This is a genomic window from Streptomyces reniochalinae (assembly GCF_003323735.1).
Lineage (GTDB): Bacteria > Actinomycetota > Actinomycetes > Streptomycetales > Streptomycetaceae > Streptomyces > Streptomyces reniochalinae.
In genome coordinates, this window is the sequence record NZ_QOIM01000023.1 from 172552 (window position 1) to 221825 (window position 49274).

42 protein-coding genes, 2 tRNA genes and 1 pseudogene (1 of these 45 running past the window's edge) are annotated in these 49274 nt (G+C 71.5%); 20 read left to right on the forward strand and 25 right to left on the reverse strand.

From position 1 onward, the window contains the following. From DQ392_RS05175 to DQ392_RS05190, 4 genes are all read right to left on the reverse strand, one after another. Nucleotides 1-108, reverse strand: the start of a protein-coding gene (locus tag DQ392_RS05175; protein ID WP_245981198.1) for a serine hydrolase domain-containing protein. 1137 nt of this gene lie to the left of the window's left edge; 108 of the gene's 1245 nt are visible here — the first part of the coding sequence; it begins with the start codon at nt 106-108; its stop codon lies beyond the left edge, outside the window. Between the two features lie 159 nt (nt 109-267). Beyond that, nucleotides 268-1080 (reverse strand): energy-coupling factor ABC transporter ATP-binding protein, encoded by an 813-nt coding sequence (locus DQ392_RS05180; protein ID WP_114014272.1) that lies wholly within the window; start codon nt 1078-1080, stop codon nt 268-270. After that, the gene (gene cbiQ, locus DQ392_RS05185) at nt 1068-1832 is read right to left on the reverse strand and encodes a cobalt ECF transporter T component CbiQ (protein ID WP_114014273.1); all 765 of its coding nucleotides are present in this window, start codon (nt 1830-1832) and stop codon (nt 1068-1070) included. Before cbiQ ends, DQ392_RS05180 begins: the two co-directional genes overlap by 13 nt. Before the next feature lie 19 nt (nt 1833-1851). Then, the gene (locus DQ392_RS05190) at nt 1852-3039 is read right to left on the reverse strand and encodes an energy-coupling factor ABC transporter permease (RefSeq protein ID WP_114014274.1); all 1188 of its coding nucleotides are present in this window, start codon (nt 3037-3039) and stop codon (nt 1852-1854) included. A 247-nt stretch (nt 3040-3286) separates the two neighbouring features. On the opposite strand from DQ392_RS05190, the gene DQ392_RS05195 reads away from it, so the two are divergent. The 3 genes from DQ392_RS05195 to DQ392_RS05205 all read left to right on the forward strand — a co-directional run bounded on the left by DQ392_RS05195 (nt 3287) and on the right by DQ392_RS05205 (nt 7847). Further along, nucleotides 3287-3700 carry an SsgA family sporulation/cell division regulator gene (locus DQ392_RS05195; RefSeq protein ID WP_114014275.1) on the forward strand — a complete coding sequence of 138 codons (414 nt, stop codon included), beginning with the start codon at nt 3287-3289 and terminating at the stop codon, nt 3698-3700. A 509-nt stretch (nt 3701-4209) separates the two neighbouring features. Further along, nucleotides 4210-7554, forward strand: coding sequence for a S41 family peptidase (locus tag DQ392_RS05200; RefSeq protein ID WP_114014332.1), 3345 nt, complete (start codon nt 4210-4212; stop codon nt 7552-7554). Between the two features lie 104 nt (nt 7555-7658). After that, the gene (locus DQ392_RS05205; RefSeq protein ID WP_114014276.1) at nt 7659-7847 is read left to right on the forward strand and encodes a hypothetical protein; all 189 of its coding nucleotides are present in this window, start codon (nt 7659-7661) and stop codon (nt 7845-7847) included. Nucleotides 7848-7940: 93 nt separating this feature from the next. Here DQ392_RS05205 and DQ392_RS05210 read toward each other — a convergent pair whose 3' ends face one another. Genes DQ392_RS05210 through DQ392_RS05220 form a run of 3 tightly spaced genes read right to left on the reverse strand, consistent with a single transcriptional unit; the run spans nt 7941 to nt 11454 of the window. After that, nucleotides 7941-8831, reverse strand: coding sequence for an SDR family oxidoreductase (locus tag DQ392_RS05210; RefSeq protein ID WP_114014277.1), 891 nt, complete (start codon nt 8829-8831; stop codon nt 7941-7943). Next, nucleotides 8828-9844: an alpha/beta fold hydrolase gene (locus DQ392_RS05215; protein WP_114014278.1), complete on the reverse strand. Its 1017-nt coding sequence runs from the start codon at nt 9842-9844 to the stop codon at nt 8828-8830. Before DQ392_RS05215 ends, DQ392_RS05210 begins: the two co-directional genes overlap by 4 nt. Next, nucleotides 9841-11454, reverse strand: coding sequence for a flavin-containing monooxygenase (locus DQ392_RS05220; protein WP_114014279.1), 1614 nt, complete (start codon nt 11452-11454; stop codon nt 9841-9843). Before DQ392_RS05220 ends, DQ392_RS05215 begins: the two co-directional genes overlap by 4 nt. A gap of 218 nt (nt 11455-11672) precedes the next feature. Here DQ392_RS05220 and DQ392_RS05225 point away from each other — a divergent pair, with 218 nt between their 5' ends. Then, nucleotides 11673-12515, forward strand: coding sequence for a MerR family transcriptional regulator (locus tag DQ392_RS05225; protein ID WP_245981191.1), 843 nt, complete (start codon nt 11673-11675; stop codon nt 12513-12515). Between the two features lie 115 nt (nt 12516-12630). Here DQ392_RS05225 and DQ392_RS05230 read toward each other — a convergent pair whose 3' ends face one another. Beyond that, the gene (locus tag DQ392_RS05230; protein ID WP_114014281.1) at nt 12631-13434 is read right to left on the reverse strand and encodes an exodeoxyribonuclease III; all 804 of its coding nucleotides are present in this window, start codon (nt 13432-13434) and stop codon (nt 12631-12633) included. Between the two features lie 122 nt (nt 13435-13556). Between DQ392_RS05230 and DQ392_RS05235 the strand changes: the two genes are divergently transcribed. Further along, a complete protein-coding gene (locus tag DQ392_RS05235) occupies nt 13557-14099 on the forward strand; it encodes a GNAT family N-acetyltransferase (protein ID WP_114014282.1) in 543 nt (180 codons plus the stop codon). Nucleotides 14100-14203: 104 nt separating this feature from the next. Here DQ392_RS05235 and DQ392_RS05240 read toward each other — a convergent pair whose 3' ends face one another. After that, on the reverse strand, nt 14204-14944 hold the full coding sequence (locus DQ392_RS05240; protein WP_114014283.1) for an ACP S-malonyltransferase: 741 nt from the start codon (nt 14942-14944) through the stop codon (nt 14204-14206). Nucleotides 14945-15200: 256 nt separating this feature from the next. Here DQ392_RS05240 and DQ392_RS05245 point away from each other — a divergent pair, with 256 nt between their 5' ends. The 3 genes from DQ392_RS05245 to DQ392_RS05255 all read left to right on the forward strand — a co-directional run bounded on the left by DQ392_RS05245 (nt 15201) and on the right by DQ392_RS05255 (nt 16976). Then, on the forward strand, nt 15201-15812 hold the full coding sequence (locus DQ392_RS05245) for a DUF1269 domain-containing protein (protein ID WP_114014284.1): 612 nt from the start codon (nt 15201-15203) through the stop codon (nt 15810-15812). Between the two features lie 17 nt (nt 15813-15829). Beyond that, nucleotides 15830-16150, forward strand: a complete 321-nt coding sequence (locus tag DQ392_RS05250) for a DMT family transporter (protein WP_281272953.1) — start codon at nt 15830-15832, stop codon at nt 16148-16150. A 271-nt stretch (nt 16151-16421) separates the two neighbouring features. Further along, on the forward strand, nt 16422-16976 hold the full coding sequence (locus tag DQ392_RS05255; RefSeq protein WP_114014285.1) for a hypothetical protein: 555 nt from the start codon (nt 16422-16424) through the stop codon (nt 16974-16976). Between the two features lie 229 nt (nt 16977-17205). Here the strand turns inward: DQ392_RS05255 and DQ392_RS05260 are convergent, their stop codons facing one another. Then, entirely contained in the window at nt 17206-18114 is a 909-nt protein-coding gene (locus DQ392_RS05260) for a putative RNA methyltransferase (RefSeq protein ID WP_114014286.1), read from the reverse strand. Nucleotides 18115-18240: 126 nt separating this feature from the next. Next, nucleotides 18241-18912 carry a maleylpyruvate isomerase family mycothiol-dependent enzyme gene (locus DQ392_RS05265; protein WP_114014287.1) on the reverse strand — a complete coding sequence of 224 codons (672 nt, stop codon included), beginning with the start codon at nt 18910-18912 and terminating at the stop codon, nt 18241-18243. A gap of 133 nt (nt 18913-19045) precedes the next feature. Between DQ392_RS05265 and DQ392_RS05270 the strand changes: the two genes are divergently transcribed. Then, nucleotides 19046-20041 carry a LysR family transcriptional regulator gene (locus DQ392_RS05270; RefSeq protein WP_114014288.1) on the forward strand — a complete coding sequence of 332 codons (996 nt, stop codon included), beginning with the start codon at nt 19046-19048 and terminating at the stop codon, nt 20039-20041. Nucleotides 20042-20174: 133 nt separating this feature from the next. Here the strand turns inward: DQ392_RS05270 and DQ392_RS05275 are convergent, their stop codons facing one another. After that, nucleotides 20175-21332 carry a macrolide family glycosyltransferase gene (locus DQ392_RS05275; protein WP_114014334.1) on the reverse strand — a complete coding sequence of 386 codons (1158 nt, stop codon included), beginning with the start codon at nt 21330-21332 and terminating at the stop codon, nt 20175-20177. Between the two features lie 649 nt (nt 21333-21981). Between DQ392_RS05275 and DQ392_RS05280 the strand changes: the two genes are divergently transcribed. Next, a complete protein-coding gene (locus DQ392_RS05280; protein ID WP_114014289.1) occupies nt 21982-22827 on the forward strand; it encodes a DUF2637 domain-containing protein in 846 nt (281 codons plus the stop codon). Between the two features lie 320 nt (nt 22828-23147). On the opposite strand, the gene DQ392_RS05285 is transcribed toward DQ392_RS05280, so the two are convergent. From DQ392_RS05285 to galU, 7 genes are all read right to left on the reverse strand, one after another. Next, nucleotides 23148-23221 (reverse strand) — tRNA-Ala (locus DQ392_RS05285). A gap of 108 nt (nt 23222-23329) precedes the next feature. Next, nucleotides 23330-25027: a gephyrin-like molybdotransferase receptor GlpR gene (locus tag DQ392_RS05290; protein ID WP_114014335.1), complete on the reverse strand. Its 1698-nt coding sequence runs from the start codon at nt 25025-25027 to the stop codon at nt 23330-23332. 163 nt (nt 25028-25190) lie between these two features. After that, the gene (locus DQ392_RS05295) at nt 25191-25820 is read right to left on the reverse strand and encodes a GNAT family N-acetyltransferase (protein WP_114014290.1); all 630 of its coding nucleotides are present in this window, start codon (nt 25818-25820) and stop codon (nt 25191-25193) included. Further along, on the reverse strand, nt 25817-26473 hold the full coding sequence (locus DQ392_RS05300) for a MogA/MoaB family molybdenum cofactor biosynthesis protein (protein WP_114014291.1): 657 nt from the start codon (nt 26471-26473) through the stop codon (nt 25817-25819). Before DQ392_RS05300 ends, DQ392_RS05295 begins: the two co-directional genes overlap by 4 nt. Then, nucleotides 26470-26979: a cyclic pyranopterin monophosphate synthase MoaC gene (gene moaC, locus DQ392_RS05305; RefSeq protein WP_114014292.1), complete on the reverse strand. Its 510-nt coding sequence runs from the start codon at nt 26977-26979 to the stop codon at nt 26470-26472. The genes DQ392_RS05300 and moaC overlap by 4 nt, the downstream gene beginning before the upstream one ends. A gap of 66 nt (nt 26980-27045) precedes the next feature. Further along, a complete protein-coding gene (glp, locus tag DQ392_RS05310) occupies nt 27046-28386 on the reverse strand; it encodes a molybdotransferase-like divisome protein Glp (RefSeq protein ID WP_114014293.1) in 1341 nt (446 codons plus the stop codon). A gap of 3 nt (nt 28387-28389) precedes the next feature. After that, on the reverse strand, nt 28390-29292 hold the full coding sequence (galU, locus tag DQ392_RS05315; RefSeq protein WP_114014336.1) for a UTP--glucose-1-phosphate uridylyltransferase GalU: 903 nt from the start codon (nt 29290-29292) through the stop codon (nt 28390-28392). Nucleotides 29293-29393: 101 nt separating this feature from the next. Between galU and DQ392_RS05320 the strand changes: the two genes are divergently transcribed. Then, the gene (locus DQ392_RS05320) at nt 29394-30002 is read left to right on the forward strand and encodes a 5-formyltetrahydrofolate cyclo-ligase (RefSeq protein WP_114014294.1); all 609 of its coding nucleotides are present in this window, start codon (nt 29394-29396) and stop codon (nt 30000-30002) included. A 97-nt stretch (nt 30003-30099) separates the two neighbouring features. Here DQ392_RS05320 and DQ392_RS05325 read toward each other — a convergent pair whose 3' ends face one another. Then, nucleotides 30100-32946 (reverse strand): penicillin acylase family protein, encoded by a 2847-nt coding sequence (locus DQ392_RS05325; protein ID WP_114014295.1) that lies wholly within the window; start codon nt 32944-32946, stop codon nt 30100-30102. A 326-nt stretch (nt 32947-33272) separates the two neighbouring features. Between DQ392_RS05325 and DQ392_RS05330 the strand changes: the two genes are divergently transcribed. The 6 genes from DQ392_RS05330 to mscL all read left to right on the forward strand — a co-directional run bounded on the left by DQ392_RS05330 (nt 33273) and on the right by mscL (nt 39921). Next, a complete protein-coding gene (locus DQ392_RS05330; protein WP_114014296.1) occupies nt 33273-34784 on the forward strand; it encodes a potassium/proton antiporter in 1512 nt (503 codons plus the stop codon). A 700-nt stretch (nt 34785-35484) separates the two neighbouring features. Then, nucleotides 35485-36747 carry an MFS transporter gene (locus DQ392_RS05335; RefSeq protein ID WP_245981200.1) on the forward strand — a complete coding sequence of 421 codons (1263 nt, stop codon included), beginning with the start codon at nt 35485-35487 and terminating at the stop codon, nt 36745-36747. 67 nt (nt 36748-36814) lie between these two features. Further along, nucleotides 36815-37210 carry an FmdB family zinc ribbon protein gene (locus tag DQ392_RS05340; protein ID WP_114014298.1) on the forward strand — a complete coding sequence of 132 codons (396 nt, stop codon included), beginning with the start codon at nt 36815-36817 and terminating at the stop codon, nt 37208-37210. A gap of 127 nt (nt 37211-37337) precedes the next feature. Beyond that, nucleotides 37338-38174, forward strand: coding sequence for an S-methyl-5'-thioadenosine phosphorylase (locus DQ392_RS05345; RefSeq protein WP_114014299.1), 837 nt, complete (start codon nt 37338-37340; stop codon nt 38172-38174). A gap of 451 nt (nt 38175-38625) precedes the next feature. Beyond that, nucleotides 38626-39144, forward strand: a complete 519-nt coding sequence (locus DQ392_RS05350; RefSeq protein WP_114014300.1) for a hypothetical protein — start codon at nt 38626-38628, stop codon at nt 39142-39144. 174 nt (nt 39145-39318) lie between these two features. Continuing rightward, the gene (mscL, locus tag DQ392_RS05355; protein WP_114014301.1) at nt 39319-39921 is read left to right on the forward strand and encodes a large conductance mechanosensitive channel protein MscL; all 603 of its coding nucleotides are present in this window, start codon (nt 39319-39321) and stop codon (nt 39919-39921) included. Nucleotides 39922-40126: 205 nt separating this feature from the next. Here mscL and DQ392_RS05360 read toward each other — a convergent pair whose 3' ends face one another. Continuing rightward, complete coding sequence (locus tag DQ392_RS05360; protein WP_114014302.1) at nt 40127-40324, reverse strand: hypothetical protein; 198 nt, start codon at nt 40322-40324, stop codon at nt 40127-40129. A gap of 47 nt (nt 40325-40371) precedes the next feature. Between DQ392_RS05360 and DQ392_RS05365 the strand changes: the two genes are divergently transcribed. Continuing rightward, on the forward strand, nt 40372-41496 hold the full coding sequence (locus DQ392_RS05365) for a P1 family peptidase (protein ID WP_114014303.1): 1125 nt from the start codon (nt 40372-40374) through the stop codon (nt 41494-41496). Between the two features lie 345 nt (nt 41497-41841). Here the strand turns inward: DQ392_RS05365 and DQ392_RS05370 are convergent, their stop codons facing one another. From DQ392_RS05370 to DQ392_RS05380, 3 genes are all read right to left on the reverse strand, one after another. Further along, nucleotides 41842-42858, reverse strand: coding sequence for a sigma-70 family RNA polymerase sigma factor (locus DQ392_RS05370; protein WP_114014304.1), 1017 nt, complete (start codon nt 42856-42858; stop codon nt 41842-41844). Between the two features lie 580 nt (nt 42859-43438). Beyond that, nucleotides 43439-45007: an MFS transporter gene (locus DQ392_RS05375; RefSeq protein ID WP_114014305.1), complete on the reverse strand. Its 1569-nt coding sequence runs from the start codon at nt 45005-45007 to the stop codon at nt 43439-43441. Between the two features lie 290 nt (nt 45008-45297). After that, entirely contained in the window at nt 45298-45975 is a 678-nt protein-coding gene (locus DQ392_RS05380; RefSeq protein WP_114014306.1) for a TetR/AcrR family transcriptional regulator, read from the reverse strand. 418 nt (nt 45976-46393) lie between these two features. Between DQ392_RS05380 and DQ392_RS05385 the strand changes: the two genes are divergently transcribed. Then, the gene (locus tag DQ392_RS05385) at nt 46394-48265 is read left to right on the forward strand and encodes a glycoside hydrolase family 3 protein (protein ID WP_114014307.1); all 1872 of its coding nucleotides are present in this window, start codon (nt 46394-46396) and stop codon (nt 48263-48265) included. An 82-nt stretch (nt 48266-48347) separates the two neighbouring features. Then, a tRNA-Arg gene (locus DQ392_RS05390) sits at nt 48348-48423 on the forward strand. A gap of 90 nt (nt 48424-48513) precedes the next feature. Here the strand turns inward: DQ392_RS05390 and DQ392_RS35045 are convergent. Next, nucleotides 48514-48782, reverse strand: a pseudogene (locus DQ392_RS35045) (tyrosine-type recombinase/integrase); the annotation flags it as partial. Nucleotides 48783-49274: the final 492 nt, after the last annotated feature.

A 49274-nucleotide genomic window follows, 5' to 3' on the forward strand; every position in this document is an offset into this window, starting at 1 on the left:
GTGGTGCACGGCCACGGCCGCGCCCCTCTCGCCGCGCTCGGCGAAGTTGCGTACGAAGGCGTCCCTGACGGGCTCGTACCCCTTCGCCACCGTGCCGTGCACCGTCACCGGCGTGCCCGCCGCCGCTGCCGGCGGACCGGGCGCCGCCGTCGCTGAGTGAACGACCTTAGCCACGTTCGATTCGCTCCTGTCGCCTTGGGGGCGCCTGTCGCCTTGGGGCGTTGCCTGTCGCCTTGGGACGGTTTCGTGCGCCGCGCCCCCATGGTCCTACGTCGCCCGCGGACGCTGTGCGACGGGGGCTGTCACCGAACGGGGGTCGAAGCCGAAGGGCAGCTCCAGACGGTGCGCGCGCATCAGCTCCGGGTCCGACAGCAGTTCCTGCGTGATGCCGTCGGCCACCAGGACGCCGTCGGCCAGGACGACGGAACGCGGACACAGCTCCAGCGCGTACGGCAGGTCGTGGGTGACCATCAGGACCGTCAGATCCAGCGCCCTGAGGAGATCGGCCAGCTCACGGCGGGCCGCCGGATCCAGGTTGGAGGACGGTTCGTCCAGGACGAGGATCTCGGGACGGGAGGCCAGCACGGTGGCGACCGCGACGCGCCGCCGCTGCCCGAACGAGAGGTGGTGCGGCGCCCGGTGGGCGTGCTGAGCCATGCCCACCCGCTCCAGCGCCTCCTCGACACGCTCTCGAAGCTCCGCCCCCCGCAGTCCCGCGGCCGCGGGGCCGAAAGCGACGTCCTCCTGGACGGTGGGCATGAACAACTGGTCGTCGGGGTCCTGGAAGACGATGCCCACGCGGCGCCGGATCTCCGCCAGGTTCGGGCGGGCGACCGGCAGCCCGGCGACCGTGACAGAACCGGCACCCGGCGTCAGGATGCCGTTGAGATGCAGCACCAGCGTGGTCTTGCCCGCACCGTTGGGTCCGAGCAGGGCGACACGCCGGCCGCGCTCCACCGTCAGGTCGACACCGAACAACGCCTGATGGCCGTCCGGATAGGCGTAGGCCAGCCCCCGCACCTCAAGGGAGGGCACGTCGGCGCCGTCGGCGGGGAAAGCAGCCAAGTTCACGAAGCCCATCCCGTCACACAGATCGCGAGAGCGGCGAGAGGCAGCGCCGCCGAACGGGCCCACTGCGCGCGGGCCGCGGGGCCGTCGCCGAGAGCGGGCGGCATCGTGCCGGTGTAGCCGCGGCTGAGCATCGCCAGGTGCACCCGCTCGCCCCGCTCGTAGGAGCGGATGAACAGCGACCCGGCCGACTTGGCGAGCACCGCCCAGTGCCGCGGGCCGCGCGCCTCGAAACCGCGCGAGACGCGGGCGGTGCGCATCCGCCGCATCTCGTCGCTGATGACGTCCGCGTAGCGCACCATGAACGTGGCGATCTGGCACAGCAGCGGCGGCATCCGCAGCCGCGCCAACCCCAGCAGCAGTGCGTTCAGCCCGGTCGTCGAGGCGAGCAGCACCGACGCCGCCACCCCCAAGGTGCCCTTGGCGAGCACGTTCCACGCCCCCCACAGCCCCGGCTCGGACAGCGACATCCCCAGCACGGTGATCCGCTCCCCCTCGGCGACGAACGGCAGCAGCACCGCGAACGCCACGAACGGCACCTCGATCGCCATCCGCGTCAGCCAATGCCGCGGCGGCACCCGCGACGCCGCGGCCACGGCCGCCAGCAGCAGCGCGTACGCGCCGAACGCCCACACCGCCTCGCGCGGCGTGACCACCACGAGGACGACGAAGCAGAAGACCGCCGCCAGCTTGCAGTGCGCGGGCAGCGCGTGCACAGGCGAGCGCACGTCCTTGTAGAGCTTGTGCGCGTGTCCCGCACCCATGTCGCCGCGGCCCCGCTGCTCAGCGCTCGGCGGGTGCGTCGGCCGGCTGCGGAGCCGCCGCCGACGCGCCCCCGTCGGCGCCTCGGCGGCGGCGCACCACCACGAACACGCCCGAGCCCACCGCGAGGGTGGCCCCCGCGCCGATGACTCCCGCCAGGCCGCCGGAGAGACGGGTGTTGGCGATGTCCTTGACGCCGTAGTCGGCCAACGGCGAGTCCTCGGCGGCGTGATCCTCCGCCTTCTCGTCGATGCCGTTGTCGGCCGCGACCTTCTCCAGCCCGTCGGGGCTGGCCGACGCGTAGAAGCTCAGGCCGCCCGCGCACACGACGGTCGCCGCCAGGCCGGCGAGCCAGAGGGGGCGGGCGGAACGGCGGGGAGCGGGGACCTTCGCGGGTTCCTGCGCGGGGGCGCTCTCAAGTTCCCGCGCGGGAGAGCCCTCAAGAGCGTCCGTGGGTGCGGTTGCGGGTTCCTGCGCGGGGGCGGTCGTGCCTGCGTCCGTGGACGCGAGCGGAGAAGGCCGTAGCTCCAGGCGGACGGACAGGCGATCCCGCGCCGCGTACACCAGGTCCGGACGGACGGCCACCACCGCCCCCACCGTCGCCGCCGTGATCACGGCCTCGCCGACCCCGATGAGCACGTGCACGCCCACCATGGCGGCGACCACCTTGCCCAACGACACGTCACTCGTCCCGCCCAGCGCGTACAGAGCCGTGAACGCCACGGCGGCGGCCGGCACGGAGACCAAAGCGGCGACGAACGACGCGACCGTCACCGCGGAACGCCTGCGCGGCAGCACCCGCAGCAGCGCGCGGAAGAGGCCGTAGGCGACCAGGACGGTCACCACACCCATGTCCGTGATGTTCGTCCCCAGGGCCGTCAGCCCACCGTCAGCGAACAGCACCCCCTGGAGCAGCAGCACGACGGACACGCACAACACGCCCGTACAGGGTCCCACGAGGATCGCGGCGAGTGCCCCACCGAGCAGATGCCCACTCGTCCCGGCAGCCACCGGGAAGTTGAGCATCTGCACCGCGAAGATGAACGCGGCGACCAGACCCGCCAGCGGCGCCGTCCGCTCCCCCGCCTCGCCGAGGCCGCCACCGAGCTCGCGCCGGGCGCCACGCAGGGAGGCAGCGACAGCCACGGCGGCGAGCACGCCCGTACCGGCCGAGACGGGGGCATCGATGAATCCATCAGGTACGTGCATGGGGAAGCACCCCTTCTCACGACGGCACAGCCGGTGACGGTTCAGCTTCAGCCTCCTGAGAATAGCGGTCAAATGCAAAGAACTTGCAAGAGGGAGAACAAGCAAAGAGAAGAAGTGCGCGCGCTGTGGCAGAGCTCACCAGGCCCCCCGGGTGACTGACCGGCCGTCCCACGCGTCTGACAGGACGAAGGGGCAACCCGGCCCGAGCGATGAGCGGACCGGGAGTCCCCGACCCAGAGGAGCAGACGTGTCACAGGTCATCACCCGCACCGTGCCGGCCCAACTGATCACCCGGCCGCCCGCCACCCGCCCCCTGACACCCGCTCTTCGCTACGACTCGGCCGACCCGCTCGCCGTGCACCTCGTCTTCCCCGCCGACATATCCCTCGACGGCGAGGAAGTCACCTGGACCTTCTCCCGCGACCTCCTCGCCCAGGGGGCGTGCGGGCCCGCCGGGGAAGGAGACGTCCACGTGTGCCCCTTCGGCCAGGAGCGGACTGTGATCGAGTTGCACGCGGGGGAAGGGGTGGCCGTTCTGGAGTTCTTCAGTGCGGATCTGTCTGCGTTCTTGCAGAGGTCGTACGAGGTTGTTCCCGCTGGGGGCGAGGGGGCGTTCCTCGATCTGGAAGAGGGTTTTCGCTCCCTGCTCCGCGGAGTGTGACCTTCGCGGAGTGTGACCTTCGCTCCTCCTGGGGCGGGCCCCCGATGCCCCCCCTTTCCAGTGGGGCCGCCCACCCCCGAGGGTGTTGCTCTCTATCCGGGGGGCTCCTCCCCCAGACTCCGTCCGGGGGGACCCCCACCCCAAAGGCCCCCCGCTACGGGGGCTCCGCCCCCCTAGGAACCCCCGCCACGGGGCTCCGCCCCCTGGACCCCCCACAGGAGACAGAACCGCAGTACATAGATGCTGGGTCGTCTCTCACGCAAGAGGGCCCTCCCAGATACTCCAGGGGGCTCCTAGGGGGGCGGAGCCCCCCGTAGCGGGGGGCAGTTGGGGGGCGGAGCCGCCCCAACGCCCGGCCGGCGAGGCCGCGGGGGTTTGGGGGCGGAGCGCCCCAACCACGGCCGAGGGCACCCTCGTGAAAGAAGGGGAAGACCATGGGGGGCCAGGGGCGAAGCCCCGAGGAGAGGGGGCGCTCTTACAACTTGCTGATGGTGCTCGCGGCCCGAACCATGGGAGGGATGATCGACGACGGCGCGTACCTCCGTTTCCCGCACCTGCACAGCAACCTGCTCTGCTTCGTGGCCGAGGACGACCTGTGGCTCGCCCCGCTGCCCGGTGCGCAGGAGCCGTCCGGACGGGCGTGGCGGCTGACCGTCGACCGCACCCGCGTCGGACATCCCCGTTTCTCCCCCGACGGGGAGCGCATCGCCTTCACCACCTGGCGCAGCCTCGACCCCGAGGTCCATCTGGTGCCGGTGGGCGGCGGCCCCGCGCGGCAGCTGACGTACTGGGGCGCCACCGACACGCGGGTCTGCGGCTGGACCCCCGAGGGCGACGTGCTGGCCGTGGCCTCGCACGGCGAACCGTTCGCGCACCGCGCCTGGTCCTACCGCATTCCCGTCGAGGGCCCCGACGGGCCGCCCGCCGACCGTCCGGACGCCCCCTGCCCCGGCAGCAGACTGCCGTGGGGGCCGGTCTCGGACATCGCCGTCGCCGAGCAGGAGGGCGAGCGGCGCACGCTGCTGCTGACGGGCACGCCCCCGCACGAGCCCGCGAGCTGGAAGCGGTACCGGGGCGGCGCCACGGGGCGGATGTGGCTGCAAGGCGAGCGGCTGCTGCCCGCTCTCGAGGGACACCTGGACGCGGTGATGCTGGTCGGCGGGCGGGTCGCCTTCCTCTCCGACCACGAGGGCGTCGGCAACCTGTACTCCTGCCTCCCCGACGGTTCGGATCTGCGCCGCCACACCGACCACGACACCTTCTACGCCCGGCACGCCGCCACCGACGGGCGGCGGGTCGTCTACCAGTGCGCGGGCGAGCTGTGGCTGGTCGACGACTTCGCGCGTACGGCGCGCCCGCACCGGCTCGATGTGCGGCTGGGCGGCCAGCGCGCCGGGCGGCGCCCCTACCAGGTGCCGGCGGGCGCGCACCTGGACGGGCTGGCCGTCGACCCCACGGGCCGGGCGAGCGCGGTGGCGGTGCGCGGCAGCATGTACTGGCTCACCCACCGCGACGGTCCTGCGCGGGCCATCTGCGACACCCCGGGGGTGCGGTCGCGGTTGCCCGAGATGCTGGGCGGCACCGGGCGGATCGCCTACGTCACGGACGCGGACGGCGAGGACGCCATCGAGATCGCCGACCTCCCCCGCGCCACCCGGCAGCGGCCCGCCTACCGGGTGGCCGGCGGGCAGCTCGGGCGGGTACTCGAACTGGTGGCCGCCCCCTCGGGGGAGCGGCTCGCCGTCGTCGCGCACGACGGGCGACTGCTGATCGTCGACGTCCCCGATCTCGACGAGGACAGGTCCGCGCCCGAGGCCACGATCACCGAGGTCGTTCGATCGCACAACGGTCCCGTGCACGACCCCGCCTTCTCCCCCGACTCGCGGTGGCTGGCCTGGGCGCACCCCGGGGTGGGCCGGTCCCTGTCCTGCATCAGACTGGCGAAGGTCGCCGACCCGCAGGGGCCGGAGGGGGAGCGCACGATCCTCGACGTCACGGACGGCCGGTTCGAGGACGAGCAGCCCGTCTTCACCCGGGACGGGCGCTACCTCGCCTTCCTGTCCTGGCGCGGCTTCGATCCGGTCTACGACGTGCACACGGGCGATCTCTCCTTCCCGCTGGGCTGCCGCCCCTACCTGGTGCCGCTCGCCTCGGCGACGCTCTCACCCTTCGCGCTCAGCCCGGAGGGCCGCCCCGCCGCCGGCGGACTCGACCCGCAGGACGCGGTGGGCGCCGGCGGGGAAGAGGAGGGGCCCGAGGTGACGGTTCTCGTGGAGGCGGAAGGTTTGGCGAACCGCGTGACGCCCTTCCCGGTGACCGCGTCCAAGTACACGGCGCTGTGCCCGGTGGCGGGCGGCGGGCTGATCTGGCTGCGGTTCCCCATCTCGGGCGCCCTGGGCGAGACGTTCGTCAACCCGGCCGACACCTCGGGCCGGCCCACGCTGGAGCACTTCGACCTGACCACCGCCAAGCGCACCGAGTTGACCAGCGACATCGACTGGTTCGCGCTGAGCGGGGACGGCACCCGGCTGGTCGTGGCAGACGAGGGGATACTCCGCGTCGTCCCGGCCGGGCAGCAGGCCGACTCCGACAGCACCACCTACATCGACATGCGCCGCGTCCTCCACGACGTCGACCCGGCCGCCGAGTGGCGGCAGGCCTACGCAGAGGCCGGGCGGCTGATCCAGGCGTACTTCTGGGATCCCGGCATGAGCGGGGTCGACTGGGACGCCGTCCTCGACCAGTACCGCCCGCTGGTCGAACGCGTCGCCTCCCCTGACGAGTTCGCCGACCTGCTGCGCGAAGTTCTCGGCGAACTCGGCACCTCGCACGCCTACGTCACCCCCGCGCGGCGCGACGAGGGCCCGCCGCACTACCAGCGGCCCATCGGTTTCCTCGGCGCCGATCTGATCCGCACCCCCGAGGGCGACTGGCAGATCGGCCGCATCCTGCCGGGCGACTCCTCCGACTCGCGCGCCCGCTCCCCGCTGGCCGCCTCACCCGTGCGCGAGGGCGCGCTGCTCACCCACGTCGACGCCCGCCCCGTCGACATCCACAGCGGTCCCGCGCCCCTGCTGGCCGCGGCGGGCGGCACCACCGTCGAGCTGACCCTGGAGCAGGCGGGCCCGCGCCGGGTCGCCGTCGTCCCGCTGATCGACGAACGCCCGTTGCGCTACCAAGACTGGGTGGCCCGCCGCCGTGAGGTGGTCCGCGAGCTGAGCGGCGGGGAGTGCGGCTACCTGCACATCCCCGACATGGGCGGCTCAGGGTGGGCACAGTTCAACCGCGACCTGCGCCTGGAGGTCTCCCGTCCCGCGCTGATCGTGGACGTGCGGGGCAACGCGGGCGGCCACATCAGCGAGCTCGTCCTGGAGAAGCTGACCCGCACCATCCTCGGCTGGGACCTCACCCGCAACGCCGAGCCCGTCTCGTACGCCAGCAACGCGCCGCGCGGGCCCGTGGTCGCGGTCGCCGACGAGGCCACCGCCTCCGACGGCGACATGATCATCGCCGCGTTCCGGCAGCTCGGCCTCGGCCCCGTCGTCGGCGCCCGCACCTGGGGCGGCGTCGTCGGCATGACAGGGCGGCACCGGCTCGGCGACGGCACGGTGATCACCGTGCCCATGAACGCGGCCTGGTTCGAGGGCTTCGGGTGGTCGGTCGAGAACCGCGGCGTCGACCCCGACATCGAGGTCCTGCGGACGCCCCTGGACTGGGCCGAGGGGCGCAGTTCCGTCCTGGGGACCGCCGTGACCACCGCGCTCGACCTGCTGGAGCGGCACCCCGCACGCACGCCGCCCGGCTACGGGGACGTCCCCGACCGGTCGCGGCCGCCGTTGCCGCCCCGCCCCTGAGGGCCCCCGCGTCGACCCGCTACCCCTTTTGGCACGGAATGCACTATTCGCACCGGCGTGCGAAGGTGGAAGGAGCCCTTCAGGACAACACCGAAGGAGTACCGATGGGCCTCGCAGACCAGTTCAAGGACAAGATGGAGCAGCTCCAGCACAAGGGCAAGGAGAAGAGCTCCGGCGAGAAGTCGTCCGGCGACCGCGGACAGCAGGTCCGCGAGAAGGGCGAGGAGATGAAGGACAAGGCGCAGGACCGGGCACAGGAGTGGCAGGACAAGCAGGACAAGGGCGACCGGTAAGCGCCAGTACCCCTTCCAGTGACGGGTGCGGCCGGGCCCCGGCCCCCGAAGAAGGCAGGCCCGGGGCCCGGCCGCCCGTCGAAAAGGGCGGTTCTAGCGGGAGGCCCTGGACTTCTCGTCCGCCTCTCCCCCCGCCCCTACCAGGCCGGTGGCCACTCCGCCCGCCGCCTCGATCCGGCCCGCCACGGCCTTCATCTCGCGCTGCCCCAGCGGGCCCCCGATGACCGATGCGAGATACCCGCGTATGCCCTGCATGCCGCGCAGCCACCACTGGCCGTACACGTGGGGCGAACGGCGCTCGATGCCGTCGACGAGGCGGTCGACGGCGGGCCCCAGCGGGTAGGTCTTGTTGGTGGGCCACGGCAGCCGCTGCCGCACGTCGCGCATCACGTCGTCGGCGTCGGCCCCGCGCACCATGTCGGTGTCGGTCCAGCTCAGATAGCCGACGCCGACGCCGACGCCCTTGTAGCCGACCTCGGCGCGCAGACTGTGCGCGAAGGCCTCGACGCCGGACTTCGAGGCGCAGTAGGCCGTCATCATCGGCGCGGGCGTGATGGCCGCGAGTGAGGCGATCTGGAGGAAGTAGCCGCGGGACTCCGCCAGTACGGGCAGGAAGGCGCGTCCCGTGACGGCGCCCCCGATGAGGTTCACCTCGATGACGCGGCGCCAGGAGACGGGGTCGGAGTCCATGAAGGGACCGCCGGTGGCGACCCCCGCGTTGGCGACGGCGATGTCCACCTTGCCGAAGCGGTCCTTGACCTCGCGGGCGACCTCGGCCATGGCCTCGTGGTCGGTGACGTCGGCGTGCCAGTGGGCGGATTCGGTGTGGAGGGACTCGCTGACCCGCTTCAGCTCGTCGGGCTCAAGACCGACGAGGGCGATCTTCGCGCCGCGTGCGGCCATCTTGCGGGCGAGCAACGCGCCCACGCCGCGTGCCGCACCCGTGATGACGGCGACCTGTCCTTCGAGCCTGACCCGGGTCATGCGCTCTTCTCCTTCGTCGTGGCGGCACCGGCGCGCGTGGCGGCGTCCGCGGGGACGTCCGTGGCGTCGTCCGCGAGGGTGCCCGCAGGGGCGGTGAGGTGGTGGCTGACGAGCCCGGCGAGCACCTCGCTGACGGTCTCCGGCTCCTCCAGCGGCGTCATGTGCCCGCGCCGCTCCAGCCGGTGGACGCCCGTGCAGTCGGGCAGCAGCGCGGCCATCCGGTGGGCGTGCGGGAGGGGCGTGAGCCGGTCGTGGGTGCCGATGACGACGGCGGTGGGCGCGTCCAGGTGCGGCACCTTGGCCGACAGGTCGAGCCCGGCGAGCACGCCGCCCCACGCGGCCCGTACGCCCGTAGGGCAGGCGTGCACGATGCGCGCGGTCGCCTCGACGGTGGCGGGATCCGGCTGCGGGCCCAGCGTGCCGTACGCCAGGGCCTTGCGCGTCAGAGCGGTGACCGGGCCGAGGGGTGCGCTGGAGCCGAGCAGCGCGCGGTGGGCGTGGTGGCGCAACCGCTCGGAGCGGAACGGGATGACGCGGGCCTGTCCCGTCAGGTGCTGGGCACCGGTGCTGCACAGCATGAGCGCGGCGGCGTGCGTGCGCAGCTGTTCGCGGCCCGCCGCCGCCATGAGCGTCATGCCGCCCATGGAGTGGCCGCCGATGACGGCCTTCTCACCCGGTGCGAGCGCAGCGTCGAGGACGGCGCACAGGTCGTCGGCGAGCATCGCGGTGCTGTAGACCGCGGGGGTCGCCGCGGCGGGGCTGCGGCCGTGCCCGCGCTGGTCGTAGACGACGACGCGGTGCCCCGTGGCGGTCAGTTCGCGGATGACCGGCGCCCAGAAAAGGGTCGAGCAGGTCCAGCCGTGGGAGAGGACGACCGCGGGGTCGCCGTCGCGGCCGTGCACCTCGACGGGGAAGACCACACCGTCCCCGGAGCGCGCGGTCACCTCGCGCGCGGGCGTGGGCGGCGCGTAGCGTCCCGTGAGTCCGTCTGCCGTGGTGGTGGGGCGGCTCATCGTGCGTCCTCCCGTGCGTGGGCCGGCATGTCCTCCGCCGTGTGGAAGGCGTGAGTGGCCGCCCCCCTGCCGACGCTTCCGGCGAGCAGCGGCGCCTTGCGGCGCGCGCCCGTCCTCCCCGCGCCGGACCGGCGCAGCACCTCGTACTCCTCCAGCCACACCTCCCGCGTGATCTTGCGGAACTCCGCCGTGGTGCCGGGCCATACGGCCACCGGGCGGCCCTGTGCGTCCAGGTACCAGCTGGTGCAGCCGGTCTCCCACACGCTGGAGCTGATGCGTTCGCGCAGCTTGGCGTTGTAGGTGTGCTGGGCGATGGGCCGCACGTCCAGTGCCGCCTTGTCGCCGCCGCCGAGGGTGTCGAGCTTGCGCAGGTAGTCGACCAGGTAGTTGAGCTGGGCCTCGATGATCAGGATCATCGAACTGGTGCCGAGACCCGTGTTCGGCCCGATGACGAACAGGAAGTTGGGGAAGCCCGTCGTGGTCGTCCCGCGCAGCGCGTTCATGCCGTCCTCGGCCCAGGACTCGGCCAGCGTCTCCCCGTCCGCGCCCTTGACGAGATCGGCGACCGGCATGTCGGAGACGTAGAAGCCGCTACAGAAGACGATCGCGTCGACCTCCGCCTCACGCCCGTCGGCGGAGACGAGCGTGTTGCCGCGGATCTCCTTGAGCCCGGAGTCGATGACCTGCGTGTTGGACTGCGCGAGCGCCGGGTAGTAGTCGTCGGACACGAGCGTGCGCTTGCAGCCGACGCGGTAGTCGGGCGTCAGCTTGCGGCGCAGCTCGGGGTCCTTGACCGCGCGCTTCATGTGCAGCGTGGAGACCTTCTCCACGGCCGGCAGCAGTTTCGGGTACTTGGCGAAGACCTGGGTCTCCAGCTCGTGCACCCCCCACAGCGCGAGGCGGCGCAGCTTCTGGGTGGCCGGGAAGCGGGCGTGCAGCTTCTGCTCGGCCTTGGTGATGCGGCGGTCGTTGCGCGGCACCACCCAGGCGGGAGTGCGCTGGAAGACGGTCAGCTCGCCGACCACCGGCTGGATGGCGGGGATGATCTGGATGGCCGAGGCCCCGGTGCCGATGACCGCGACGCGCTTGCCCCGCAGGTCGTAGCCGTGGTCCCAGGTGGCCGAGTGGAAGACCTTCCCCTCGAAGGAGTCCAGGCCCGGGATGTCGGGCAGCTTGGGCTCGGAGAGCGGCCCCGTCGCCGAGACGACGACATCGGCGGTCAGCGCCCCCCGGGAGGTCTCCACCCGCCAGTGGAGCTCCTCCGCGTCCCAGGTCATCTGCTGGACCTCGGTGTCGAAACGGATGTGCTGGCGCAGCCCGAAGGTGTCGGCGACGCGCTCCAGGTAGGCGCGGATGTCCGGCTGGGGCGAGAAGCTGCGCGGCCACTCCGGGTTGGGCGCGAAGGAGAACGAGTACAGGTGCGAGGGGATGTCGCACGCGCACCCGGGATACGTGTTGTCGTGCCAGGTACCGCCGACGGCCCCCCTGCGTTCCAGGAGGACGAAGTCCGTCACCCCTGCGCGGCGCAGCCGCACGGCGGCTCCCAGGCCGCCGAATCCGGTGCCGATCACCGCCACCCGTACGTGCTCCTGCTCGTCCTCGGCCGCCATGCCGCCGCCTCCCGAGGTCTGTCGCATCCGTGCGCTGAGCGCTGTGTGCCTGGTGCTGTGTGGTGCCGTTTGGCGCCTGCCGTATGACCGTGCCAGTAATCACTGGCACGGTCTGAGAGTAGAGCAGCCGCATACTCATGGGTAGGGGTCGAGGGCGAGAAAGTTACCGGCGGTCGCACCGGGTCGCCGGACGGCAGGCGCCGCCTAGGCTGTGGCACGTGGCGAGCGCGAACGAGCAACACACGACGGACGAGCCGGGCAGCCGGAGCACGGACCCAGCGGACGGCGGATCCACCCCGCCCCAGCGGGAGTTCCGCGCCCACGAACTGGCAGCAGCGGCCGGCATCACCACCCGCACGCTTCGCTTCTACCGCGAACGCAAACTCCTCCCGCCGCCGCGCCGCGAGGGCCGCATCGCCTGGTACGACGCACACCACCTCGCCCGGCTGCGCAGCATCACCGCGCTGCTCTCACGCGGCCACACCCTCGGCGGGATCGCCGACCTGCTCGACGCCTTCGAGAAGGGCCGCGACGCCCGTTCCGCCGCCGAGGTCATGGGCCTCGACTCCGCCCTGGTCACCCCCTTCTCCGAGGAGACCCCCGTCCGCCTCACTCCGGAGGAACTCGCCGACTACTTCCAGGGCCAGGTGACCGTCGACAACCTGGCCGCCTCCCTGGACATCGGCTACGTCGCCATCGACGGCGACGAGTTCGTGCACACCAGTCGGCGCCTGCTCGACGGGTCGGCGGAACTCGTCGCCAAAGGCATCCCCCTGGCCGACGTGCTGGAGGCGGGACGCGCACTGCGCGAGCACACCGACGAGATCGCCGCCCTCTTCGCCCGCCTCTTCCGCACCCACCTGCTCCCCCGCCAGGAGAGCAGCGACCCGGCCGCCCTCAACGACCTCCTCACCCGTGTCGCCCCCACCGCCAGACAGATCGTCGAAGCCGAACTGGGCCTCGCCCTGGACCGCCGGGTGCGGGCAGAGCTGGAGGGGTGGCTGCGTGACAACCGCACGGAGCGGGAAGAGCACGACCGCGCGGACGGAGCCGAGGGCTAGGTTCTTCCGTCCGGGAAGGGCTGGGCCCGTGGGCGGTAGGGGCGTCAGGGGCGTCTGGGACGTCAGGGTTTCCGGGGCAACACGCGCATCCAGGGCGCCACGGGCATCGGAGACGTCAAGGGCCGAAGTCGACCGTCACCGGGGCGTGGTCGCTCCACCGCTCCGTGTGGGTGGCCGCACGCTCGACGTATGCCTTCAGCGCCCGCCCGGCCAGACCCGGCGTGGAGACGTGGTAGTCGATGCGCCAGCCCGTGTCGTTGTCGAAGGCCCGCCCCCGGTACGACCACCACGAGTAGGGCCCCGCCACCTCGGGGTGCAGCGAGCGGACCACGTCCGTGTAGCCACCGTCCTCGGGGTCGAACACCCGCGAGAGCCAGGACCGCTCCTCGGGCAGGAACCCCGAGTTCTTCTTGTTGCCGCGCCAGTTCTTCAAGTCGGCCTCCTGGTGCGCGATGTTCCAGTCACCGCAGACCAGCACCTCCCGCCCGGACGCCGCCGCCCGCTCCCTGAGAGCGCACAGGTAGGGCAGGAAAGCCGCCATGAAGCGTTCCTTCTCGTCCTGCCGCTCCGTACCGACCTCTCCGGAGGGCAGGTAGAGGCTGGCGACGGTCACGCCCGGCAGATCGACCTCCACATACCGGCCGGCGGCATCGAACTCGGAGACACCGAACCCCACCCTGACGGCGTCCGGCTCGCGCCGCGTGAGCAACGCCACACCCGACCGCCCCTTGGCCGACGAGGGCGCCCAGAACGCGTGCCATCCCTCGGGGGCCCTGACCGCCTCCGGCAGCTGCTCGGGCTCCGCCCTGACCTCCTGGAGGCAGACGACGTCCGCTTCCGTGGCCGCCAGCCACTCCGCGTAGCCCTTCTTGGCCGCGGCCCGCAGCCCATTGACGTTGACCGTGCTCACCTTGCGCAAAACGTGCTCCCCGTGGACTCCCGGACTACCCGCACCCTACGTGGCACGCCCCCGCTCCCCACGGGCCAGGAGCTCCGCCCGTGGCCGTCGACGCCCGCCGGTGTCCGCTTACGCTTTCCCGTATGCAGATCGTTCCGGTCCCCTTCGACCACCCGGACGCGCGGAAACTCAACGACCTCGTGCTCCAGGAATACACACAGCGCTACGGCGACCCGGAAGGCGACGCGACCCCGCTGGCCCCGGCGATGTTCCGGCCCCCGCGCGGCCTGTATCTCCTGGCCTACGACGACGCGCAGCAGCCCGTCGCCACGGGTGGCTGGCGCGCCATGGACGCCGGCCGTACGGCGGCCGGCGACGGCAACGAGGGCGGCTCCGACGAGGACGGGGAGAACTACGCGGACGGCGACGCCGAGCTCAAGCGCATGTACGTCGTGCCCGACGCACGTGGACACGGCCTGGCGCGGCGCATCCTCGCCCTGCTCGAAGACGATGCCCGCGAGGCGGGGCGGACGCGCATGGTGCTGGAAACCGGCGTCCACCAGCCGGAGGCGATCGCGCTGTACACCTCTTCCGGCTACGGGCCGGCGCGGGAGAAATTCGGGCACTACCGGTTCCACGAGGAGAGCCGGTGCTTCGAGAAGTCACTGGACGACACCCCTTTGTGAGTCCGCTCCCCTGCGGGAACCCGGTCCCCCTCTGTGAATCCGGCCCTCTACGGGAATCCTGTTCGCTGACCTGATGCGCCGGCCTGGGGCGACGTCCTGGTCCGTCAGCCTTCCTCGGGAACGTCGTCCACGGGGGGAGTCTCCGGCTCGCCCCGGGCGAACTCCGCCGCGACCGCGATGCCCAGATCCTCCATCGAGGCCACTCGCACAGAGCCGTTTTCGACACCCTCCAGCGCAGCGGTCAGGGCGCGCCCCGGCGGCATCTCGATCCAGCGCTCGGCGCCGCTCTCCCGCAGTGCCGTGACGGTCTCCGTCCAGCGCACCGGCAGCGCGACCGACCTGGCCAGATCGTCGAAGACCCCGTTCGCGTCGCCTGTCAGGCACGCCCCGCCGGTGCACGTCACGTACGGCAGCTCGTGCGGGCGGCGCCGCACGGTGGCCAGGTGCTGTGCCATGCGGATGCCGAGATCGTGCGGGGGCTCCTGCGCCCGCTCCAGCAGTTCGGCGCGGATCCTGACCGCCCGCAGCGCCTCCGAAAGAGTGAGCAGCCCAGCGGATACGGCGGCGGCGAAGGCGCCGGCCCCGTGTCCCGTCACCACAGCGGGCCGCACCTCCTCGTCCTCCGTGAGCGCGCGGGCCCCGGCCACACCGGCGATCAGCAGGCAGACGTGCCGTGCCACCTCGGACGACGCGAGCGCGTCCGCGGTGTCGAGCTCCGCGACCCCTCCGGGGTGCTCGCACTCGGCCTCGGCCAGTACGGTCGCCGACGCGGCGGTGTCGGGCAACCGGTGCAGCGTGCCCGGCCGCAGCGAGCCGGTACCGGGAAAGAGGAACGCGACGTTCATGCGGCCACCCTTTCCTGCCCGGCCCCGCTATGCCAGCCACCCCTCCCACACGCCCTGCCCCGACCACCCTCCGGTTGCCTCGGATGTCCCGTGGTCCCGTCGTCGCGTCGTCACCCCCTTTGGACGTCCCACCGTCCCCTTCGGACGTCCCGCCGTCCCCCTCCGGACATCCCCTCGTCGTCCCTCCGGGCGCCCCGTCGTCCGGTCGCCGCCCGCTGCGGATGCCGAGCGTCCACGGAGCGCCGATGGTGGGCGTATGACGGAATACATCGTGTTCGCCGATTTCACCGAACGCGGCACCCAGGCGGCACTGCGTGCGCTCGACAGGCTGGAGGCCGCGCACCGCGCCGGAACGGTCGCGCTGCGCGAGGCGCGCGTGATCGGACGGAACGCGGAAGGGGAGGCGGAGATCGTCGGCGAGGTGGACGACACCGGCAGCGCCACCGGCTTCGCCGTCGGCGGTCTGATCGGTGCCCTCGTGGGGCTGATGGGAGGCCCTGCGGGGGCGCTGCTGGGGTTCGGCGCCGGCGGCCTCATCGGCGGCGGGCACGACGCGCGACGGGTGATCGAGACGAACGAGGGCCTGGAGGAGTTGACGGCGGAGATCCCGCCGGGCAGCACCGTGGTGGTGGCGGACCTCGACGAGGAGTCCACCGACCCGGCCGACGCGGCTCTGGGGCCCGGAGTGAGCCGCTACCTGGCTTCCCGGGTCCGCAGGGACCTGGAGGACACGCTCTCGAGTCCGCAGGTGCCGCCGAACGCGTCGGACGCCCCCACGGGGCCGATCACCGGGCACGAGGCCGGTCCCTCGGGGGAGGGCGAGAGCGCGCGGGAGAGCGGCGGGGAGGAGCACTGGTGGCGGCGGTAGCACGGAAGGATCAGGGCATGGGCCTGGCGTGGGGCGTACTGATCGTTTCCGGATGCCTGGAGACCCTGTGGGCGACGGCTCTGGAGGCGTCGAAGAACTTCAGCCGTCTGTGGCCCTCTCTCCTCTTCCTCGTCGCCCTCGCCGCCAGCATGGCGGGACTGTCCTACGCCGTGTCGCAGATCCCCCTCGGCACGGCGTACGCGGTGTGGGTGGGGATCGGCGCGGTCGGAACCGCGCTCTACGGGATGGCGGTGCTGGGCGACTCGGCGACGGTGACGCGGCTTATGTGTCTGCTGCTCATCGTCGGCGGAGTGGTGGGATTGAAGCTGCTCCACTGAGACCGCCACAGGCGCGACGGCGACGACTGCGACGGGCGACACCTCGCCCCTGTCGGCGCGCCCTGCCCAGAGCGTCCGCTCGGCGGCGCGGCCGGCCTTCTCCGCCAGAGGTCACACCACTTTTGCGGGTTCTTTACATGTCCCTGCCAGCTCATTAGGTTGACGCCCGCGCACCACCGTCCCGCTCTTCTCCAGCCAGGGGACCGGCGGACGGCAGCCGGCTGCTTCTCCCGCCTCGCCCGCCCGCCGCCCCGCTCCGAAAGGCAGGCCCATGACCCCCACACGCCGTGCCCTCACCGCCCTCCTCGGAACCGCCGCAGCCGCCGCTTTGACGCTCACCGGCGCGGGGAGCGCGCAGGCCGCCGCGGGAGCGTCCCCCGCGGACGTGTCCCGCAGCTCCGCGCCGCCCGCCGCAGCGGCCCCCCAGCTCCTCGCCAAGCTCACGCACGCGCAGGCGACCGCCAAGTTCCGCGGCGCGGGTATCACCTGGACCTCCAGCGGCGGCTGTTCGGACCGCAACACCCCGACCTGCACCTCGTTCGACGGGCTGCGTTCCCAGACGGCGGACGGCGCGGTCACCCTGAAGAGCGCGTCCGGCTGTGCCGTCCGTCTCACCGGCGGCACGGAGACGGGCCACGCCTCGGGCACGTACAGCCACTGGAACGGCTACAAGCTCGACATGTCGCTCTCCAGCTGCCTGGACAACTACATCACCGGCACCTTCACCTCCATCGGCGGTTCGAAGTGGAAGTCGGGCTCCGGGAACGTCTACTACCGCGAGGGCAACCACTGGGACGTCACCTACTACAACTGCGGCGGCTGCTAGCCCGGCAGGAAGACCGTCGGCAGGCGCTCCGGCAAGGGGCGCACAGCGCGTCCAGTGCGCCCAGTGCGCCCAGTGCGCCCAGTGCGCCCAGTGCGCCCAGTGTCATGGTGCGCACTGGGCGCACCTGTGGGGCCGTCGCGTGGCCTGCGCCGCGCCCGTCCCGGCAGCGGCGCCGGTGCGCGCCCGGGCGCCGGAGCGCTGTCCGGCTCATGGCGCGCTCGGCGCACTCTTACGGCTGCGCCCTGTAGAGGGCTGTCGCGAAAGAGGCGGTGACCCGGACCGGTTCGGACAGCGCGCTCACGCGCGCCCGCAGCTCGTCCGGCTCGACGTGGCGCGCGGTGGGCCCCATGAAGACGAGGTTTTCCACGTCCTGCCGCGACATCTCCACGGTGTACTCCAGGGCCTTCGCGCACTCCCTCGCGAAACGTGCGCTCAGGGTGCGCTCCAGACGCTCTTCCTTCTCCGGGTCGATCTCCAGCAGGCCCAGCCGCTCCCGTAGTTCAGCCAGGTGCCGCCGGGTCGGTGTCACGACCAGCAGGGCTCCCCCAGGACGCAGCACCCGGTGGAACTCCGCACCGTTGCGCGGGGCGAACACGTTGAGGACGACGTCCACGCACCCGTCCTCGACGGGGAACGGCCGCCAGACGTCCCAGCTCGCCGCGCCCGCCCGGGGATGTGTCCGCGCGGCGCGGCGCAGCGCGTACTGCGACGTGTCCAACGCCAGCCCGACCGCGCCCGGCGCCGCGTCCAGCACGGCCGCGAGGTAGTGCCCCGTACCGGCCCCGGCATCGAGAACCGTGCTCCCCGCGGGCAGGTCCAGCGAGGCAGCGGTCCGCGCGAGAGCGTCCGTGAGCGGCCCGTAGTGCCCCGCGGCCAGAAATTCCGTCCGCGCCCCCACCATGGCCGCGCTGTCGGCGTTGACCGTGCGCTTCGCGCCGGACAGCAGGCTGACGTATCCCTGGCGTGCCACGTCGAAGGTGTGCCGTCCCGCGCAGCGCAGTGACCGGTCCGTCACATCGAGCGGCCCCTGGCAGACGGGGCACCGGACGACGCTGCCCGCCAGCAGCTCCCACGGACCACGCCAGGCGCTGACGTCACGGCGGGCGGTTTCCTGGCCGGCGATCGGCGGTTCGGACATCGGGGCTCTCTCGGGCAGCGGGCGGCCTCCCAGGCTACCGCCGTGTTTCCCACCGCCACGCGCCCTCGGGCACCGCGGGGGAAGCCGGACGTACCGCCAGGGTGCATACGGGAGCGTTGCCGGGGACTACGGGCGCTGAGGGGATTCTCCGGACTCCCCCTGCGGACGCTCGCGGAACGCCCCGGAGAACCGGTCCGCCGCCTCGCCCCGCAGCCTGCCCGGCGGCAGGGCGCGCCCGAAGGCGACGAGCAGCAGGTCCTGTGCCGCGCCGCGGACCGGCATGCCGGAGGCGCCACCGTACGACCACTCGAGATCGTCCGCGCGCAACGCGACGCCCGTGAGGTCGGCGCCGAAGAACTTCAGGCTCCGCGGTGTGACGCCCTCCAGCAGCAGGCGGACGCGTTCCAGGGGAACGCGCCGCTCGTGCCCCAGTGCGACGGTGATGTCCAGCCCGTGCACCACGTCGTGTCCCAGCGCCGCCGTCGGACCGCCCACGGGCGGTGTCCAGGGGTGGTGGGCGTTGTCCCGCAGAGCCGCCGCCAGCTCCGCCTCGCTCATGGCGGCGGCGTCCCGACGGGCGCACGTGTCGGTCATCCTGTGCAGCCGGCCGCGTGCCCGGAGGAGTTCGCGCACCATCTGGGCGCGCCCTGTGCGGAATCCGAACGACATGTGGGCGGCCACTTCGCGCACGCGCCACCCTGTGCACAGTGAGGGTGCCTCCCATTGCTCCTCCGTCAGCCCGTCCAACAGCGCGGCGAGTTCCACGCGTTCGTCTGCGATCGCACCCCTGATGTCCACGCCGCTCCCGCCTCCCCTGTCGACCCGTTGTGCTGTTCCCTCCCCAGCCTGGGTGGCCTCCGAGGTATAAGTCCAAGACAGGCTTCTTCTCCTGTGCAGAAGCGCCGGTTATGAGCTGTCTAGCCTGTTTCCCATGGACCTACGTCAGCTCCAGCTCTTCGCCGCTGTCGCCGAAGAGGGCAGCTTCACCCGTGCCGCGGCCCGTCTGCACCTGGCCCAGCCGGGCGTCAGCGCCCGCATACGGCAGCTCGAACGCGAGTTGGGCCACGTGCTGCTGGACCGTTCCGGCGCCGGACGCTCCGGCACCGGCCGCTCCGGCGGCTCCCCTCGTGCGGGCCGGCCCGTGACGCCCACCCGGGTCGGCGAGGCCGTGCTGCCGTACGCCCGGGCCGCGCTGGAGGCCGTCGAGAACGTCCGGCACGCCGCTGACGCCTTCACCGGGCTGCTGCGCGGACATGTCTCCGTCGGACTCGTCTCCGGCGCGACGGACGCCCGGGGCAGGTTCGACATCGCCTCCGTACTGGCCGACTTCCACGACGAGCACCCGCACGTGGAGATCGCACTCACCGAGGACACCTCGGACCGCATGCTGCGCGCACTGCGCCACGGCGCACTCGACATCGCGGTCGCCGGACTGCCCGACGGGCACCCGCCGCCGGGCACCGACGCGGACATCGTGGTCGACGAGCCGGTGGTCGTCGCCGTCGCGCCCGACGACCCGCTGCTGTCGGAAACCAGGCCCCTGCGCTGGACGGCCCTGCGGGACCGCGCCCTGATCAGCCTGCCCCGCGGAACGGGGCTGCGCGGCGTGCTGGAACAGGTGTGCGCGCAGGCGGGTTTCCAGCCGCGGGTCGCCTTCGAGGCCGCGGCGCCGCCACTGCTCGCGCAGCTGGCGGCGCGTGGGCTGGGCGTCGCCGTCGTACCGGGCATGCCGCCTGAGGCGGCGTTTCCCCTCGGCCTGCGCACCCTGCGCCCGGCCCCGGAGGCCCGCGCCCGGATCGGCCTCACGTGGCGCACCGGAGGCCCCGCGAGCCCCGCGGCCCGCGCACTGCTGGCGCCCCTGCGAGCAGCGCTCACCACACCGCGCTCGGACGGCGGGCCCGACGCCTTGGAGGAGTGGAGACGGTGAGCTGCTTTCCGCAGACCGTGGGGGCACAGGCACCGACGGCCTTGCCTGCACCAATGGCAACGGTGCTTCCCGGCCCGGTGGCTCGGAACCCTCCGGAGGGTTCCGAGCCGACCGCCTCAGGGTCCGCGAGACCTCAGTCGCCGATCCCGGCGTACTCCTCGATGAGTTCCACGGCGCGCCGCGTACCGCCCTCAGCGCGTGCCTGGGCGCTCAGTCCGGCCGATCGGCGTGCTACCTCCGGATCGTCGGCGAGGGCGGTCAGGGCCGCGCGCAGCCGTTCGGGAGTGGCCTCCTCGGTGTCGATCCGCCGCGCGACCCCCAGGGACACCAGTCGGTCCGCGTTGTCGAACTGCTCCGCTCCCTGCGGTACGGCGATCATCGGCGTCGCGGTCAGCAGCCCCTCCGCGCTGCCGCCCATCCCGGCGTGCGTGACGAAGGCGTCGGCCTGCTCGAGGATCGCCAACTGCGGCACCCACGAGTGCACTTCCACGTTGCCGGGAACGGGCCCCAGCTGCGCCGGCTCCGTGTACTTGCCGATCTGCAACACGACGTGCCAGCCGGGCAGCCCGCCGAACGCCGCCACACAGCGCCGGTAGAACTCCGGCTGGCGGGTGTAGGCGGAACCCAGCGAGACCAGCAGCACCCGCTCGGCGCCCTCCGGACGCTGCCAGGTGCCGCGCGCCCCGGGAGCACCGAAGCAGGGACCGACGAAGCTGGCACGCTCGCTGTCCACCTCGTCGGCCTTCGGCTGCATGACGCGGGGGATCAGCGCCAGCGCCCGCGGGGGCAGACTCATGTACGTGGCGACATCCGTCGTGGTGGCGCCGCAACCCGCCAGCCAGGAAGCGTATTTGGCCAGGTAGGCGTCGGCGCCCGGCAGCGCCCACAGGTGCGCCCCGATGTCGTCTTGATAGCTGTCCCAGGCGACGAACGTGGGCGAGAGCTGCATCACCGGGCGGCTCTGCGCCTCGGCCAGGGCCCGCGTCGCCATGGCGCCGATGTCGTGCAGATAGAGATCGGGGCGGTCCTGGTCGTAGAGGGCACGCAGCTGGGGCAGCGCGCCGATCGAGTCGTCGAGGAAGACCTCCATGGCGGCGATGGGGTCCTCCGGCCACGTGTTGTCGGCCACGGGCAGCGTGGAGTGGTACGGCAGGAACTCCGCGCCGGTGGAGGTCACCAGATCGGCGACGGCCGGGTCGTTGGCGTACGTCACCCGGTGGCCACGCGCGACGAGCGCCCGGACGACCTCCAGGCTGGGCAGCACATGGCTGACGGCGGGAATGCCGATCATCGCCAGATGACCGGGCCGGGCGGCGCGAGGGAACGCCGGAACGTCCGGACGGACCTCGGCTTGCGGATCCTGGGAGGCTCGTGACGCCTGGGCGGAGGCGTGCGGGGTGCGGGTCATGAGTGATCACTCGTTTCAGGTCTACGGATCTCCGCCGCGGCACCCGGCGGCGCACGACCTCACGGGCCTCACAGGCCGAGGGGCCTCGCCTCACAGGGGCATACCTGTGGCGGGTGCTCTTGTGACGGAATGGACACACTCAGCGGGCCGGAGTGCGATAACACACCCGGCGCGCCACTGCGGGACGGGGCGTCGCCCCGCGCGCGTCAGCCGTAGATCTGGTGAAAGTACATGTGCCTCACTCTAATGCCGTAGCGGCCGGCCACGCACGGATTAATCGCGACCTGACAACCGCATGCTCATAAGTCTGAGTACTGCGAACAGGGGTTTCCGCTGGCTGGAGTAGTCGTTGACGAGTTGTGACCGAAACGGTCGTATCCGCCCATCCAAGCCGGTCACCGCGGGCGGCCACTGGTCGCCACGTACGGCACGGGAACCGCTGCCGGGGGGCCACTTCCGACAGCGCGTGCGCGGGTCGGACCGCTTCCCGGCACCGTCGTCTGAACCTGCCCTCAGAGAAGAGAGTTCAGTCTTGACCGAGACGTCGCACACGTACGCGTCCTACGCGCCCCGTGAACCGGACGCCGGCCTGCCCGGGCCGCGCAAGCCACCCTTCGTGGACGTGAACGCGGCGTACGGGGAGGGCACTTCCGCGTTCATGCACGACGCCTACCCCCGTGCCGGCGCCGCGACGGGCCTGACCGACACCGGAACCCTCGGCCTCACCCGCTTCTCCTCGCCGCACCCCGAGCGCGACGAGTACCGGGAGCAGGCCGAGCACACCGACCTGGAGACGGAGCTCGCCCGTTTCCTCAACACGGTCGAACAGCATTCCCTCGCCGACACGGAGGCCGCCCTCACCCGGGCAAGACACCGCAAGGACGGCCCCCTCGAGCGGGTGAAGCAGCAGCACAGGTCCGACCTGACCTGGCGGCGCGCCCTGAGCGCGTTCTCCATCACCCTCACAGCGATGATCGTGCTCCTGGTCAGCTTCCTGGGCGCCAAGGCGTCCTACCCCTCCCTCTACAGCCTCGCGCAGGAGTCCGCGCCCCCCGGCGTCGCCCACGCCTGGCCGCTGCTGATCTACGCCCCCTGGGTCGCCGCCACACTGTCGATCCTGCGCACCCGCGCCTACCGCCGCCGCACCGTGCACTCCTGGCTCGTCGTACTGTTCTTCGCCGCCGTCGCCTCACTGCTGTGCGTCGCCGACGCGCCCGCCACCCCGGCCGGCATCGCGGTGGCGGGACTCCCCCCGATCACTGCCCTGCTCTGCTTCCACCAGCTCGTGCGGCAGCTCGACCTGCCGCCCGTGCCGGCCGCGCCCTCCCGCCACGCCCGGCCGCCCAAGGGCACCAACCGCCACCGCTCGGCGGGCTGACCGGCCCAGCGACCAACACGCCCCTTGACGGCACCGAGCCGCCGGCCGCCCTGTACGCACCGGCCGCCCGTGGCGTCGAGCGCCCACCCTCCGTGCGGACGGCGGGACGGTTACACCGTCCCGCCGTCCGCACCTGTGTGCGCCTTTCTGCTGCCCTTCGTCCCCAGACCCGCACGGACCCCCACAGAGCGCGAAAACGAGGGACGCCCAGCACGGCTGGTGCGCATTGCCGACGGTCGCGAGGGTGCCGCTGTCACGTCGCTGCCGTACAACGCGAAAAGTCCCTGCCGGATGACTCCGACAGGGACTCTGACGTGCGGTGGACCTGAGGGGATTTGAACCCCTGACCCTCTCGTTGCGAACGAGATGCGCTACCGGACTGCGCCACAGGCCCTTGCGACGAATGAAACTCTAGCATCCTCGTCGGGCCGGCAGGAAATCCGTTCCCTCGCTGGTCACGAGGGCTGCCGTGAGCGGGACCCGGGGGGGCAGCCGCCAAGGGTCACTCGTTGGCGGCGCGGGGGCGGGCCTCGTCCTCGTACTGGTCGAAGAGCGGGGTGCGGTCCCGGTCGTGGTGGCGCCGGGGGCGGGCGGATTCGGCGTCCGGGTGGTCGCCGTCCCCAGCCTGTGGGTCGGCGGCGGAGGCGGTGCTGGAGCGGGCGGAGCTCCAGGCGTCCGGTGCCTCCAGGTCGACTCCGCGCGTGGTGCGGGGGGCGACGGGGGCGCTCACGTAGGTGGGCAGCGGCACGGGGACAGGGTCCCAGCCTTCGCCGTCCGAGGAGTCACGCTCCCTGGCACGCTGCTGGTCGACCCACTCGGCGTGGTCGGTCTGCTCCACCAGGGCGCGCCGTTCGGCGGCCCCCTGCTCCTCCCGGAGGCGGGCCGCCTCCTCACGGGCGCGCGCCGCCTCCTCGCGGGCGCGAGCAGCTTCCTGCCGGGCGTCCCTGCCGCCGGACGCGGTTGTGCCGCCCTGACGGCGGGCGTCCCCGGAGGCGTCGGCCGACTGGCCCGGTGAGTCGTCCGCGGGGCGCCTGCCTTCCGGCCCCTGCCCGTCGTGCCGGGTGCGAGCCCCCTCGGGGCCTGGGCCGGTCGGAGGGTGTGCGGCCGCGGGGTGGCGCGAGTCCCGCCCCGCGGAGTGTGCGGCATGGGCCGGGAGGCCGGGCTCGGTGTCGGCTTGCCAGGCTTCCGCCCGGCGGTGTCCGTCCGGAGCGGAGTCCCCGTCGCGGCGGCGCCGCGCGTGCAACGTGCGGGCTGCCTCTTCCGCCTGGCGACGGTCCATGGCGGCGGCGAACCTGCGCCGCTCCTGGATGCGGAGGTAGGCGATGTAGACGCTCAGCAGGAGGGCCGGAACGGCGGGGACCCACAGGAGGCCGAGCCCGCGCACGGCGGCGAAGACGCTGCCGACGGTGAAGGCCAGGAAGAGCAGCATCGTCGTGCGGCGCCGCCGTGCGAGCAGCTTCGCGCGCTTGGCCTGTCGGTCGCGGCGGCCCGCCAGAGCGGCGGCCCGCGCCTGCGCGGACTGCTCGCGTGACGCCTGTCCGGGACGGTCGTCGGCCCCCTGTTGCTCGCCCCGGCGGGCGGAGTCGTCGCTTTCCGGGACGTTCCCCGCGCCGTCGTGCTCGGGGCCGCCGTGCGCCGGGTCACCGCGGTCGTGACCGGAGCAGAGCAGGGCGGAGGGTCCGGGTTGGTCGTGGCCTTCCTGCGTCCCGCGGCCCTCCGGACGTGCGAGAGCGTGCGGGCCGGCGTGCGCCTGGCCCACGCGCTGCGCACGCCGGTGGGGGTCGTGCGCGTTGCCGCGCTGAGCGGGTGCGTGTACCTCGGTCGGCGCTTCGGAGCCGGGAGCGCCGACCATGGTCTTGGGGTCGGCGAAAGCCCGGACGTCCACCGACTCCTCGGCGGCGTCCGGGTCGTTCCGGTACGCGTCCCCGTCGTAACCGTCGTACGCACCGGCAGTGCCGGCGCCGGCCTGCGGCGCGTACGGGTCGTCCGCCTCCCACCTCTCGCGCACCCGGCGTCGCTCGGCGTCGCGCGCGTAGCGGCGCTCCATGCCGGCCTTGCCGGACAGCAGCCGGATGGCGGTGCTGAAGCGTTCCGTCGGACGGGCTTCGTTCAGCTCGTCCTGTCGGCGAAGCCACATCGGCACCAAGTAGGCGGCCCAGGCCCCGACGATGACTGCGTAGATGAGGCCACTGCTGCTCACCCTCACACGGTAGAGGGGATCGAGTGAGCCCATCTGCCAAATAGCCCGGTGTGTCGCACGATCTGGCTGATCTCTCCACCTTTTTTTGTGATTGCTGGGCCGGGCGGCAAGGAAATGGGCGATTAATACCGGGAGGCGGCTTTCCACACCACAATTCGAACGTCTATTTCATTTCCGAGGAGTGGCCGGGCCGCGACCGGTGCCACCGGGTCAGCAGTCCCTCGGGAACCTCTTCGGCCGTCAGCGCGAATACGAGGTGGTCCCGCCAGGCGCCGTCAATGTGCAGATAGCGCGGCCGCACACCTTCCTCACGGAAGCCCAGTTTCTCCACGACCCGTCTGCTGGGCGCGTTCTCAGGACGGATGCACACCTCGATACGGTGCAGCCCCACGGACCGGAAACAGTGGTCCACGGCGAGCGCCACCGCCGTCGGCATGACGCCCCTCCCGGCGACACCGCGGTCGATCCAGTAGCCGATATGGCCCGAACACATCGACCCCCAGGTGATGCCGGCCACGGTGAGCTGGCCGACGAGCCTGCCCTCGTACTGCACGACGAAAGGCAGCATCCGTCCCGCCTGCGCCTCGGCACGCAGGTGGCGCACCATCTGCCGATAGGTGGGACGCCGCGGCGGCAGATGGCCGGGGGGCGGCGGAGGAATCGTCGCCTCCCAGGGGCGCAACCAGTCGCGGTTGCGCTGGTTCACCTCCCGCCAAGCACGCTGATCGCGCACCTTTATCGGACGGAGGGCCGTGGGACCGTCCGCCAGCTCAGCCGGCCACGGCGCGTTCAGCGGTGGTCGTCCCCTCTGGGGTCGCCGGGCTGTCGGGACGCGCTCGGCTCGGTGGACGGTTCGGTGTGGGCGTGCTGCGGGTGGTCGCCGCCGTGGATCTGGTCGACGGCGTGCGGCAGCAGGTCCGCGAGGACTGCGAGTCCGTCCTTCACGCCTCCACTCGAGCCCGGGAGGTTGACGATGAGGGTGCTGTCCGCCACACCGGCCACCCCGCGCGACAGGGAGGCTGTGGGGACCTTCGTGCGGCCCTCCGCACGGATGGCCTCGGCGATACCAGGGATCTCGTAGTCCAGCAGCGAGCGGGTCACCTCAGGGGTGCGGTCGTTCGGGTTGATGCCGGTACCGCCCGTGGTGAGGACGACCGCGTACCCGGCTCGTACGGCCTCCCTCAGTACCTGTCGCACGGGTTCTCCGTCCGGCACCACCGTCGGCCCGTCGGTGGCGAACCCCATGGCCGTCAGCCCCTCCACGAGCAGCGGGCCGCCCTTGTCCGCGTACACCTGGGCGGCCGCGCGGTTGGAGGCCGTCACGGCGAGAGCCCGGTGGGACGGTTCTTCCGCGCCCTGGTGCGCGTTCCCCGCGTCGTGCTGTGCGGGGCCCGTGGCCGCGTGTCCGGTGCCGCCCGGCTGTTCAGCGCCGCCGTGTCCGCTCATGCGTCGCCCTCCTCCCCGGTGAGCGGCGAGCGTGTCCACTCGCCGGACTTGCCGCCGCTCTTCTCCTCCACCCTGACGTCCGTGATCATCGCCGCCTTGTCGACGGCCTTCACCATGTCGATGACCGTCAGGCCGGCGACCGTCACGGCGGTGAGCGCCTCCATCTCGACACCGGTGCGGTCGGTGGTCCGCACCCGGGCGGTGATCTCCACGGCGTCGTCGGCGACCGCCAGCTCGACCTTCACCCCTGAGACCGCGAGGGGGTGGCACAGCGGGATGAGTTCCGGAGTCTTCTTGGCGCCCATGATTCCGGCGATCCGGGCGGTCGCCAAAGCGTCGCCCTTGGGCACGCCCTCGCCGCGCAGCAGGGCGACCACCTGCGGGGAGACCCTCACCCGTCCGGTGGCGCGGGCCGTCCTCGCGGTGACGTCCTTCTCCGACACGTCGACCATCCGGGCGGCCCCGGACGTGTCGAGGTGGGTGAGGTGCTGCTGGGGGCTGCTCATGGTTCTCCCGGTCCTGTGCTGTGCCCGAACACGGTACCGGCAGGGGCAAGGGCGGTGCCCGGCGCGTCAGTCGAGGGGAACGACCGTGACCTCGCGCCCCGGTGCGACCCTGCTCGTCTTCTCCGGGATGTCGATGAGGGCGTCCGCCTGCGCGAGAGCGGCGATCAGGTGGGAGCCCGAACCGCCGACCGGGCTGACGCTGCCCGTTTCCTCGTCCTCGGCGGGCGGGGTGTAGACGCCGCGCAGGAACTGCCGCTTGCCCTCCGGCGAGGTCAGTTCCGACTCTCCGGCCAGACGGGCGCTCACGGTGGGGCGCCGGACGGGTTCCTGTCCCATCAGGGCGCGCACCGCGGGACGCACGAACAGTTCGAAGGAGACGTACGCGCTCACCGGGTTGCCGGGGAGCGTGAGGATGGGCGTGCGGTCGGGGCCGATGAGGCCGAAGCCCTGGGGCTTGCCCGGCTGCATCGCGAGCCTGCGGAACTCCACGGCGTCCGAGGCGCCGTCCGTCTGCTCGCCGTCCTCGTCCGCGCCGAACGCCTCCACACGGGAGAGTGCTTCCTTGACGACGTCGTAGGCGCCGACGCTGACCCCACCGCTGGTCACGAGGAGGTCGGCGCGGATGAGCTGGTCCTCGACGGTCGAGCGGAGCGTGTCCGCGTCGTCGGCCACCGCGCCCACCCGGTAGGGGATGGCTCCCGCCGCGCGGGCCGCGGCTGTGAGGACGAAGCTGTTGGCGTCGTGGATCTGGCCGGGGCCCAACGGCTCTCCCGGGGCGACGAGTTCGCTGCCGGTGGAGAGCACCACCACGCGGGGGCGGGGGCGGACGGTCACCGCGCCGCGTCCGATGGCCGCGAGGAGACCGACCTGCGCGGGGCCCAGCACCGTGCCCGCCCGGAGCGCGACCGTGCCAGGGCGGACGTCGCTGCCCTTGGCCCTCACGTGCTGTTGCGGCACGACGCTGCGGTGCACGCGCACCTGTCCGGAGGCGTCCTGCGGGGCGCTGCTGTGCGCCCGCATGGCGTCCGCCGGGCCGCTGCCCGTACCACCGTCGGTCCACTCGACCGGGACGACGGCCTCGGCGCCCGGTGGCAGCGGCGCGCCGGTCATGATGCGGGCCGCCTGTCCCGACGAGACCGTGGGCAGTCCGGCGCTGCCTGCCGCGATGTCGCCGATGACGCCGAGCACCGCCGGGAACTCCTCGCTGGCCCCCTCGACGTCGGCGATCCGTACGGCGTACCCGTCCATGGAGCTGTTGTCGAACGGCGGAAGGGCCGCCGGGACGATGACGTCCTCGACCAGGACGCACCCCTGCGCGTCCAGCAGGTTCAGCTCGATGGGTTCCAGCGGACGGATGCTGCGGAGGATGTCCTCCAGATGCTCGTCGACGGACCAGGTCTTGCTCAAGGCTTACATCTCCTCGGTGACGTAACCGCGCAGCCACTCCCGGAACTCCGGGCCCAGGTCCTCACGTTCGCATGCGAGTCGGACAATGGCTCGCAAATAGTCTCCCCGGTCACCGGTGTCGTAGCGGCGTCCGCCGAAGACTACGCCGTGCACGGGGCCGCCCAGTGACTCGTCGGCGGACAGTGCCTGCAGGGCGTCGGTGAGCTGGATTTCGCCGCCCCTGCCGGGCTGCGTCCTGCGCAGGACGTCGAAAACCGCCGGGTCGAGCACGTAGCGGCCGATGATGGCCAGGTTGCTGGGTGCCCGCTCGGCGGAGGGCTTCTCCACCAGGTCGGAGACGCGGACGACGTCGCCGTCCGAGGTGGGGCTCGCCGCGGCGGCGCCGTACAGGTGGATGCTGGACGGGTCGACCTCCAGCAGGGCGATCACGCTGCCGCCGCGCTCCTCTCGGACCTGCAGCATGCGGGCGAGCAGGGGGTCGCGCGGGTCGATCAGGTCGTCACCCAGGAGGACCGCGAAGGGCTGGTCGCCGACGTGCGGCGCGGCGCACAGGACGGCGTGACCGAGCCCTCGGGGGTCGCCCTGGCGGACGTAGTGCATGGTGGCCAGGTCGCTGGACTCCTGCACCCGGGCGAGCTTCCCGTCGTCGCCCTTGTCGCGCAGGACCTGTTCCAATTCGTAGTTGCGGTCGAAGTGGTCCTCGAGGGGCCGCTTGTTGCGGCCGGTGACCATGAGGACGTCGGACAGGCCTGCTGCCACGGCCTCCTCGACCACATACTGGATCGCGGGCTTGTCGACGACCGGGAGCATCTCCTTGGGGGTGGCCTTCGTCGCGGGGAGGAAGCGGGTGCCCAGGCCGGCGGCGGGGATGACCGCCTTGGTGATCCGCGTGCGGGGAGAAGTCATGTCCCGCACCATAACCGCTCAATTGATCCGGAAGATAAGGGTCCGCATGGTTTCCGTAAGGTTTGTTGCGTTTTGGGAACCCGGGAGGGGTGAGGCGTGTCATGGGCGAGCCGAAGACCGTCGGCGACAGTAGGAAGCGCGAGTTGCGTCGCACTGTCCTCGCGGTGAGGAGGACTTTGCCGCCGGATGACCGCCAGGCGGCCGCCGAGGAGCTGGCACGGCGTGTCCTGGCCCTCGACGAGCTCGCCGCGGCCCGCACGGTCGCCGCCTACGTCTCGGTGGGAACGGAACCGGGGACGGGCCCCCTGCTCCGAGCGTTGGAGGAACGCGGCGTACGGGTACTGCTGCCGGTCCTCCAGGCCGACAACGACCTCGACTGGGCCCCCTACGAGGGCCCCGGCGCGCTCGTCCCTGCGGGACGGGGCCTACGGGAGCCCACCGGGCCGCGGCTCGGACCCGAAGCGGTCCTCCGGGCCGACGCGGTGCTGCTGCCCGGCCTGGCCGTCGACCGGCGCGGACTGCGGCTCGGCCGGGGCGCGGGGTGCTACGACCGGGTGCTCGCCCGGCTGGCGGCCTCGGGTGCGCACCCGGCCTGTGCGGTGCTGCTCTACGACGGTGAAGTCGTCGACCACATCGACGGCGAGGCACACGACCGCCTCGTACGGACAGCCGTGACCCCGACCGGAGTGCACCGCCTGGGCGCGGAGTAGGGCACCGCCCACCTCGCAGGTCGGCCCCGACCGGCCGCGGGGCCGGATCGGGGCCGCACAGAGGCGCCGGGGGCCGCACCGGGACGGAGTCCTGGCCTCAGGGCGTGAGGGCCATCTGGTCCTCGGTGGCCTTGGCGACCGCCTTCTCGCTGTAGGGCCACTTGAGGAACTCTCCCCTGGCCCACTTGTCGGTCTGGTCGGTGTAGTGCGCGTTGTAGGTGTGCCCGGAGGCTCCCGTCAGGTTGATCCACCGGGAGTTGTCCAGGTCGCTGAGGTTCACGACCATCCGCATCGACGGTACCCAGGTCACGTCGTACCCGCCGGCCGCGTTCCAGCCGGTCGCGTTGACGGCCGCCTCGCCCCCGCTCAGGTCCCAGGGGCCCCGGTTGAGGAGCCACTGCACGACGCCGGGGCCCTCGGTGCCGAGCGTCTGGTTCTTGAGCATCAGCCGGTGCAGCCTGCCCCAGCTCCAGGTGTCGATGTCCTTGCCGAGCTTGGAGGTGAGCTCCCAGCGGGCGTCCTTCATGGCGTGGCCCAGCAGGTCGTCCCGGTTCTTGTCGCCGTCACGCCGCACGGTGCCGCGCGTCTTCCACCAGTCGCTGTCGGGCTTCTTGAGCAGCTTGCGCACCACCTCGAACCAGCGGTCACCGCCGTCGGGCTGCGCGGTGTCGGCAGAGCGCCGGCCGCACTCGCGCACCAGGCGCTCCTCACCGCTGAGGTCGTCGACCGGCCCCGAGTCGTCGGACGGTGCCACGTACAGGCAGTCGCCCTCGACCCGCAGCTCCTTGGGGAGCTTGTCCCCGAAGGCGAGCTTGAGGAGGTTGCGCCAGACCGCGTTGAAGTAGGCGGCCGGTGCCGAGTCGGAGTCCTGGGTGTAGTCCCAGCCCTCCAGCAGCTTCTGTGCCTCCCGTACGTACGGGTCCTTGACGTCGATCTTCAGCAGATAGGGCACCAGCAGCTTGGCGATCTCACTGCTGTTGTCCATCTGCATGCTCTCCATGTCCTTGATGGAGATCTTCCCGCCGTCCTTGATCTTCGACTGGATGAGGTCGTTGATCCGCTGGCTGCGCGCTCCGTAACCCCAGTCGTCCGTCAGCAGGTAAGGGTACTTCTCGCGGTCCACGACGGCCTGGTTGGCCGTCACGACGTAGCCGCGGTCGGGGTTGTACTCCCACGGCAGTGCGCGCTGGGGGATGTATCCCTTCCAGCGGTAACGAGAATCCCAGCCGGGGGCCGGGTAGCGCCCGTCGCCCTTTTCGCGTACGGGGATCCGACCGGGCGCCTGGTAGCCGATGTTGCCCTTGGTGTCGGCGTAGATGAGGTTTTGCGAGGGGACGGCGAAGTCGCGTGCCGCCTTGCGGAACTCGGAGAAGTCCGAGGCCCTGTTCAGCTGGAAGACCGCGTCCATGGTCTTCGACGGCTCAAGAGCGGTCCACCTGAGGGAGACCGCGTAGCCGTCTCCCCGGTCGGGCGCCGCGTTGCCGACGGGTGACTTGTCTCCGACCTTGCGCAGTTCCTTGTCGCGGTCGGAGACGACCGGCCCGTTGTTGGTCTCCCTGACGGTGATGGTGCGGTCCTTGCCTCCGGCGACCTTGATGGTCTCCTCGCGGGTTCGGTACGGCACCTCCTTGCCGTCGTAGAGGTAGTGCCCGTCGCTGACCTTCTCCAGGTAGAGGTCGGTCACATCGGCGCCCAGGTTGGTCAGGCCCCAGGAGATGTCCTGGTTGTGGCCGATGACCACGCCGGGCATGCCGGAGAAGGTGAAGCCCGAGACGTCGAAGGGGCAGGACTTGTCCACCGAGCGGCAGTGCAGGCCCATCTGGTACCAGACCGAGGGGAGCTGCGGCGCGAGGTGCGGGTCGTTGGCGAGCAGCGGCTTGCCGGTGGTCGTGTACTTGCCGGAGACGACCCAGGAGTTGGAGCCGATGCCGCTGCCGTTCGGCCCCAGCAGCCCCGGGATCTTGTCCAGTTTCTTCGCCACCGTGCCCAGCTGGGTGCTCGCGCCCTGCGTGGCCTCACCGGCCGACTGGGCGCCGCTCTGGGTGCCGGACCCCCCGGAGGCCACTCCGCCCCCTCCCGTGCCGTCAGAGGGGCTCCGAGCGCCGCCTGAGCCGGGCTGCCCGGCATCGGTGCCGGTGCCGGACCCGTTCGCCGTGTCCGGTCCGCCGGTCTCGTCGGCCTCGGCGTCGGCGTCGGCCTTCGGGTCGAACTCCTTGGAGGCCGGGTCGACCGCGCCGTGATCGACGATCGGCTTGTTCCGGTCGTACGGGTACTCCGGGTACAGCTGCTCGATCTCGTCCTTGTCCAGGCGGCTGGTCATCAGCGCCCGGTCGACCTCGTCGGACATGTTGCCGCGCAGGTCCCACGCCATCGCCTTCAGCCAGGCGACCGAGTCGACGGGGTCCCAGGGCGCGGGCTTGTAGTCCTTGCCGTCCAGGTCGAGGGCCGCGTACTCGACGGAGAGCGCGGAACCCTCGTGGTCCTCGAGGTAGGCGTTGACTCCCTCGGAGTAGGACTTGAGGAACTCCTTGGTCCGCTCGGGCAGTTGCTTGTACTCCTTCTCGGCCACCCTGCGCCAGCCGAGGGTGCGCAAGAACGCGTCGGTCTCCACCTGCCCCGCGCCGAACATCTCCGAGAGCCGTCCGGAGGTCATGTGGCGGCGCACGTCCATCTCCCAGAAGCGGTCCTGGGCCTGCACGTACCCCTGTGCGAGGAAGAGATCCTCGGAATTGTCCGCATAGAGCTGCGGAATGCCGCTACCGTCCCGCTTCACACTCACCGGCGCCTCGAGAGCCTTGAGTTTGAGGGTGCCGGCTGTCTGCGGGAAGGAGTCGCGCACGGTGCTGACGCCCCAGTACGTGCCACCGCCGATGCCTGCCACGAGCAGCAGCACGACGACGATCACGATGAGGCGGGCGCGTCGCGAGGTCTTCTTGGCGGGCATCGCTGTCCTTCGAGGGGCAGGGTGAACCTTGACTGAACTGAGGGGACCGGACGGGCTCGGTCCGTACGGAGCAACCATAGGCCGCCGCTCGTCGCGCCCGGACAGCGAGTCGCCAACTACGGATTCCGCCGACGGCTTGTTCAAGCGATGGTAAATTGTTAGCTACCCAAACGAACTAGAGACTTCCGGACACTCGTCCGGGAGCCACCCACCCCCATGGGCAGCGCGTTAAGAACACGTCAGGAAAGCGTCAGGAGGACGTCAGAAACCGCACTCGCACCCGCTCGCACCCCCAAGGAGCAAGCCCCGGAAGAGAGGACCGTGCCCTGACCGTCGACAGCCTCAACCAGCTACTGCTCTTCAGCGCCCTCGTACTGCTCGTCGCCGTCGCGGCGGTCCGTCTCTCCTCACGCAGCGGGCTGCCCAGCCTGCTCATCTACCTCGGGATAGGTGTCGCCATAGGGCAGGACGGCATCGGCTTCGGATTCTCCGACGCCGAGCTGACACAAGTCCTCGGATACGCCGCCCTCGTGGTGATCCTCGCCGAGGGCGGACTCAGTACGAAGTGGAGCGACATCCGGCCCGCCGTACCGGCGGCCGCCGTCCTGTCCACGTTCGGTGTGGCGGTCAGCGTCGCCGTCACGGCCCTGGCCGCGCACTATCTGGTCGGCCTCGCATGGCAGGCCGCGCTCCTGATGGGCGCCGTGGTCTCCTCCACGGACGCCGCCGCCGTCTTCTCCGTCCTGCGCAGGGTGCCCCTGCCCAAGCGCCTCACCGGGATCCTGGAGGCCGAGTCCGGCTTCAACGACGCGCCTGTCGTGCTGCTGGTCGTCACCTTCTCCTCGTTCGGTTCCGAGCACCACCCCTGGTACTTCCTGCTCGCAGAGATCGCTCTGGAACTCGCCATCGGCCTCGTGGTGGGCCTGGTGGTGGGCAAACTGGGCGAGTTGGGGATGCGGCGCGTGGCACTTCCGGCCTCGGGCGTCTACCCGATCGCCGTGATGGCACTGTGCGTCCTGGCCTACGCCGGCGGCTCCATGGCGCACGGTTCCGGCTTCCTGGCCGTCTATGTCGCCGCGCTCATCCTGGGCAACGGAAAACTCCCGCACCGCCCGGCGGTACGAGGGTTCGCCGACGGGGTGGCCTGGATGGCGCAGATCGGACTCTTCGTCCTGCTGGGGCTCCTGGTCACTCCGCACAACCTGGGGAACGACTTCTGGCCGGCGGTTCTCATCGGCCTGGCGCTGACCCTGGTCGCCCGGCCGCTGTCGGTCTTCCTGTGCCTGAGGGTGTTCAAGCTGCCGTGGCAGGACAAGGCGCTGCTCTCCTGGGCGGGCCTGCGGGGTGCGGTGCCCATCGTGCTCGCGACCATCCCCATGGTCGCGGATGTCGAGGACAGCCAGCGCATCTTCAACATCGTCTTCGTCCTGGTCGTCGTCTTCACCGTCCTCCAGGGGCCCACGCTGCCCTGGCTGGCCGGCACACTCCGCCTCAACGAGAGGGACGAGGCGGACGACGTGGACATCGAGTCCGCGCCCCTGGAACGGCTGCGCGGTCACCTGCTCTCGGTGGCCATCCCGCCCTCTTCCCGGATGCACGGAGTGGAGGTCACCGAACTGAGGCTCCCTCCGGGCTCGGCCGTCACCCTGGTGGTGCGCGACGGCACCAGCTTCGTACCGCAGCCCTCCACCGTGTTGCGGCACGGCGACGAGTTGCTGGTCGTCGCCACCGACCAGGTGCGCGACTCCGCCGAACGGCGCCTGCTGTCGGTCAGCCGCGGCGGCAAGCTCGCCGGGTGGCTGGGCGGCCCCGGGGGAAGCACGGCACTGCGGAGGTAGCCCCCGCCCGTACGGGGCGTGGGGGCACGTTCGCGTGCGTTCGGTGGGGACGGACGCGGGCGGGCCGGACGGGTCTCCTTCGCGTGCCCTCGGCAAGGCCGCGACGTACCGAACGGGGCCCCTTTTCCGTACCGCCGGGAACCGGGCCCCTTTCCGTACCGCCGGGAACCGGGCCCTTTTCCGTACCGCCGGAAGGGGCACAGGGAATCCGGATAGGGCCCTCTTGCATGCCGCCGGGAGGAACGCCAGTGCACCGGACGGGGATGGTGTGGACGCGGTGTGGACGCCTTCGCGCGCGTACGCGTCCGCCTTCGGGTGCGTACGCGGGTGGTTGGGAGGCGGCTGGTCAGCGCGCGTTTACCGAGAACCGACCTCGGCCGTTATCCTCATACCGGACAGGACAGTTTTACCCGACTCTGCCTGAAGCAGAGCTGGCGCGACCGCTCGGCGGCCACGGTCCGGATCGCCCACCTTGCACCGGACCGGGTATCTACCCCGGTCCTGCGCGAGAGGACAGCTCTCGGCGCGTCACCCTGAACGCGCTACCAGGCGGCAGAAAGGCCCGGCCGTGGAATCCCCGGCCACCAACACCGACCACGCGAGGACGCGCGAGGCGAACCAGGCACACCGCGGGCGGCGCGGCAAGCAGCGCTCCGACCGCTCCAAGGGCACCACCGGACGCCCCGGATACGGGCAACTTCTGCGCACGGAGGGGGCCTGGTCCTTCCTCCTGCCCGGATTCCTGGCCCGCCAGCCCTACGCGATGCTGACCATCAGCATCGTCCTGCTGGTCGAGCACACCACCGGCTCCTTCGGTCTCGCAGGGGCCGTCTCGGCGACCGCAGGCATCGCCATGGCCGTCATCGCTCCGCAGAGCGGCAGACTGGCCGACCGGTTCGGACAGGGCGCCGTCCTCTTCCCACAGGTGTTCCTGCACGCCCTCACCATCGCCGCCCTGATCGCGGTCGCCGTACTGGACGCCCCGCTGTGGGCACTGTTCGTCGCAGCCGTACCCGCGGGTGCGACGGCGCCGCAGATCAGCCCGATGGTGCGCGCCCGGTGGGCGGCGCGCCTGCAGGGCACACCCCTGATGACGACGGCCGCCGCCTTCGAGTCGGTGACGGACGAGTTCACCTTCGTCGTGGGGCCCGTACTGGCGACCGCCCTGTGCACCGGAGTGCATCCGGCCGCCGGGCTCGTCGCGGAGGCCGCCGTCTCGCTCGTGGGCGGGCTGGTCTTCGCCGCACAGCGCCGCACCCAGCCCGCCTCTGCCCGGGCCGGTGGCGCGGGCGGCGAGGAAGCGCACGCCCGGGGGGCGGACGGCGGCGCCACATCCGCACTGGCCGTACCCGGAGCGCGGGTGCTCGTCGCGGCGGTACTCGGCATCGGCATGGTCTTCGGCGGTATGCAGGTCTCGCTCACCGCGTTCACGGAGTCGATCGGGCGGCCCGGCATCAACGGCGTCATGTACGGGGCCTTCGCCGCGGGCAACATGCTGGCAGCCGTCGCCGTGGGAGCGATCCGGTGGAAGCGCGGTCCGCAGACCCGGCTGCTCGCCGCCTATCCGGCCCTGGTGCTGACCGCCGCGCTGGTCGCGGTCGCCGCTCAGCTGGGACCGTGGGCCGTGCTGCTGGGCGCCCTCGGGACACTGACCGGGCTGTGCGTGGCCCCCTGCATGATCACGTGCTTCACACTGATCGAGACGCTGGTCCCGGCGGGAGCCCGTACCGAGGCCTTCACCTGGCTGACGGGAGCGGTGGCGCTGGGTCAGGCGGCGGGATCCACGGTGGCCGGGCAGCTGGCCGACCACTCGGGCGCCGGCGCGGGCTTCTTCGCGCCGCTGGCCGGTACGGGCCTCGCGCTGCTGGTGCTGCTCGCCTTCCGCGGGGCACTGCATCCGCCGCACGGCAGCCTGGTCGCGGCGCGTGGGCTGGGTCACCGAACGACGGCCCCAGTGGACTGACGCGCGGGAATGCTGCACTATGGAGCGTTGTTAGCACTCAACAAGTGAGAGTGCCAGGAGGAAGAACGTGCCGACGTACCAGTACCAGTGCACCGACTGCCGCGAGGGCCTCGAGGTCGTGCAGAAGTTCACGGACGACTCGCTGACCGTGTGCCCCAACTGCGAGGGACGCCTCAAAAAGGTGTTCTCGGCCGTCGGCATCGTCTTCAAGGGCTCCGGCTTCTACCGCAACGACAGCCGCAGCTCCTCGTCGAGCAGCAGCTCGTCCTCTTCCGGCTCCTCGGACTCGTCCGGCAAGAGTGACGGCGACTCCAAGAGCTCGTCGGACTCGTCCTCCAGCTCCTCCTCGGCGTCGGACTCCTCGTCCTCCAGCTCGTCCTCGTCGGAGTCGAAGTCCTCCGGCAAGAGCGACAGCAAGAGCAGCGGCAGCAAGAGCTCGGCGAAGGCGGGCACCTCGAGCTGAAGCGGCTCGCCGGGACACCTGCGTCCGCCTCCGCACACGAACGAACCGTCCACGGGTCCGGCCACAGGCGTCACGGGCCCGTTCTCTTCCCTGCCGTCCCGGCGGTGCGTCCCCTTAGGGTGACCGCATGAGCGAACAGGCAGAGATCGGCGTCATCGGCGGTTCCGGGTTCTACTCCTTTCTCGACGACGTGACCGAGGTCACCGTCGAGACGCCTTACGGGCCGCCGAGCGACTCCCTCTTCCTGGGGGAGACCGGCGGCCGCAAGGTGGCGTTCCTCCCCCGCCACGGCCGTGGCCACCATCTGCCTCCCAACCGCATCAACTACCGCGCCAACATGTGGGCGCTGCGCTCCGTGGGAGTACGGCAGATCATCGCCCCCTGCGCGGTCGGCGGTCTACAGCCCGAGTACGGGCCCGGCACGCTCGTCATCCCCGACCAGCTCGTGGACCGCACCAAGACGCGGCAGCAGTCGTTCTTCGACGGGGAAACCCTGCCCGACGGCAGCGTGCCCAACGTGCTCCACCTCACCTTCGCCGACCCGTACTGCGAGGCGGGGCGACAGGCCTCACTGCGCGCGGCCCGTGACCAGGGCTGGCAAGCGGTGGACGGCGGCACCATGTGCGTCATCGAAGGGCCGCGCTTCTCCACCCGTGCCGAGTCACGCTGGCACGCCGCACAGGGCTGGTCCGTCGTGGGCATGACCGGTCACCCCGAAGCCGTGCTCGCCCGCGAGCTGGAGCTCTGCTACTCCTCGCTGGCCCTCGTCACGGACCTCGACGCGGGCGCGGAGGCCGGCGAGGGCGTCTCGCACGAGGAGGTACTGCGGGTCTTCGGCGAGAACATCGACCGTCTGCGCCAGGTGCTCTTCGAGGCCGTCCGCGAGCTGCCCGCCGGCAGCGACCGCAAGTGCGAGTGCGGGGCGGCGCTCGGCGGTCAGGAACCCGGCTTCACCCTGCCCTGAGGGCCTGCCCCGGTTCCCTGGCGGCCGCTGCGTGATTCCCCGGCGTCGCGCCGGGTCGCGACCTCGCGCCGTCTCGTCACGCCGACTCGCTACCCAGGACCCGCCGCAGCCCCGGGACGGGTCACTACTCCGGGACGGGTCGCTACTCCGGGACGCGCCGCAGCCCCGGGACAGACCGCATCCTCGGGATGGCCGCAGGCCCGGGACGGCTCGCGGCCTCGGCACAGGCAGACCACCACCCTGCTCATTCGGGTGAGGAAGTTGTCCACAACCGGTGGGTAATCCACAGATTCCGGGGGTGTTCAGCGGATTCCGACGAACGGGTTCACCGTGGGGCGACGAGGGCCGCGACCACGCGGTCTTCCCGTGAAGGCTGGTGGTGAGCATCGTGTCCCGATCCCGGAATCCGTTCTCGCAGCGCTTTCCTCCGCGAACGCAGCCGCGGACGGCGGTGCCCGACTTTCCGCCGGTCCGCGCCGGGCGGGGCCGTCGGCCGACTCGGGGCGCGCTCGGCCGCCGCAGAATCTTCTCGGCGGCGCTGGCCGTCTCCGCTGCCGGGCTGGCCGCTGCCGCCGGCGGCTCCGCACCCGCCGACGGGACCGACGCAGCCGAAGGCACCGGCGAGAGGGAGCGCCCGGGCGGCGCCGGGCGCCCCGGTGCTGAGAGTTCCGTCACGGAGCGAGGCGCAGGTGCGGCCCCCGTCTCCGCGCCGGTCCGCATCGCCGACCCGGCGACGGTCCGTCTCCTGAGCCCCGGGGACCGTGTGGACGTACTGGCGAGCGGCCCGAAGGGAGATGCCGCGCGCATCGTTGCCACCGGCGCCCGAGTGGCTCAAGTGCCGAAGTCCGGCGACACTGTCCCGGGCGACGGGGCCGAGGGCTCACTGATCGTGGTCGTCGTGCCACGGCGCACCGCGGCCGTACTGGCCGGCGCCGCAGCGGAGTCGCGGATGGCGGTCACGCTGTGCTGAGCTTATGGCCGCCCGCCTCCGCGCCCGCGAGCCGGGGCAGTGCGTGCATGAGCCATCCTCTTCGGGGGCAGGCGAGTAGCCGGTCCCGTCCGCAGGCGCTCCCCTGGGGTCCGTGTGCCCTGGGTCTCCCGCTCGCAGTCAGCATCGTCACCTGGTTCTGGAAGAGGCAGTTCGTTGAGCAACGCACCGGCACCCGCCCCCGAGAAGAAGGGCCTACTCGCAGGCTTCAGGGAATTCCTGATGCGCGGCAACGTGGTCGAACTGGCCGTTGCCGTCGTCGTGGGAGCAGCCTTCAGCAAGATCGTCGACTCTGTCGTCACGGGATTCATCAATCCGCTGGTCGGAGCGATCGGCACCAAGGACCTGGACAAGTACCAGTCGTGCCTGAAGGGCCCGTGCGAGACCAGCGCGACGGGCGAGGTGGTGAAGGGTGTCCCGATCAACTGGGGCCCCGTGCTCAGCGCCACGCTGACCTTCCTGATCACCGCAGCCGTCGTCTACTTCCTGATGATCCTGCCGATGAACAAGTACAAGGAGCGGCAGCTGGCGAAGGCGGGCCCGGTGGAGGTGCCCAAGACGGAGGTCGAGCTGCTCACGGAGATCCGCGACGAGCTGGTCGCCCAGCGGTCCGGCACGAGCGCCCTGGACGGCACCGACGGCCCCGGTCCGGACGACACCTCGGCCACGGACGCGGGCGGCTCGCAAGGGTCCTCCGCCGCTGGACCGGACGCCTGTGTGGGATCGCAGCGCGACGGTGGCGTCAGTACGCAGAAGTAGGGGCGCAGCGCCGCTGGGCGCTGCGGGTGTGGTGCCGCATGCCGCTGCTGCGGGGTCTCACCCGGCTGACGCGGTGGCGCCGTCGGTTCCTGGCAGGGCCGGGGGTGCTGTCCCGGCGCCTCGCAGGACCGGGGGTGCTGTCCCGGCGCGGGTCAGGTGGGCACCGGGCGGCCGCACCCCGGCGGTTTGGGCTGCGCGCCCCGGCTCAAAGGTGGTGTGGTGGCTTCTCGTCGAGAAAGCGGGCAAGGTCGGCGTCGCTTCCCTGGGCCTCGCCTGCGGTGCCCTCGCCCCACCCGCGGTCGGTGTCGTCGCCGGAGGGACGGCTCAACGGATCGTCGAAGACCAGCGACGACGCCGCGTCACACGGCGTCGGTTCTGCGGAGGGCTGCGGATCGGAGCTCATGGCTCCAGCGTACGGCGGCCGCCCGCCCTTCCTGGTATGGATGCCGGATGGAACCTCAGGACTCACAGGGGCCGACCGGCCGAGCGACGGCCTCACCCTCGACCGGCGCACGGGACGCACTGACCGACGTGCGGGGACTGCGCGTGGGCCACGCGCAGCGGACCGACGACGGCTGGCTGACCGGCACGACCGTGGTGCTCCCGGCCGCGAAGGGAGCCGTCGCGGGAGTGGACGCCCGGGGCGGGGCACCGGGGACGCGCGAAACGGACGCTCTGGATCCGCGGAATCTGGTGGAACGCGTCCACGCGGTCGTCCTGAGCGGGGGCAGCGCGTTCGGTCTGGACGCCGCATCGGGCGTGATGAGCTGGCTGGAGGAGCAGGGCCGCGGAGTGCCCGTGGGAACCGACCCCTCGCAGGTGGTGCCGGTGGTGCCGGCTGCGGTGATCTTCGACCTCGGCCGAGGCGGCCGGTGGAGCGCCCGGCCGGACGCGACGCTCGGCAGACAGGCGGTGGAGTCAGCCGCCGGAACGGAAGCGGGAGCCGCGCTCCCGCAGGGCTGTGTCGGTGCGGGGACAGGGGCTGTGGTCGGGGGACTCAAGGGCGGAGTCGGCACGGCGAGTGCGCTGCTGCCGTCGGGGGCCGTGGTCGCCGCCCTGGTCGTCCTGAACGCGGCCGGATCGGCGACGGATCCGGCAACGGGGGCGCTGTGGGCAGAGCTGCCCGGCAGTCTGCACCACCTGCCCGCCCCGGCCGCGCACGCCGAAGCGGAGCGCCGGCGCGCGACAGCGCAGGAGGAGACCGTCCGACGGCCGGCGGGAAACCTCAGGCCGGCCCTGAACACGACGCTGATGGTGGTCGGGACCGACGCGGCGCTCACCCGGGCGCAGGCACAGCGGCTGGCGGGCAGCGCGCACGACGGTCTGGCGCGGGCGGTGCGCCCGGTACATCTGATGCACGACGGCGACGCGGCCTTCGCCCTGGCGACCTGCGAGCGGGGACTGGGGCAGGGCGAGTTCAACGAGGTGCTGACCGCGGGCGCCGAGGTGGTGAACCGGTCCGTGGCCAAGGCGGTGCGTGCCGCGAGTGGCGTCGACGGGCCGGGCGGGGTCTTCCCCGCGTACGGCGATCTCTACGGCGCGCACACCTGTGGAGGGCGCTCGGAGCCCGCCTGACCGAACTGGCGGCTGCCCTGGGCACCGCAGCGCAGCGTGCGGCAGCAGCAGCCGTACGGGGATGGCCGGCCGTGATGGCGACGATGCCCGGAGCACGGCGGTGGGCGCGGGGGCTGTACCTGACCGGCGAGGGGCAGCGGGCCGAGGGGCCCGGCCAGAAGAGCCGGACGGCTGCCTCCCGAGGGCGCCGGAAGACTGGGGAAGCGCGCGGGGCCGACAACGCGAAGGCGGATGGAGGTCGAGCCATACGGATGGCTCCGCGGGACAGTTGAGAGCCCCGGCGCTCGGGGGAAGCACCGGGGCCCGTCGAAGGGGCAACGACGTCGACGGCTCGGGGAGCCGGTGTTACGCCGCCTCGTCGAAGCCCGTGTCGTGGGCCATCTTCTTCAGTTCGAGCAGCGCGTGCTTCTCGATCTGGCGAATGCGCTCACGGGTGAGGCCGTGCTGCTTGCCGACCTCGGTCAGCGTGCGCTCGCGCCCGTCGACCATGCCGTAGCGGGCCTTGATGATCGAGGCGGTGCGCTCGTCGAGCCTGCTGATGAGGTCGTCGAGCTCTTCCCGGCGCAGCACCGTGAGCACGGACTGCTCGGGAGAGTCGGCGGAGGTGTCCTCCAGCAGATCGCCGAACTGGGTCTCGCCCTCGTCATCCACCGACATGTTCAGGCTGACCGGGTCACGGGCCCAGTCCAGCACATCGGTGACGCGCTCCGGCGTGGAGTTCAGCTCCGCCGCGATCTCGGACGGCTCCGGGTCCCGACCGTGTTCGCGGTTGAACTCACGTTGCACACGGCGTATCCGTCCCAGCTCCTCGACCAGGTGCACAGGCAGCCGGATCGTGCGGGACTGGTCGGCGATGGAGCGGGTGATGGCCTGGCGGATCCACCACGTGGCGTAGGTGGAGAACTTGAATCCCTTGGTGTAGTCGAACTTCTCCACAGCGCGCACGAGTCCGGCGTTGCCCTCCTGGATCAGGTCCAGCAGCGGCAGGCCACTCCGTGGGTAGCGCCTGGCCACGGCGACGACAAGACGGAGGTTGGAGCGGATGAAGACGTCCTTGGCCCGCTCACCCTCGGCGACGACCGCTTCCAGTTCCTCACGGTTCGCGGTCGCGCTGGCCGAGTCGTCGGCGACGGGCGCCTCGAGCCCGTCCAGTATGCGCTTCGCGTAGACACCCGCCTCGATGGCGAGGGAGAGCTCGACTTCCTTCTCAGCGTCCAGCAGCGGAGTCCGGGCGATCTCGTCGAGATACATGCCGACCAGGTCACGGTCCGCGACTTCGCTGCCGGCGGCGCGAACACTGCTTGCCGTGTCGGAAGCACCCTTGGTGTTCTCCTGACGACGGGCGACGGCACGGGTTGCCATGCGTGCTCCCTTGCGAGTGGACTTGAAACTTTGGCCTGGTGGCTGGCTCGGACACTCCCCGAGTGCCCGCCTTGCGTAGATCTCAACGGCTGGAAACCGGACTAAATTCCCAACCCGCGCAACATTTTTCGGATCATGCAGTATCCTGTGCCGCCACTCACCCGATCCGATAGGTCACTCTACGAATTCACGCCTGGTCGGACGGGATGCGGACCACCTCGGGCTGTTCTTCCGTTGTCGCGCGCGGCCGCCGCACGGGCGTTCGCCATCGTCCGCCCGTCACCTGTCTAGACGGTTGTCGTCCGTTCTTGGTTGCGTGATCTCACGCCGACGGCCACTCCCGCCCCTCGGCCGGGCGTCCGGCTCGCTCCACTCACCGGAATGGATGGCCTCCCGCGTCGGCGGGGGACAGACCTGACACGCCCCCGCGCCTCGCACCCGCCCGGGGACACTCCTCACACCGGGGATGACCCCGGGTACACCAGAGGCCGCCCCGTGCCGCCCCACGCACGAGGAGAGGCCCTCGCACTCTTCCAGTGCGGGGGCCTCAGGGGGCTCGGGCAGTCGCGGCGCCTGCCGGTCAGTGCATCGCGACCAGTACCGGCTCGGGCTCGCCGTCAGAGCTGTCATCCGCGGCCTCGCCGCCGGACGGGGTGTCGGCGGCCGCCCCACTCTGACCACGGGCGTTCACGAAGACCGCGACGATCGCTGCGGACACGAGCAGGATGCCCACGGCCCACCAGATCGCCGAGGTGTAGCCGTGCACCATGGCTTCCAGCTTCAGCATCTGCTGCGCCGGCTTGCTGGTGGCCTCGGCGACGTGCGAGGCCACGAAGGAGGTGGTGGCGCTGGCGGCGATGGTGTTCAGCAGAGCCGTACCGATCGCGCCTCCCACCTGCTGCGAGGTGTTGACCATGGCGGAGGCGACACCCGCGTCGCTCGACCGGACACCGTGCGTGGCCAGGGACATGGCGGGCATGAACGCCGTTCCGAGCCCGAGACCGAGCAGTATCTCGGCCGGCAGGATCAACGCGGGGTAGGAGCTGTCCACCTCGAGCTGGGTCAGCAACAGCATGCCGAGCGCCGCGACCAGGAAGCCGGGCATCATCAGGAGACGGGAGGGAACGCGGGTCATCAGCCGTGCCCCGATCTGCGTGGACCCGGTGATCATGCCGGCCACCATCGGCAGGAAGGCCACACCGGTACGAACCGGCGAGTACCCCTTGACCACCTGCAGGTAGTAGGTCAGGAACAGGAAGAGCCCGAACATGGCAATGGTCGCCAGCCCCAGCGACAGGTAGACCCCGCCCCGGTTGCGGTCGGTGACCACGCGCAGCGGCAGCAGAGGTGCGCGGACCTTGGACTCGACCAGCCCGAAGGCCACCAGCAGGACGGCGGAGGCGACGAAGACGCCGATGGTGGTGCCGTCACTCCAGCCGTCCGTCTCCGCCCGGGTGAACCCGTACACGAGCGAGACCAGGCCGAGCGTGGAGAGGAAGACGCCGGGGATGTCGAGAGCGGAGCGGTTGCGGGTCTCGGCCGGTTCCCGGACGACGCCGATGGCACCGAGCGCAGCGACGACCGCGAACGGAACGTTGACGTAGAAGGTCCAGCGCCAGTCCAGGTACTCGGTGAGGACTCCGCCGAGGATCAGCCCGATGGCGCCGCCGCCTCCCGCGATGGCGCCGTAGATGCCGAACGCCTTGGCGCGCTCCTTGCCGTCGGTGAACATCACCGCCAGCAGGGAGAGAGCGGCCGGGGCGAGCAGCGCACCGAACGCCCCCTGCAGGGCTCGGGCGGCGAGCATCATCACCTCGCCGGTGGCGGCTCCTCCGAGGGCGGAGGCCGCCGCGAACCCGACGAGTCCGGTCACGAAGGCGCGCTTACGGCCCCACATGTCGGCGATACGGCCGCCGAAGAGCAGCAGACCACCGAAGGCCAGCGCGTAGGCGGTGATGACCCATTGCCGGTTGGCATCGGATATGCCCAGGTCGGACTGGGCCGAAGGAAGCGCGATGTTCACGATCGTCGCGTCGAGGACGACCATGAGCTGCGCGATGGCGATGAAGGCCAGGGCCTTCCATCTCCGGGGGTCCAGGCCGGCCTGCACGGCGGTCGGAGCGGCTGTTTTCGACATGGATGTATCCATCTCTTAGTGCTGAGTACGAAAAAACGGGCGTTGTTGTTGTGAGCGGGTGAACAGATCGGGACCCGAGGGGCTCGTAAGCAGTCGTGACGGACATAGGAGGAATGTGCTGCCATGAGGCGGAGCCATCCCGTACGCCGTCGGTCATCCGCGAGCTGACGGATCCGCGCGCCCCTCAGGCGGCGCGCGGCCGGAGGTCGGGTCTGGGTGGTCTGGGCGGTCGGAAGTCGGAGTACCGACTCGGGAGGGAAGCGGAAGTAAGCGGTGCTGCTCGGATCAGTCGCCCTGGCGGGTCAGCGGTCTTCTCGCAGTTCCTCCAGCGTCGCGGCATGGCCCGGCAGTTCGGATCTGGCAGGGGCGCGCAGCCCGTCGACGTAGAGCTGCACATGACGTTCGACGAAGCGCTCGAGCCGCCCGCAGCCGACCCCCGGCAGAGGTCGCGTGAGCTGGCTGAGCGCGACCATCACGTCACCGACGTCGATGTCGGTCCGCACCTCTCCCGCCCGCTGGGCGCGCCGGATCAGCTGTTCCGTCAGCCCGTCCACCCGCTTGCGGGATGCGAGGCACTGCGGCTCGGCGGGGTCGAAGCGGCCGGAGAGCATCGGACAGAGCGCGCCGATGCGCTCCTCCACTGCGGCGAACACGAAGCTGCGCAAGGCCTCGAAGGAGTCTTCCTCCTCGGTCAGCGCCTGCTGTGCGCGGTCCGCGATCCGCTCGGTCACGGCGTGCATCACACCGTGTACCAGGGCGTCCCGGTCGGGGAAGTGCCGGTAGAGGGTCGCGTTGCCGACCCCCGCTGTGCGAGCGATTTCGTCCAGGGACGCGTCCGCACCGTGGATGACGAACGCCTCGCGGGCAGCCGCCAGGATGCGCTCCCGGTTGCGTACGGCATCAGCACGCCCCTTGTGCGCGGCGCCGCCGGCAACGCACTCGATGCCGGCGCGCTTCGTCGTGGCGGTGGGGCTACCCATGGCTCCTCGCTCCTTCCGGGACGGCCGATGCCGTCGGACGTGCTCCCACTGGTGCTGTGGTGACACCTGCGGGTGCTGCAAAGTCCCCGATACGGGGACCGATTCCCCGTTTGCCGGAGACGGTGATGTAAACGGGGACGCGATCCCCGGTTATTTCCCTGCCTTGCTGTGACGCGCATCACTCGGCCGGATCACCTCGGCACCCAGGCACGGACGAGAGGGCGCGAAGCTCCCTCCGCAACGCGGGACGCCACTGGACTGGACCCATGAAGTTCCGCGCGGCGTCTGGTCCAGGTGGCTTCCACGCTGCGACGATGTGCTGCCGCGTCCAGCGGTGTCCCCCACATGCACCCCGTGCACATCCCACCAGTGCCCCTGCACTCCGTGCAGCGAGCTCGCACACGTGAGGAGCGTTCCGATGCAGCAGGAGCCCACCACCCGCAGACGCGTCATCGCTGCCGCGGCGGGCGTCGCGGCAGCAGTCGGCGCCACGGCCCCCTCGGCGTCGGCAGCGTCGGCGACTGCCCCGCCGGCCGGGAGCCCCGCGGGCCACCCGGGAGCCGCCGGATCCTCGCCCCACGGATCGTCGTCCGCCATCCGCGCCCGCGCGGCGGCACTGCTGCGCCGAATGAGCCTCGAAGAGAAGATCGGGCAGCTGTTCGTCGTCGAGATCTACGGGCAGACGGCGGAGACCGAGCACGCCAGGAACCGCGAGCTCTACGGAGTCTCGACCCCGGCACAGGTGATCGAGAAATACCGTCCCGGCGGCGTCATCTACTTCGACGCGCGTCGCGGCCCGGACAACGTCCGTGAGCCCCGCCAGATCGCGCGGCTGTCCAACGGGCTACAGCGGGCCGCTGTACGGGGCGGAGCCCGCGTACCGCTCCTGGTCTCCATCGACCAGGAGGGAGGCAGCGTCGTCTACCGGATGCTGGAGCCCACCACCCAGCTCCCCGGCAACATGGCGCTGGCCGCGACCCGGGCCACGCGCGACGCCTACGACAGTGCCGACATCATCGCCGACGAACTCGCCGCCGTCGGCATCAACCAGAACTACGCACCGGTCGCGGACGTCAACATCAACCCGGAGAACCCCGTCATCGGCGTGCGCTCGTTCGGCTCGGACACGGACCTGTGCGTCGAGTTCGTCTCCACGGCCGTCCGCGGATACCACCACGGTGGTGTCGCCAGCGCGGCCAAGCACTTCCCCGGCCACGGGGACACCGATGTCGACAGCCACACGGGGCTTCCGGAGATCACCCACACGCGCGAAGAGCTGGACCGCATCGACCTGCCACCGTTCCGGGCCGCCATCAGGCACGGAGTCGACACGATCATGACGGCCCACATCGTCGTTCCCTCACTCGACCCCTCCAGGGTCCCGGCGACCATGTCGCAGCCGATCGTGACCGGACTGCTGCGCGAGGAACTGGGATTCGACGGGCTCATCGCCACGGACGCCCTCGACATGGGCGGTGCCACCGCCGACTTCCCACCCGACGTCGCCCCCGTGCGCGCCCTCCAGGCAGGCTGCGACCAGCTGGTCCTCGCCCCCCAGCTCGACACCGCCTTCGGCGCCGTACTCGCCGCCGTACGGTCGGGCAAGGTCAGCGAAGAGCGACTGGACGCGTCGGTGCGACGCGTTATGGAGCACAAGCTGCGCCGCCGCCTGTTCCCGCTTCCGTACGTGAGCGAACGCCGCGCCGCCCGGACGGTCGGCAGCAGAGGGCACAGGGCGCGGGCGCGCGAGATCACCGAACGGTCGATCACCCTGCTCCGCAACGAGAGCGGCGCCCTGCCCCTGGCCGGCTCCTCCAGCACGGTCCTGGTCACCGGCTGGGGCACCGCTCCCCTCGCCGACCTCGCCCGCGCGATCGGCAGCCGGCGCGGTCAGCGGACAACCACCCTGGAGACCGGGACCGCACCGAGCTCCGCGACGATCACCCAGGCCACGGAGGCCGCGCGCACCCACGACGTCACCGTCGTACTCGCCAACGCGGCGGCGGCCGGCAAGGAGGGCGGGGCCGCCCAGGCGAAGCTGATCGAGTCCCTCGTCGCCACCGGGAAACGCGTCATCGTCGCCGGCGTGCGCCTCCCCTACGACATCCGCCGCTTCCCCGACATCCCCGCCTACCTGGCGACCTACTCCTACACCGCCCCCTCCATGACGGCCCTGGCCCGCGTCCTCTACGGCGAGACCCGCCCCCACGGCAAGCTCCCCGTCACCATCCCCCGCCTCGACTCCCCCGACCGCCCCCTCTACCCCTTCGGCCACGGCCTCCACTACTGACCCGGACCACCCACGCCGAACGACGTTGCCGACGCCACTCCCCCATCCGCTAGGCTAGGCGCCGCGGATCACCACGCCGCACGCCTCCGTAGCTCAGGGGATAGAGCACCGCTCTCCTAAAGCGGGTGTCGCAGGTTCGAATCCTGCCGGGGGCACCAGCGAAAAGGCCCCGGGCCGATCATGGTCCGGGGCCTTTGACATCCACATCCGACATCAACGGAGGCGGTCAGCGACGATGAGGCGGCGGTGCCGGGGCGCCTCCTGAGCAGCCGATCCATGTGGCTGATGGCCTCCCGCTGGGTGTCCCGCCGACGTGCGTGTAGACGTCCATGGTGATGGTGAAATCTGACTGTGCCCCAGGATCTCCATCACGATGCGGGGAGCCACGGCGCTGCGTCTCCTGGCGGACGTACAGAACCCGGTTCTTCAGGTCCACATCCGACCAGCGGAGTCCCACGATCTCGCCCCGCCGCAGCCCCATCGTGACGGCCAGGACGAACGCCCCGTAGAGACGATCCGCCGACCGCACGGGGACGGGAACGCCTTGGCCAGCAGCTCACGGCGCTTGGCGTGTCACTCCCGCGCCGTTGGTGTTTCGCTTCCTCTGCTGAGCCATCAAGCCGCCTCTGCGAGCTGTTAGCGGATGAGTTCCCCACGGCCACGGCGTGGATTCGGCGGGAGGGCCCGATGGTGATCGAGGGCAGACTGTGCGAGAGCGGATGAGGTCGTAGACGGTGGAGCGACCGAGCCATCACATCGGGAACAGTGAGCAGTTCGTCAGCCATGGATGGTCGCTCCTCCCAGAGCCGTAGCGGTGGGTGCGGAGGTGTCGGCAAGGGATGCGGATAGCCATTGCTCAGTTGGGGCGAGGCCGGTTCCGACGTAGGTTGAGCTTGTTCCGCTTTGACGGACACCGTCGGTGTGGTGGTCAGGCCGCTGTGGCGGCGGCTTCGTAGTCGGCGGGGGTTCGGTAGCCGAGGCTGCTGTGCAGGCGTTTGAGGTTGTACCA

What these genes read in the sequence shown, in the direction of transcription:
- DQ392_RS05300 (WP_114014291.1), bottom strand. Translation starts at nt 26,473, where the DNA reads ATGAGCGGACACGGCGGCGCTGAACAGCCGGGCGGCACCGGACACGCG.
- DQ392_RS05365 (WP_114014303.1), top strand. Translation starts at nt 40,372, where the DNA reads ATGGAACCTCAGGACTCACAGGGGCCGACCGGCCGAGCGACGGCCTCA.
- DQ392_RS05200 (WP_114014332.1), top strand. Translation starts at nt 4,210, where the DNA reads ATGGGAGGGATGATCGACGACGGCGCGTACCTCCGTTTCCCGCACCTG.
- moaC (WP_114014292.1), bottom strand. Translation starts at nt 26,979, where the DNA reads ATGAGCAGCCCCCAGCAGCACCTCACCCACCTCGACACGTCCGGGGCC.
- DQ392_RS05370 (WP_114014304.1), bottom strand. Translation starts at nt 42,858, where the DNA reads ATGGCAACCCGTGCCGTCGCCCGTCGTCAGGAGAACACCAAGGGTGCT.
- cbiQ (WP_114014273.1), bottom strand. Translation starts at nt 1,832, where the DNA reads ATGGGTGCGGGACACGCGCACAAGCTCTACAAGGACGTGCGCTCGCCT.
- galU (WP_114014336.1), bottom strand. Translation starts at nt 29,292, where the DNA reads ATGACTTCTCCCCGCACGCGGATCACCAAGGCGGTCATCCCCGCCGCC.
- DQ392_RS05215 (WP_114014278.1), bottom strand. Translation starts at nt 9,844, where the DNA reads ATGAGCCGCCCCACCACCACGGCAGACGGACTCACGGGACGCTACGCG.
- DQ392_RS05375 (WP_114014305.1), bottom strand. Translation starts at nt 45,007, where the DNA reads ATGGATACATCCATGTCGAAAACAGCCGCTCCGACCGCCGTGCAGGCC.
- DQ392_RS05205 (WP_114014276.1), top strand. Translation starts at nt 7,659, where the DNA reads ATGGGCCTCGCAGACCAGTTCAAGGACAAGATGGAGCAGCTCCAGCAC.
- DQ392_RS05190 (WP_114014274.1), bottom strand. Translation starts at nt 3,039, where the DNA reads ATGCACGTACCTGATGGATTCATCGATGCCCCCGTCTCGGCCGGTACG.
- DQ392_RS05325 (WP_114014295.1), bottom strand. Translation starts at nt 32,946, where the DNA reads ATGCCCGCCAAGAAGACCTCGCGACGCGCCCGCCTCATCGTGATCGTC.
- DQ392_RS05275 (WP_114014334.1), bottom strand. Translation starts at nt 21,332, where the DNA reads ATGATCGGCATTCCCGCCGTCAGCCATGTGCTGCCCAGCCTGGAGGTC.
- DQ392_RS05385 (WP_114014307.1), top strand. Translation starts at nt 46,394, where the DNA reads ATGCAGCAGGAGCCCACCACCCGCAGACGCGTCATCGCTGCCGCGGCG.
- DQ392_RS05210 (WP_114014277.1), bottom strand. Translation starts at nt 8,831, where the DNA reads ATGACCCGGGTCAGGCTCGAAGGACAGGTCGCCGTCATCACGGGTGCG.
- DQ392_RS05260 (WP_114014286.1), bottom strand. Translation starts at nt 18,114, where the DNA reads ATGTCCGAACCGCCGATCGCCGGCCAGGAAACCGCCCGCCGTGACGTC.
- DQ392_RS05235 (WP_114014282.1), top strand. Translation starts at nt 13,557, where the DNA reads ATGCAGATCGTTCCGGTCCCCTTCGACCACCCGGACGCGCGGAAACTC.
- DQ392_RS05270 (WP_114014288.1), top strand. Translation starts at nt 19,046, where the DNA reads ATGGACCTACGTCAGCTCCAGCTCTTCGCCGCTGTCGCCGAAGAGGGC.
- DQ392_RS05345 (WP_114014299.1), top strand. Translation starts at nt 37,338, where the DNA reads ATGAGCGAACAGGCAGAGATCGGCGTCATCGGCGGTTCCGGGTTCTAC.
- DQ392_RS05380 (WP_114014306.1), bottom strand. Translation starts at nt 45,975, where the DNA reads ATGGGTAGCCCCACCGCCACGACGAAGCGCGCCGGCATCGAGTGCGTT.
- DQ392_RS05250 (WP_281272953.1), top strand. Translation starts at nt 15,830, where the DNA reads ATGGGCCTGGCGTGGGGCGTACTGATCGTTTCCGGATGCCTGGAGACC.
- DQ392_RS05320 (WP_114014294.1), top strand. Translation starts at nt 29,394, where the DNA reads ATGGGCGAGCCGAAGACCGTCGGCGACAGTAGGAAGCGCGAGTTGCGT.
- DQ392_RS05255 (WP_114014285.1), top strand. Translation starts at nt 16,422, where the DNA reads ATGACCCCCACACGCCGTGCCCTCACCGCCCTCCTCGGAACCGCCGCA.
- DQ392_RS05240 (WP_114014283.1), bottom strand. Translation starts at nt 14,944, where the DNA reads ATGAACGTCGCGTTCCTCTTTCCCGGTACCGGCTCGCTGCGGCCGGGC.
- DQ392_RS05245 (WP_114014284.1), top strand. Translation starts at nt 15,201, where the DNA reads ATGACGGAATACATCGTGTTCGCCGATTTCACCGAACGCGGCACCCAG.
- DQ392_RS05220 (WP_114014279.1), bottom strand. Translation starts at nt 11,454, where the DNA reads ATGGCGGCCGAGGACGAGCAGGAGCACGTACGGGTGGCGGTGATCGGC.
- DQ392_RS05360 (WP_114014302.1), bottom strand. Translation starts at nt 40,324, where the DNA reads ATGAGCTCCGATCCGCAGCCCTCCGCAGAACCGACGCCGTGTGACGCG.
- DQ392_RS05180 (WP_114014272.1), bottom strand. Translation starts at nt 1,080, where the DNA reads ATGGGCTTCGTGAACTTGGCTGCTTTCCCCGCCGACGGCGCCGACGTG.